Genomic DNA, 57,671 nt, shown 5'->3' with positions numbered 1-57,671 from the left:
CATATATCATTAAAGTAGCCTGTTAATGTATCTATAATTCTTTGCTGCACATCTTTCGTTGGTCTTACTAAACAATAAATAGTAGCAGATGTATCTCTCAACAATTCATATAATATGTGTGATCCTAAATAACCAGTAGCTCCTGTTAAAAAGACATTTGAAATCTGGGTTTCTTCCAAAACGTTTGCATACGTGATAGTATCTGGTTCGTGAATCACTTTATATTCACGAAATACTTCTTCTTTCTCTACTTTTACTTCTCGCTCAATTCGAGCTAATCCATATATCGTTCTTTCTTTAAAGAAATCTTGAATTGTTAAATGTGAGAAATCTTCTTTTAACAATGTTAAAACTCGTAATACTTTTAATGAATGTCCACCAATTGTAAAGAAATCATCATGTACTCCAACTTTTGAAATTCCTAATACTTCTGCCCAAGCGTTCGCTATTTGTTTTTCTGCTTTATTAGAAGGTGCAACATATTCTTGTAGACGAACCGGTTCATACTTTTCTTCTAACTGAGCTAACTTCTTAACATCAATCTTTTTATTAGGTGTAAGTGGTAATTCATTAATATAAATTAGTTTAGATGGCACCATATAATCTGGTAATTGCTCTTGTAACTGATAAACTAATTCTGGTATTTCTTTTTTATTTAAAGTTGTATAGAACGCGATTAAATATTGGCTACCTTCCTTACTCTTCTTAGCAAAAACAGCATTTTCTTTTATATTATGATTATGAGAAATTTTACTTTGGATTTCTCCTAGTTCAATACGATGTCCTCTAATTTTTACTTGATCATCTTTCCGATGTAAAAACTCTATATTTCCATCCTCTAGCAACTTAACGATATCACCTGTTTTATATATATTAACTATAGGATTAAAAGGGTTCGGAATAAAAGCTTCAATTGTTTTATTAGGCTTATTAAAATACCCTTTTGCTAATCCCACTGAATCTATATATAATTCACCAGGTACACCAATTGGACAAAGATTCATATTCTCATCCAAAATCATAACTTGATAATTAGCACATGGTTTACCAATGGGAATACTCGCAACATCCTCATTTAACTGACTAGGTATTTTATAGGTTGTCGTCACTACAGTACATTCTGTCGGTCCGTATACATTATAAATTTCAACATTTGTACCTATTCTTTCTCTCCACAATTTAATAACCTCTACAGGCAACATTTCACCGCCAATCGCAATTCTTTTTAGGGAAGCTAGCTTATATATATCTTCTCCTGCTAAATAAGTTGCTACTTGTCGAACAAAAATTGTTGCTAATGCCAAGATTGAAGTTGCTTTCACTTTATAGATTGCATTTGCAAATGCTTCTACAGACAATCGCTCTTCCTCTAGTAATACATACAAGTTTCCTCCGCAGAATAAAGAAGCAAATGACTCCCATACAGAGGCATCGAAACTAAAGGAAGGAAATTGGGCAAATACATCCTCTTCTGTCAATTCATATTGCTTTTTCATCCAAGTATACAGATTAACAACGCCTCTATGTGCTAACATCGTTCCCTTTGGATTCCCTGTTGAACCAGATGTATAAATCATATAAGCTACATCATCACAATGAATAGACAACTTTACATCTGTATCTTCATAAGTTTCACTATCATACATTGAAACTGTTTGAACCCCATCACATGTTATAGGCGTCTCTTTCATCAATATAACTTTCGCTTGGCTATCTTGAATAATGTACTGTATTCTACTTTCGGGATAATCTGGATCAATCGGAACATACGCTGCACCAGCTTTTAATATAGCTACCATACTTACTACTGTGTCTATGCTACGTTTCATAAATATTCCAACATAGTCTCCTAATTGGACGCCGTTTTTAATTAACATATGAGCTATTTGATTACTTTTTTTATTTAGCTCCTCATAAGTTAAAGTACCTTCCCTTGAAGATAAAGCTATACGATTTGGAAATTGAGTAACAGTATTATAGAACATATCGACGATACTTTTCTCAGGATATACTGCTGTCGTATCATTCACTTGACTATAAAGTGCCATCTCGGCCTCTGTAATAATATTAAAACGTTTTATATACTTATTAGTATTTCGTGATATATCAATTAAAACACCTTGTATTTGTTGTGCATAACGAGTAATCGTTGTCTCTTTCCAATTAACACTATTAAATATTATTTCTACACTTTTCATATTTTTACTAAATACAAATTGTAATGTATTCATGTCTTGTAGCTCATAATATGTTTCACCAATAATAATAGGTGACATTTCATATAATGTATTACCGTTTTGAAACTCTTCTATTTCTTCCTCATTCATTTCTTTAATTTGCTCCAGTTGCTCTTCAATTTGTAAATTTAAACTTTCATAGGAGAGAAAATTAGAAACTTCAATAGTAATCGGAAATAAACTTCCTCTTACATGATAAAGCACGACAATATGTTTTTCTTTAGAAATATGATATAACCACGTTGTAGTCGCTCCTATTAAATCCACAATGTGAGTCAAATTTGAAAACAGTTCCGTTTTCCTTTTTATCCTAAGTTCCGTTCCTTGCACATCTTTAGGTATTTTAATACTTCCTTCTACTTTTCCTAAAAATTCTTTTACCATCTCACTATAAGAAATTGCTAATTTCATATTTATGTAAATTCCTCTCTTAAATATAATAAAGGTGTGAAAATTCACACCTTTTTCATCCCTTATTAAAGGGCAGATTAGTTCAATTCATAATCAAGGGAGGATTCCCTTGATTAGAATTGAACTTTCTCCTTATTCGCTTTTAAACTCACCAATAAGCTCTTGTAATTCCTGAGAAAGCCAACTTAAAGAAGTCGCTAATTCTGCAATATCTTGTACTGATATTTCTTGCTCTTTCATGCTTTCTTCAACATTACTACTGCTGTTGGCATAAGTATTTGCAATATGTGATAATTCATTTACGACTTGAACAATATTCTGGCTATTTTGTAAAATGTCACTCGAATTACCAGAAACAGCTTTTACTTGATCTGTAACAGATTGCGCTGATTTTGAGATTTTTTCAAAGAAATCTCCACTACTTTGAACAAGCGAAATTCCAGTTTCTACTTCTCTTGAACCTTTTTGCATGGAAACTACAGCATCTTCTGTCTCAGCTTGTGTTTCACCAATTAATTTCGCTATATCTTTTGCAGACGCTTCCGTTTGTTCTGCTAATTTTCGTACTTCATCAGCAACAACTGCAAACCCTCTTCCAGCTGCTCCAGCACGTGAAGCCTCAATAGAAGCATTTAAAGCTAATAAATTTGTTTGATTTGAAATACCTGTAATTACAGTTACGATATCACTAATTTCTTTTGACCTTGTTTCTAACGAATAAATGATGGAAGATAAATCTTGTACTGCATTTTGGATTAAACTCATTTGATTAATAATTTGTCCAATCACTTCATTACCTTCAATTGAATGTTGTTCCATACCTTCAGAAGCAACCGCAACTTGTTTTGCAGCCCCAGTTATTTCTTCTACCTTATCTTCCATTCCATGTACAATTCCTAAACATTGTTGTACTGAAGTTTTTTGAGACTGTGCCCCTACTCTTAAACCTTCAATAGAATTTGCAATCTCTTGAACTGCCATGCTGTTTTCCTCTGTACTCGCCGACAATTCTTGTGAAGAAGAAGAAACTTGCTCAGCAGTTTGCCTTACTTTATCTATAATCCCTTTAAATTTTTCAATCGTGTTATTGAAATAAACATTAATAATTCCAATATCATCTGGTCTTTCTTTTAATTTAACACTTAAGTCACCTTCACCAATTTTACGTAACCCTTCTCGTAAATCTTTTAATGGAGCTAACGAGTGACGCACGATAAAGAATTGAGTAATAGTCGCAATTGCTAATGAAATAATGATAAAGAGTAAGCCCTGTATCATAAACTTCTCTTTTGTAATAGGAACAATGGAAGCATCTAAGTCAGCCGCAATAATTGCAACAATATTGTTTTCTCCATCTGTAATTGGTTCTAATATTGTCACCCACGAACCTATTTCATCTTCATATACTTCTGTTATTTGGGCCTTTTTCGTATCAATCACTTTATCGTATGCCTTCATCCAATGAGCGGGTTGTTCATAATAATCTCCCGGCTTTATAGGAAACGCATTTGTTAACTCTGTAGTCAAACCAACGAGTTGTAATTCTCGCTTTTCATTCGGCTTTGCTCCTGTAACATACGTTTGTCCAACACTTTTCAATTCTTTTGACACTTCATCTAATTTCTCTGTTAACTTTTCTTTTTTCACTTTTTCGGCTGTAGGATCTTTCGCCATGTCTCTAACTAATTCTACATCCAATTTTTTCAATACTATTTCTCCTGTTTCAATAGACTGCCTTTCAAATAAAGACATCATACTATTTTGAAACATGTTGAAACTTAATGCACCCATACTTCCAACAAGTGTCAAAATAACTAATACGGTTAATAAGACGTTCTTTTGAAGGAACGATAACTTATGCCAATATTTTTTCATTAATATCCACCTTCCTTAATCAACATAAACAAAAAAACAAAATATATGAATATTTTGTTTGAAAATGTTTCTCAATATGTTCGAGAATAAAAAAAAGCCAATGTAAAAGCATTGGCCAAGACCAACCCTATCCGTCCGGTAACTGGCTAGCGTAGCCTTTCGACCTTAGCTCCTGTAGTTTTGCGTCCTCATGTTTCCATCAGTTTGCCTTTCTCGCTGAACGAGTTGAACGATATGGGAGTTCTATGAGAATTAATTTATTCTCTTTCAAAGATTACAACATATAAATCAAAATGTCTACTTATTTAGAGATATAAATACAAATTTTTAATGCATTGCTTTTTCAAAATAATTTCAAAAAGTACGTGAATGTTACTTTTTTTGTGTTATATAATAAAAAATGTATAAATAACAAGGATTTCTTCGGGTATTTATTTAATTTTCATTCAAATTAAACTATTCGAATATATCTTAACTAATGAATTTCGGAGGTAGTTTATCATGTTTTGGCTACAATTTCTTACCTTGTTACTCTGTATTTTTATTGGTGCACGCCTAGGCGGAGTTGGTTTAGGAGTAATGGGTGGAGTTGGTATGGCAATACTCGTTTTTGTCTTCCACTTACAACCAACGGCGCCTCCTATCGATGTAATGCTTATGATTTTGGCAGTAATTACAGCTGCTGGTGCACTCCAAGCCGCTGGAGGAATGGACTACCTTGTTCATCTAGCTGAAAAGGCATTACGAAAAAATCCAAAACGCATTACATTCTTTGCTCCAATTGTTACTTATTTATTTACACTTTGTGCAGGAACTGGTCACGTTGCTTATTCTGTACTTCCTGTTATCGCTGAAGTCTCTCGCGAATCGGGAATTAGACCAGAACGACCAATGTCAATTGCCGTAATTGCTTCCCAACAAGCAATTACAGCTAGTCCTATATCAGCTGCAACAGTTGCACTTTTAGCAATGTTAGCTGACTATAAAATCACCTTATTAGATATTTTAAAAGTAAGTATCCCTTCTACTTTCATCGCTTGTATGATAGCTGCATTTGTTGCTAGTAAGATGGGAAAAGAATTAAGTGAAGACCCTGAATACTTAAAACGATTAAAAGAAGGAATGATTCCTAAGCTTGAAGAGAAAAAAGAATTTGTAGGTGTAAAGGGTGCAAAATTATCAGTTATCCTTTTCCTTGTAGGAACCTTCCTTGTTGTACTTCTCGGTTCATTTGAAGCACTTCGTCCAGGATGGACAGTTGATGGGAAGTTAGCTCGTCTTTCCATGCCGAACACAATTGAGATGGTTATGTTAACTATCGCGGCTCTTATTATTATTTTCTGTAAACCAAATGTAGAAAGCATTGTGTCTGGTAACGTCTTTAAAGCAGGAGCAACAGCAGTTGTTGCTATTTTCGGTATCGCTTGGATGGGAGATACTTTCTTTAATGGAAACTTAAATATGATTCAAGGATCCATTCAGCATTTAGTAACAAGTGCACCTTGGCTATTTGCCATCGCACTATTCATTCTATCTATTTTACTGTACAGCCAAGCAGCAACAGTTCGTGCCTTAATGCCACTTGGACTATCCCTTGGCATTCCACCAGCGCTACTGATTGCGATGTTCCCTGCAGTAAATGGATACTTCTTCATTCCAAACTATGGGACAATCGTTGCTGCCATTAACTTTGACCGCACTGGTACAACAGGTATCGGTAAATACGTATTAAATCATAGTTTTATGATTCCGGGTCTAATTGCAACATTTACTTCTATCGGAATTGGAATGCTCTTAATTTCAATTATGTTTTAAAGAAAAAGCACAAACCTTTATTTAAAAAGGTTTGTGCTTTTTTAATCAAATGTTTGTTTAAATTTTTGGGCAGTCTATTTCTCCATGTAGCACTTAAAATACTACACTTCCTTCCCTACAAACTTCTCTTTACTTCTTCAGCTAATTTTCTCGTACTTTCATACGCAGATTCAGCTAAACTAATTGCTGAAATAACTGAAACACCGTCCGCACCCGCTTCTATAACTGCCGCTGTATTTTCAATTGTAATCCCACCAATACCAACGATTGGCACTGTAATTCCTTGTTCTCTAAAATAAGCTAATCCTTTCGTTCCTTGAACCGCTTTCGTATCTTTTTTCGTACTCGTTGGGAAAATAGGTCCAACGCCTAAATAATCTGCTCCATTTTCGATTGCAAAGCGTGCTTCTTCAATTGTATGAGCAGATACGCCGATAATTTTATCTCCCATTTTTTCACGAACAGATGTAATTCCTTCATCATCTTGTCCAACATGAACACCATCTGCATCTAATTCAATGGCTAATTCTACATCATCATTTACAATGAAAGGAACACTATATTCCTTACAAAGCGTCTGCAATTCTTTTGCAAAGCGCACTCTATCTTCTCCGATTAAAGAACCTTCCCCCTTCTCGCGAAACTGAAAAAGTGTCACTCCACCATCTAACGCTTCTTTCAATACAGCTAAAGGATCCCTCGTGCAGTTATTACTTCCCATAATAAAATACACTTGCAATAGCGTAGACATTTTATCTATTTCAATGCGTGCCATTTCTTTCACTCCCTCTTACTCTAACTCCACAATCTTCCCATACTTCTCAATATCACCTGAAGTTGTATTAGCTAATTGATTTAAAAATTCAATTTGGAAACTACCAGGCCCTTTTTCTACCGCCTTAGCAGCTGCCAGTTCCGAAGCTACACCATAAAACGTTAATGCGGCTACTGCTGCTTTTACATAATCTTTTTCCACTGCTACAAATGCTCCTATTACAGAAGTTAGTAAACAACCTGTTCCCGTAACTTTCGTTAAAATAGGGTGACCATTTCGAATAACAATAGTTCTCTCTCCATCTGTAACAACATCTTCTTTTCCAGTAATGACCGCAACTGTATTTAGTTCATCTGCTGCCTGCCTTGCAATACTTACAACATTGCCATTTCCAGTACCAGCGTCTACCCCTTTAATTTCCCATTTCTCATTAATAACATTTGCTATTTCAGCCGCATTTCCGCGGATAATTGCTAAATCTATTTCGGCTGGAATATGTCTCGCAACTTCTGTTCGATACGAAGTTGCTCCTGCACCAACTGGGTCAAATAGTACTGGCACATTGTTCGCATTTGCTGATTTACCCGCGAGTAACATCGCTTCTACTTCTTCAGGACGAAGTGTCCCCATATTTAATACTAACGCTCCAGCAATGCTAGCCATTTCTGCTACTTCTTCTTTTGCATACGCCATTACAGGCGATGCTCCAAGTGCCAACAAACCGTTAGCAGTAAAATTTGTTACAACAACATTTGTAATATTATGAACGAGCGGATTAGATTCTCTCACCAAATCCACTACTTTACTAATTTCTTTCATATTCATCCTTTTCATCTCCTAACTATAATGATGGGAGATACACAAAAAGACACTTTGCGCGTACGCAAAGTGCCTGAACATGTGCTTTTACACTCTCCCTACGCTGGCATTATCCAACAGGTTCAAATGGTCAATGACGGACTAGTCATACTCTCAGTTTGTATCCACAAACTCCCATGTGTTTCTTATTCATCTACTTCAAAGTCTACTCTTATTCTAGTAAAATAACAAGTTCTTTACTTTTCTATTTAATATAGGAGCAACTGATAAAGTGAAACTTTAATCAGTGATTTTTTTCATCCCCCATTGATTATCGGCCCTCACCAATCGGGCTTTTACGGGCAGTTGTTCCCCCACCTAACTTATTTGCTTTCGTTGAATTTTGAGGTGGGGATCTTACTGCCCGTTAATGCGGGATAAAGTGAAACTTTAATTAGTTGGGATTTTGTTCACTCCATTAAAAACAGCTCAAATATGGAGCGAAACTGAATCTCAAGAAGATGTATGCTATATTTAACTTATGGAAATTTGAAAGGATGTTTTTAATATGGCAAAAAGCGTTGTAATCGCTGAAAAACCTTCCGTTGCACGAGATATTGCTCGTGTACTTAAGTGTGATAAAAAAGGAAACGGCTACCTTGAAGGTAGTAAATATATTGTAACTTGGGCTTTAGGCCATCTCGTTACATTAGCTGATCCAGAAAGCTATGATGTGAAATATAAAAAGTGGAATTTAGAAGATTTACCGATGCTACCTGAGCGTTTGAAATTAACGGTTATTAAACAAACTGGTAAACAATTTAATGCTGTAAAAAGTCAGCTACTTAGAAAAGATGTAAATGAAATTATTGTAGCAACAGACGCTGGACGTGAAGGGGAATTAGTCGCACGCTGGATTATCGATAAAGTTAAGCTAAATAAACCAATCAAACGTTTATGGATTTCTTCTGTAACCGATAAAGCAATTAAAGATGGTTTTGCAAATTTAAAACCAGGTAAAGCCTATGACAATTTATACGCTTCAGCAGTTGCACGTTCAGAAGCTGACTGGTATATCGGTCTTAACGCAACTCGCGCTTTAACAACTCGCTTTAATGCTCAGTTAAATTGTGGCCGTGTACAAACGCCTACTGTCGCTATGATTGCTAGTCGTGAAGATGAAATAAAAAACTTCAAAGCACAAACTTACTATGGCATCGAAGCTCAAACAATGGAGAAGCTCAAACTTACTTGGCAAGATGCAAATGGCAATAGCCGCAGTTTTAATAAAGAAAAAATTGATGGTATTGTAAAAAGTTTAGATAAACATAATGCTACTGTTGTGGAAATTGATAAGAAACAGAAGAAGTCATTCTCTCCTGGTCTTTACGATTTAACTGAATTGCAACGTGATGCAAATAAAAAGTTCGGTTACTCTGCTAAAGAAACATTAAATATTATGCAAAAATTGTATGAACAGCATAAAGTACTAACGTACCCTCGTACAGATTCACGCTACATTTCATCTGATATCGTTGGAACACTTCCAGAACGTCTAAAAGCATGTGGTGTTGGAGAATACCGTCCCTTCGCACATAAAGTATTACAAAAGCCTATCAAACCTAACAAATCATTTGTTGATGATAGTAAAGTAAGCGATCATCATGCGATTATTCCAACAGAAGGATACGTTAATTTCTCAGCATTCACAGATAAAGAACGCAAAATTTATGATTTAGTTGTAAAACGTTTCTTAGCTGTTTTATTCCCAGCATTCGAATACGAACAACTAACGTTACGCACAAAGGTCGGCAATGAAACATTCATTGCACGCGGAAAAACGATTTTACATGCTGGTTGGAAGGAAGTATACGAAAATCGATTTGAAGACGATGATGTAACTGATGACGTAAAAGAGCAGATTCTACCTCACATTGAAAAGGGCGATACATTAACTGTAAAGTTACTTATGCAAACATCAGGTCAAACGAAAGCACCTGCACGCTTTAATGAAGCAACTTTACTTTCAGCAATGGAGAATCCTACAAAATATATGGATACGCAAAATAAACAACTTGCTGATACGTTAAAATCGACTGGTGGATTAGGTACTGTAGCGACACGTGCAGATATTATCGACAAACTTTTCAATTCTTTCTTAATTGAAAAACGTGGTAAAGATATTCACATTACATCAAAAGGTCGTCAATTACTTGATTTAGTACCAGAAGAATTAAAATCACCTACACTAACTGGTGAGTGGGAACAAAAACTTGAAGCAATTGCAAAAGGAAAATTAAAGAAAGAAGTATTCATTTCGGAAATGAAGAACTATACGAAAGAAATTGTTTCTGAAATTAAATCGAGTGATAAAAAATATAAACATGACAACATTTCAACGAAGTCTTGTCCAGACTGCGGTAAACCAATGCTAGAAGTAAACGGCAAAAAGGGAAAAATGCTCGTATGCCAAGATCGTGAATGTGGTCATCGTAAAAATGTATCTCGTACAACAAACGCTCGCTGTCCGCAATGTAAGAAGAAACTAGAATTACGTGGTGAGGGTGCAGGCCAAATTTTCGCATGTAAATGTGGCTATCGTGAGAAATTATCAACATTCCAAGAACGACGTAAAAAAGAATCTGGAAACAAAGCCGATAAACGCGACGTTCAAAAGTATATGAAACAACAGAAAAAAGAAGAAGAACCATTAAATAACCCATTCGCAGAAGCATTAAAAAAATTAAAATTTGATTAAACAAAAAGGTTCCTACCTCTATCGGTAGGAACCTTTTATTTTAGTGAATGATTTTACTTCCTTTTGCATTCTCAACAAATTTTTCACTTGATTTGTTAATTGGTGTTTTCAGTAATAACGCAGCAACGATCATAACTACTACGAAAGCACTTAACACAAGTAAATCTCGCGTTACGATATCCCAAAGCATTCCGCCAACTGTTTCACGAATTGCGCTAATTGCGTATGTGAACGGTAAGAACGGATAAATCGCTTGGAAGAACGCTGGTGTCATTTGGATTGGGAATGTTCCGCCCGATCCTGCTACTTGTAGTACAAGTAAAATGATTGCCATCGATTTCCCAACGTTTCCGAAAATAGAAACGAGTGAGTATACGATACAAACGAAGACTCCACCAATAAATAAACTAAATAACACAAACCAGAACTTATCGACTACGTACGTACCGAGTAAGAATATATCTCCCATCGATACGATAAACGCTTGTGAAAGACCTATCGTTAAGAATGTTAATAAACGTCCGAAGTAAATTTCATGGCTCTTATAATTCGCGCCCTCTTCGTGTACTTCTACCGTTAATAATGAAACCATTAATAATGCGCCTACCCATAATGCAAGCACTGTATAGAATGGTGACATCGCTGAACCGTAGTTCGGCATCGCAAATAATTTATTTTCTTTTAAATTTACTGGATTCGCAAAGTAATCACTTTGCTTTTCAACATCATTTTTCAATAAGCGTATAATGTCTTTTAAATCCTCTTCAGATTCAAAATCACGAATTTTATCTGCTAATTCTTTAATCTTTTTCTCAGTAGCTGGCATTTCAGCTTTAATGTCTGCTAATTTCTTTTTACCATCTACTAAACCTTTTGATGAATCTTCTAGTAATTTTTTAACATCTGGAAGCTTTTTGTCTGCCTCTTTTAAAATTTGAGATGTGTTTTTAGACATCTCTTTTGTGCGAGCAATTGCTGCATTGAAATTTGGAGTGATTTCTGAGTCATATTTAGCTAAAATGTCACCAATTTGGCCCGAAACACTTTTAGACACTTGATTAATACTTTCAATAACATCAGCTGCTGGTTTTTGACCTTTATTAATAGCGTCAATTCCTTTATCAGTTAAATCCATTCCTTTTTGCAAACCATCTTTTGCTTTATTTAACTTAGAAATTGTACCATTAAGGTTTTTATCACTATTCACATCAGCTAACACTTTATTTGTACTTTCCAAAACTGGAATCATGTCATTAACTAAATTCCAACTTGCTTTGAACTGCCCATTCAAATCATTTAAGGCTACTTTTGTAGAATCTAATCCGTTAACACCTTTGTTACTTAAGTCTTCTCTTGCTTTTTCAAGCTCTGTTTTTAATCTGCTGTAATCATTTACAGCTTTATCATATTTCTCTCTACCATTGTCTAATATCTCATTAGCCTTATTTATATCTTGATTTAAATTGCCTCTAAGCTGCTGTGCATTTTCTTGCGCATTTTCAGCCTTACTTTTCAGTTGCTCAGCTGTACTTACTGCTTTTTCAAAATCAGCTACAAACGTTGCATTATAATCCTTTTCAGCTTGATTTACTAAATTATTTACTGCATCTAATTTTTGATTTACAGCATCTCGCACATCTTGTTTAACTTCTTGTCCGGAACTAATTAAATCTCCTACATGCTTAACCCTATTGTTAGCATCCACCATAGAATTTTTAAGCACCGTTAAACTTTCCACTCTGTTTCCAAAGAACTGTTTACCGAATTCCGTGGAAGCTGATTCCTTGAAAGCTGTAAAGAAATCAATCAAATATGAAACACTATCGATACGCTCTTGGAGGAGCTTTGAAGCATCCTGCACATTTTTCTGTGCTACAGCTGGATCCACGCCTTTATTTTGAAGGCCATCCATAACACTCTTTACATATGCCGTTCCAACACGAGTAGAATTGAAAACAGTGTTTACAGTTTGATCAATATTTTTAGCAATATTTTTATACCCTTCACCATTCACTTGTGGTAATGCTGGAATCTCTGGTATTTGTGGAATAGTTATATTAGGTAAGACTGGTAATTTAGCTGGATCTGGCAATGTCAGATTAAAGTCAAATGCCGGATTTTTTAAGTAATCCGTAATTTTCGCTGCAGCATCCAATCCCTGCTGCATTACTGTTAAATTATTTTTAATAGTTCCCGGAGCGCGATTCAATGTTTCATCATTTCTCGCAAAGAATTTATCTAAATTCCCTAACGCTTCTTGCCCATCATTCATAACACTCTCTACAACCGGCAACTCTTTTTGCGCTACTTTCACAACATCTTCTGCTCGAGTTGCATCATCTAACGCCTTATCCATGAGTGTATTCATTTCTGGGAACTGCGCTTCTAGCTTAAAGACAAGATCTTTTACTTTCTCGATACTTGGTAAGTTTGTTTCTAAATCGATTCCAAGATCATTGAAAATTTTAAAAATCTCACCGTTTGCTGTTTTTACAAAGTTTTTACTAATTTCTTCTGTAATACCTGATGCACCTTTTGCTGTAATCTTCGGTGCAATCGCGTTTACTTTTTCATTCACATAGTAATCCAGTTCTGGTTTTTTCGGATTTTCATCCAGAACAGTTGCGATTTTTTCAGAGAAGTCTTTTGGAATCGTAATACTTGCATAATAATCCCCACGCTCAACTCCGTAAATTGCTTGTTTTTCATCTACAAATTTCCAGCCAAGATTTTTGTTTTTCTTAAGGGAGTCTACAATCTCTTTCCCGATATTAATATCTTTCCCTCTTAAATTAGAACCTGCATCTTGGTTAGAAACTGCAATGGGAACCTCTTTTGTATTTCCATACGGATCCCAAGAAGCTTTAATGTTAAACCATGCATATAACGATGGTAAAATCATTAATCCTAAAACAATAACAATTGCAGCCCAATGTTTGGCTACATTCCGTAAATCTGTCTTATAAATACGCCAAATTTGTTTCATAGAAGTTATCACCTAATTATATATTTTTCCTTCTTTAGAAAATGATACATGCATTTTGCAATTATATCACTTTCTACATCGTGTATTAACCAAAAACGTACTATTTTTTCCCATTAACTTTCACTTACTTCATTATATAACGAAGTGAGTCAAAGTATGAATACAAAATGACCAAATCGGTTTTACATTCAATAATAACAAATATATATGAAATGTCATAAAAAATACAAGTATTTTCTCTTGGAAATACTTGTATTCCTAAAAAAAATCCTCACAGCTTTTATTCTCTGTGAGGATTTCTTCTATTATATATCCAATTGAACCTCTACACCGAAATGATCTGAAATTACATTTCTGTTTGTACCATTAAAAATAACTTTTGAAGAATGAACTTTTTTACTTTGGTTACACAATATTAGATCGATTCGCAAATTATGTTTATTTTCATCCCAACCAGCAATCTCACCTTGGACAGTCGTTCCTTCATCCTTCTCTATTGCTAATTCATATGTGTCATACAACCCTTTTTGCATCATATACTCATAACCTTCGCCTTCCAACCGAGCATTGTTATTAAAATCCCCCATTAAGAAGGCGAGCTTATTGCTATCTACACGCTCCATCAAACGATCGACTTGACCTTCGAATGACTCTTCTTCATCATTCCACCAACCGAGATGGCAAGAGTAAAACGTTATATCCTTACCATTATAAGCAATTGTTGCACTTACAATTTTACGCGTTTTCCAATACGTTGTATCCTCGTTTTCTGAAATGAAGAACGTATCTTCTTTTATAATATTATGCTTCGTTATAATTGCTAATCCTTCTTCATACACGTCATAACCAATATGAGAGAAATCCCAAGTAATATTGTAATCTTTTACATGTAGCGCTTTTAACTCTTCTAATAGTAAAAGTCCAAAATTATCTTCTTTCTTGTTACCGCATACATTTTCAGCTTGTATGGACTGACTTACTTCTTGCAATGCGATGACATCGTACTCTTCTTCTTGAATTACTTTAGCAAGGTATTGTATCTTTTCTATTTGATTCTCTTCTTGCCAAGAATGACAGTTTAAAGTTAGCAATTTCATATTATTACGCACCTAACATATCTTGAATGTCTGACTTTAATACGTCAGCTTTCGGACCATATACCGCTTGTACACCTTTATCTTTTACAATAAGCCCTAAAGCACCATTTTGTTTCCACTGTGCTTCTGGTGCAACAACATCTAAATCTTTTACTGTTACACGTAAGCGTGTCATACAAGCATCTACGTCAGCAATATTTTCTTTTCCACCTAATAAATCGATAACTTTTGTTGCTAATGAACCGTCTTGTACATTTCCTGTTCCTTCTGATGCCTCATCTTCATTATCAATATAGTTACCTGCACGCCCTGGTGTTGGTAAATTGAATTTTTTAATTAAGAAATTGAATAGTGTAAAGTTAAGACCGAAGAACACTAATGAAACAATAACAAAGTTGATTAAGTCTCTTGTTAAACCTGCGTTAACCATCATTGGTGTACGAGTAATTAACTCAATAAATCCAAATGCATGAACACGTAAGTTAATTAAATCAGCTAGCGCGAATGCAAGTCCTGTTGTAATAGCATATACAACATATAATACTGGAGCAATAAACATGAACATGAATTCAATTGGTTCTGTTACACCTGTTAAGAATACTGCTAATGCTGCTGATAAAAACATTGGTTTATATTTTGCACGCTTTTCTTTATCCACGTTACGGAACATCGCAAATGCAATCCCCATTAACGCTGCTGTTGAGCCGATAACTTGTCCAGCTTTGAAACGAGCTGGTACAACGTTATTTAATAAATCGTTATATGCCTTCGTATCTCCATTTGCTAGTAAATTATTTAAATCTGTAATCCATGCAAGCCATAATGGATCTTGTCCTGCTACAACTTGTCCAACTTTTGAACCAGTTAACATCGTATATGTTCCGCCTAGCTCTGTATAGTTCATCGGAATTGTTAACATATGGTGTAAACCAAATGGTAATAATAAACGCTCTAACGTTCCATATACAAACGGTGCAACAACTGGTGCGCTATCTTTTGAAGCTGCAATCCAGCGACCAAATTCATTTAACCCACTTTGGATGAATGGCCATAGAAGTGATAATACAATCGCAGTAACTGTAGACCAAAGAATTACAACGAATGGTACAAATCGTTTTCCATTAAAGAATGCTAATGCCTGTGGCAATTTATTATAGTTATAATATTTGTTATATAGATTAGCTCCTAAGAAACCTGTGATAATCCCCACGAAAACTCCCATGTTTAAAGCTGGTGCACCAAGTACAGAAGTAAAGTAATCTTTTACAAGTAAATCTCCTGCTATTACTGAAGAAACTGTCGCTTTTGAATCCGCTAACATTTGAGCGTTTACGCCAAATATAGCTCCTGTAATTCGGTTTGTTAAGACGAATGCTAATAGCGCTGCAAATGCACCACCTGCACGATCCTTCGCCCACGATCCCCCAATTGCTACTGCAAATAAGATGTGTAGATTTGTAATGATTGCCCAACCAATGTCTTCCATTACGCGAGCGATTGTATGAACTGCGTTAACATCCCCAGCAGACATACCAATTAACTTACCGATGGAAATCATTAAACCAGCTGCTGGCATTACGGCTACAACAACTAATAACGCTTTCCCGAACTTTTGCCAAAAATCAAAAGACGTAATTTTCATCTGTTCTTCCTCCCCTTTATTTATAACAACATAATGATTTAAATTATAATTTCTGTCCCTTTTATGAAAACGATTCCTCACATCATTTTTCTTTTTACGCAACCGTTTTCATAAATCTATTTTAATAAAAGCGTTTTCACTTTGCAATAGAAATTTATTTTTTTTCATAAAAAAAGATGCTCAAAGAGCATCCTTTTTTATTATGAAATGCGATAAACCCTTGTTTCATAAGGTTTTAAAGCAATTGTTGTTACTTCTTCATGTTCCGCAACTTCATAGTTATTTAAAAGCAAACGTTTGCGTTCTAGTGCAAATGAACCCTCATTATACACAGTTTCCTCTTTTGAGATATTACTAATTACAATGACTTTTTCATCCTGTAACGTACGTGTATATGCATAAATTTGTGGATCGTCTTCTAAAAGTAAATCGTACGTACCATAGTTCAGTACATCGTGCTCTTTTTTCAGGGCAATCATTTTCTTATAGAAATTGAAAATAGACTTTTCTTCATTTTTTTGCTTCTCAACATTAATTTCTTTGTAATTTGGATTCATGCTAAACCAAGGTGTACTTGTTGTGAAACCAGCATTAATCTCATCATTCCACTGCATAGGTGTACGTGAATTATCGCGGCAAGAAGCCCATATAATCTCCATCATATCTTGATGTGGTACGCCCTCTGCAATTTTCTCGCGATATAAATTTTTAATTGCTACATCATCGTAATCTTCAATATTTGGTAACTGAACATTTGTCATACCAATTTCTTGTCCTTGATAAATAAACGGTGTACCGTGCATAAAGAAATACATCGCTCCTAGAGCTGTTGCACTTTCACGCCAATATTGTTTGTCATCTCCCCATGTTGAAACGATACGTGGTTTATCGTGATTCTCAATATATAAAGCGTTCCATCCTTTATTTTCTAATCCTTTTTGCCATTTCGTTAATACTTTTTTCAATCCTACAACATCAAGGTCTTTCTTCTTCTCTGCATCCCATAAACTTAAATGTTCAAACTGGAATACCATATTGAACTTACCTTGCTCTTCTCCAACCCAAAGCTCAGCATCTTCAATCTTAACGCCATTTGCTTCACCAACAGTCATAATATCGTACTTAGAGAATGTATTTTCTTTTAGCTCTTCTAATAAAGGTTGAATACCTTTCACATTCATATGTTTATCAAAAGATGGCACATATTTTAACTCTTTTGGATTTGGCATATCCTTAAGGCCTTCTTCTTTTTTAATATGACTGATCGCATCAACGCGGAAACCATCAATACCTTTATCAAGCCACCAATTAACCGTATCATATAGTACTTCGCGAACTTCTTTATTCTCCCAGTTCAAATCTGGTTGTTTACGTGAGAATAGATGTAAATAATATTGTTCTGTTTCTTCATCATATTCCCATGCCGAACCATTAAAAATACTTTCCCAGTTGTTTGGCTCCGCACCATCTTTACCATCATGCCAAATATACCAATCACGCTTCGGATTATCTTTAGATGAACGTGATTCAATAAACCATGGATGTTCATCACTCGTATGATTAATAACTAAATCAATAATAAGCTTCATATCACGCTTATGAACTTCATCTAGTAAAGCATCAAAGTCTGCCATTGTACCAAACTCATCCATAATATCTTGATAATCACTAATATCATAACCATTATCATCATTAGGCGATTTATACATTGGACAAATCCAAATTACATCTATACCTAAATCTTTTAAATAATCCAGTTTTGCAATAATACCTTGTAAATCTCCAATACCATCACCATTTGAATCCATAAAGCTTCGTGGATAAATTTGATAAGCAACCGCTTCTTTCCACCATGTCTTATTCATAGTCATTCTCTCCTTTTGCATCTCATCATAATTTTTTATGCAAACGTTTTCGTAACACTATCATAACAAAATATGAATAGTTTGCAACTGTTTTCATTGAACTCTATGTAGATTCTTTATTCTTATGCTTTATTTATTTCTCACAAAGGTAAATCTCATTCTTCCCCTCTTCTTGAAACTGGTAGCCCCTCTCTCTTTATAGAAGAAGTTCCTTATATAAAGGCTGTTGAATTTTTTAATGGCGGTAACATCCCTGAAAATTTCAAGCGCTCTGGTTCCTGTGTCTATAAACCTATTCCCCTTAAAGGCATTCAAATCATGCAATACTTTCTTTCTCATGCACCAAATAAAGATGCTAGTATTTGGCATCAATCGCTCATAGGTGCTGTTGAAAATATTTCGCCGAATAAAACGGCTTATTTTCATCGTAAAGCAATTATTTCTCAAGAATACATTACCTCTTGGAAATGCGATGATGAAGAAAATCAAAATATACGCTGGGTTAAAGGTTTACGAGAAAACTTAGATCCTTATACACTAGGTGACTATGTGAACTGGCCCGATATCGACATTAAAAATTGGCAAACTAGTTATTATGGCTCTAACTTTCACAGATTACGTAAAGTAAAAATCATGTATAATCCTTGTGATGTTTTTCATTTCCAACAAAGTATTCCTCCTTTTCATACGTGAAAAAAGGGATAACATAAAAAAATCACCCAATATACCGTTACCTCGCAGTATGTTGGATGATTCAAGTTGATTTTCTATATCGTTTCAAATTCTTGCTCCTACTCATAAACTTTTACTTATAGATTAATTGTATTTCGTATCATTTTCATGCAATGAATGTAATTTAATATTTGGTACTTTATCTTTTTCAATACCTCTATTATAAGAAACAGGAACTTGAAATTCGAATTGCTTTGTCTCATGTTTTTGTAAATAGACTGGTTTCGGTACTGGATAGCTTTTTGAATTCTCGTTTGCATTATCATATAAAACAACTTTTAATGCTTGTGAATGATTACGATAATTTTTTAAAGTAACAATGCACTTCGGTTGGATATTCTCTCCATTTTTCTCCATTCTACAATGGCTATCATCTTTTTTATATTCTATTGCTTCTACGCCTGTTTTTCCTGCATAGTACCATGTTTTATTCAATGTCTGGAGGATGTTATTTAAAATAAACGGCATCATTAAAATTAAAATACTAATGCCTACTACTTTTATCTTATTCGTTTTTCTAAATGTACTAGACTCCTTTTTTCCTAGCCATTTTAAAAATAATATAAATGCAATTACATGTAGTATGAAAGAAACAATCAATATATTTGAGACTTTATAATCCATATAGACATACGTATGTATCGGAACCTTATAGACATTGAATAGTTTTTCCCCAATTAATTCATTATCATTTGGAATTTTTAATAATAACAAAACCCCTATACTGTAACAAATAGCTACTAATCGATCATACTCAATACGAATCATTCTTTCTCCCCTTCACTTTGTATTTTATTATCGATTTTAGCTATTATTACCATACTATACAATCTTTTTATAGAGGATAACGTAAAAAAGTTCCTTATAAATATATAAAGAACCTTATTAATATACACTATGAATTAAAAAATCAATATACAATTTTCACATTGAAATTTCTTCAAAATATGTTGGATCATGTATTGTAATTTTTTTATCTAAAATTGTAACAATGCTATCATTTTTTAATTGTTTTAATACGCTGCTAACTGTCTCTCGAGATGTTCCAGATATTTTGGATATTTCAATTGTTGTAAGTGGACATGAAATTACAATCTTTTCCCCACTCTGTTCTCCTAAATCCTGCATTAAATAATTTAACGTTTGGATAACACGATCTTGTGCATTAGGAATTGTAATATTTTGCACTCGATTTTCGTTCAATTTTAATATAGATGATAATTGCTGAACAACGTACATCAATTGCGTTCTGCTGGATTTTACCATATCTTCAAAGATTACCGTTGGAATATAATATACCTCCACATCCGTCATTGCTTCTGCTGTATAGTTATATCCTCTGTCTGTAAACATACCACCATAAGGAAAAATAGAATATCGCTTTACATAGTCATCGTATAATAAGTTCCCATTTTGATTAACCCGCTCTAACTTTACAAAACCATCTAACATGAAGTAGATTCTTTCCCTTGAATCTCCTTCTAAAAATAAAAATTGACCTTTTTTATAAGTTCGCCAATAAACAAACTCTGTTAAGCCTTTCAATTTTTTTTCTGTTAAATGAGCAAATAATTCGAACTGCTTTAAGTCCTTAACTACGTTCCGTCTATTCATAAAATTCCCTCTCTCTTGCTGTATGTTGGAGCGAAAAATCAAGAAAGCGTATTCAATTTGAATTTTATCATAATTAACTTACATATTCAGATTTCATCATGAAAACTTTATGAACAATAAGTACAAAAAATATTAATAAATAAAAAGAATGAAGTTACTAACTTCATTCTTTTTTACTAATAAGTAGCGTACATAATAATTTAAACATATATGCATACATTCTGTTTTGAAATAATAGTACCGGCTTTTTCTTCTAGTGCTTCATATACTTTTTCTAAAGACGTAATAATTGTTTTTCTTTTTGGATTTGTATTAACAAAATTAATAGCAGCTTCAATTTTTGGAAGCATGCTTCCCGCAGCAAATTGTTGTTCTTCAATATATTCTTCTAATTGATTCACTGTGACATGCTCTAATTTTTTTTGATTCGGTTGATTATAATTTACATACACATGATCAACTGCAGTTAAAATAACGAGCGTATCGGCATCTACTAATTCTGCTAATTTCTGCGCAGCGAAATCTTTATCGATAACCGCTTCAGTTCCTTCTAACCCTTCTTCGGAATCAATTACTGGAATTCCACCTCCGCCAACAGCTATCACTATATTTCCATCTTCGACCAAAGAATTAATCACTTTATGTTCATGAATACTTACAGGCTTCGGTGATGGAACAACGCGTCTCCACCCTCTACCAGCATCTTCTTTAAACACTGCTTTTGTTTCATCCATTAATCTTCTGGCCTCTTCTTCTATATAAAAAGGACCAATTGGTTTAGTTGGATTTTTAAATGCCTCATCTTTTTTATCCACAACAACACGTGTTATAACCGTTGCTACGTCTTTTTTTATATTCCGTTTTTTCAATGCCTTTTCAATCGCATTTTCCATCCAATATCCAATCATCCCTTGACTCATTGCCCCACAAGTATCTAATGGCATTGCAGGTGTCTTTTCCGTTTCTGCAGCTTTTTGCTGTAATAAAATATTCCCCACTTGTGGGCCATTTCCATGCGCAATTACTATATCTACATCATTTTCCATTATTTTCACAAGTTGTTCTGCCGTTTTTTCCAACGCTTCTTGCTGCGCTCCCGCAGTAGCTTCTCCAGACTGTATCGCATTTCCCCCTAGTGCAACTACAATTTTTCTTCGTGCCATATTCCAGCCCTCCAGTTGATTTCGCTTTCACAGCGCTTTATAAAGTAATACTGCCTGTAATTAATCCATAAATCGCAAAGAATGCTAAAGCACCAATTGCTACGGATGATGCTAATTCCACTCGAGTAAATATTTGCTTCGAACTCTTTTGCTTTTGAACATTGTAAAAAATAAAAATACCTGGCGCATATAAAGTCATTGTTAATAATAAATACTCTAAACCAGCTGCATAAACTAACCACACGCCATAAATACTGGCTATCAAACCAATTACTATATTTTTATTTCGATCTACTTCTTCAGAATTTAAGCTATGCTTCAGTTGATAAAATGCTGAAAAAGCATATGGAATTAAAATAGCTGAAGATGCTAAAGAGAATGCAAAGTTATACGCCTGATCAGAAACAACGAATGTTAACAAGAACATTTGTATTAAACCATTTGTTATCCACAATGAATTTACTGGAGCCTTATTTTTATTTTCTTTTGCGAACCATTTTGGAAATACTCCATCTTTAGCCGCTAAATATGGAATTTCAGAAGCGAGCAAAGTCCAACCTAACCAAGCACCTAATACAGAGATGACCAAACCTAAATTAATAAAGATAGCACCCCATTTTCCAACAACACTTTCAAATAAATAAGCCATAGCCGGATTTTTCAAACCCGCAATATCTGCTTGCTGCATAAGTCCAAGAGACAATAATGTGATTAAAATATAAATGATGAGTGTACCAATTAAGCCAATAACGGTTGCTTTCCCTACATCACTTCTATTTTTTGCTCGACTGGATAAAACAACAGCCCCTTCTACCCCAATGAATACCCATAAAGTTACAAGCATTGTACTTTTAACTTGGCTGCCAACTGCTCCCCATGAAAAAGAACCAGTTTGCCCCCAAAATCCATCTAAGAACGTATCAATATGAAACGCGAAGATTCCTATGACAATAAATACAAATACAGGTACTAATTTTGCGATTGTAGTTACTAAATTCACAAGTGCTGCTGATTGAACTCCACGTAAAATTAACATGTGAACACACCATAATAATACGCTTGCACCAATAATGGACGCTACATTTTGCCCGCCTTCAAAGATTGGGAAGAAATATCCTAATGAAGAAAACAATAATGTACCGTAAGCTACATTTCCAAGCCAAGCAGATAGCCAGTATCCCCACGCACTATTAAACCCCATAAAATTACCAAATCCTGCTTTTGCATAGCTAAAAATACCACCATCTAAATCTGGCCGTTTTACAGTTAGATTTTGAAAAGATAATCCAAGTGCAATCATCCCAATTCCTGTTATAACCCAGCCAATAATAATGGCTCCAGCACCAGCACCTTTTGCCATATCACTCGCTAAATTAAAGGCTCCACCGCCAATCATAGACCCAACTACAAGAGCCGTTAGTGTAAACAACCCTAATTTCTTATCTTCACCCATTCCACTCACCTCTCTTAAATTGCAATAACAATACAAAAGCAATAGTGAATGATAGTGTCTAAAGGAGGAGAAAGAAGAAAGGAAGACTCCCTTTCTTCTTTACTCCATGTTTCCTAAAGTAGCTGCCATAACCGCTTTAATTGTATGCATTCTATTTTCAGCTTGATCAAATACTTTTGAATGTTTACTGCGGAATACTTCGTCAGTTACCTCCATTTCTTTCAACCCATATTTCTCATAAACTTCTTCGCCATACATCGTTTCAACATCATGAAATGCAGGTAAACAATGTAAGAAAATCACGTTTTCATTCCCTGTTGCTTTAATCATTTTCATATTTACTTGATAAGGTTTCAATAACTCGACACGTTCAGCAAATTTTTCTTCTTCCCCCATAGACACCCATACATCTGTATAAATTACATCTGCATTCGCAACAGCTTCTTCCACATTACTTGTTATCATTACCTGTTCATTATATTTTTTTGCTAAATCAATTACTTCTTGTGCAGGCCATAAAGATTCCGGTGTACAAATACGTACATCCATTCCAACGATTGCTCCACCAACTAGTAAGCTATTAGCAACATTATTTCGTCCATCGCCAACGTAAACGAGCTTCACATTTTTCAATTTCCCTATATGTTCTCTAATTGTTAATAAATCTGCTAGTGTTTGTGTTGGATGCCACATATCTGTTAATCCATTCCAAACCGGCACACCAGAATTTTGTGCTAAAGATTCTACAGTTTCATGATTAAATCCACGAAACTCAATTCCGTCAAACATACGCCCTAACACTTTTGCTGTATCCTCTACAGATTCTTTTTTCCCAAGTTGAATATCACCTTTCCCTAAATGTTCAGGATTTGCCCCTAAATCTGTACATGCTACTGTAAATGCACAACGCGTACGAGTAGAAGTTTTTTCAAATAAGAGCGCTACATTTTTACCTTCTAAATAATGATGCGGAATACCATTTTTCTTTTTCTCTTTTAATTCTGCTGCCAAATCTAGAAAATATAACAATTCTTCTTGTGTAAAATCTTTTTCTGCTAGAAAGCTTCTTCCTTTTAAATTTGGTCTAGTCATTAACATAATTCATCCCTACTTTCTCCGTTATTTATACTAAATATCTTTACGAACAATTGGCATACTCATGCAACGTGGACCCCCACGACCACGAGATAATTCCGAACTTAGAACCTCAATCACTTCTATACCGTGTTCCCGTAATAACGTATTAGATACATAGTTGCGATCATATGTAACAACTACACCTGGCGCGATTGCTAATGTGTTCGAGCCATCATTCCATTGTTCACGAGCAGAAGCAATTACATCTCCTCCTCCACATGGAATTAGAACTAATTCACTTAAGCCTAATACCTCTTTTAATGCTTCCATTAAAGAAGTACGATGTGTAATTTTAAGAGTTTCCTCATCTGATCCTTTTTCTAAAATATAAATATTCATATTCCCTTTTGGCCCTTGAATGGCTGGATGAATTGTAAACTTGTCATAATCAACCATTGTAAATACTGTATCTAAATGCATAAATGCTCGGCATTTTGGAATTTCTATTGCTAACACTTTCTTGATTTTATTTTGTCGGCTAAAGAGGTTTTTAGCTAAACGTTCAATTGCTTTAGCTGAAGTACGAGCAGATACTCCAATCGCAATTGTTTCTTCATTTAAAATTAGCTCGTCGCCACCTTCAATTGGAAATTTATAATCACGATCTAACCAGATTGGTACATTATGTTTTGCAAATCTTGGATGATATTTAATGATGTACTCCATGAATAATGATTCACGTCTACGCGCTGGTTCTCTCATCTTATTTATCGTTAAGCCATCGCCCACGCTAGCTGCTGGATCACGAGTAAAATATAAATTAGGCATTGGATCTAAGTAAAACGGATAGTGATCTTCCATTAATTCATATAAATGTGTCTTCTTACTTGTTTCAATTTCGTTTTTCCGTACACCGCCCATAATTTTTTGAATTAATTCTTCATTTGAAAAGGAAAGTAAATATTCTTTTAAAGTTTGATGTGCAACATTTACGTCGGCCTGTCCTTCTTTTAAAATACGATCAACAAATTCTTCTCGAAGTTTTTTATCTACTAACGCCTCAGCGGCTAGTTTTTCTAAATAAAGAACTTCAACACCCCGATTGCGTAACGTTTGTGCAAAATAATCATGCTCTTTTTGAATAATTGGTAAGTATGGAATATCGTCAAATAATAATTGCTGCAAATAATCTGGCGTCAAGTTTTCCACTTCTTTACCCGGTCGTTTTAATAAAACCGTTTGTAATTCTCCAATTTCTGAAGTAACATGTATCGGATGTTTCATTTGTTGTACCTCCTTTTAAATATGTTTGATGTCTTACAAGTACATAATAAATGCTCTGCACTTTCATCTTTGTGAAAGTATCCACATTATCATTGTGAAATATTAAACAAGTTATTTTTTTAAAATCATACGAATATGTATTTTTATAACAAACTATCTCGCTTTCTCAATAAAAAATACATATATTACGCATATATGTTGAATATTTAACTTCCGTATTTAAACAAAAATCCTGTTTTTAATTTTATTAAAAACAGGATTTTTGCATCTAAATAATTAAATTTAATCTTTCTTCTATAATCTCCCTATCTGATTTCGACTGTGAAATTATAAGGCATGTATCATTTCCGCATATACATCCTATTTTTTCTTTCCAATCTAACTCATCAAATAAAACACCAATAACATGTGCATTACCAGGTAATGTTTTAATAACCATTAATTGATCTACACAATCAATTTTTACAACAACTTCTCGTAATTTTTTCTTTAACTTTATATCAGTTTGTACATGCTCTTCTGAGAAAACTTTATATATCATTAATCCTTCTTGAGAAGGTACCTTCGTTAAGTTTAACTCACGAATATCGCGAGAAACCGTAGCTTGTGTTACTAATACATCTTTTTTTGCTAACAATTCTACTAATCTTTCTTGCTTATCTATTTCATACTCCTTTACAAATTGTTTAATTAACCGTTGTCTTTTTTCTTTTTTCATAAAAGACACCCCTTTTAATATTATAGCTCGCTATAATTTTCATCCGAAAGGGACAGAAAAGAATGTTGCGGAAACGTTCATAGTTTAACTGTAAATATTAAATCAAGCTAAATAAAAAAGAGAAGAACAGCATTCTGTTCTTCCTTTTACATTGAAAATCGTTCAATTGTTTGTTTCAAATCAGTTGCTTGCTTCTCTAAATCCTTTAATAATTGATCGATTACTATCATATTTTTAGACTGTTGTAGCGTCACACGCGCCACTTCTTGCGAACCAGCTGACGTTTCTTCAGCAATTGCTGCTACAGCTTTTGTTTGTGCTCCTGTTTGATGAATGTGGCTCACTTGTTCATTCATATAACTACTAATTTGCTGAGTTGCATCGGCTACTTCCATAACACTTGATGACATTTCTTTTAAAATTAATTCCGTAGCTTCCCCACGTTTCGCCTCTTCTTTAGCTATTTTCACTTGTTCTGTCATTTTCATTGCAACTTGTTGTACTTCATCTTGCATATTCCGTAATAACTGCGATATGTTTCTTGCAGAATGATTACTTTCATCAGCAAGTTTACGTACTTCTTCCGCAACAACCGCAAAGCCTCTTCCATGCTCTCCTGCGCGAGCTGCCTCAATAGAAGCATTTAGTGCTAATAAATTCGTTTGGCTAGCAATCGCACTCACAACAGACACAATATGTTCTACTTGTTTCATTCGTTCTTCTAACTTCTGTACATTTTGCATTGAATCTTCATTTTCTTTTGCCAATGTTTGAATACCTTGAATTAAAGACGTAAAGACACGAGTACTATGCCCTAAAGCTTCAACCATTTCTGAAGACAATGTATCAGACTGCTTCGCTTTTTCTTCTACTTCACTTGCAATAGAAGTCGTTGTATCAACAGCAGAAACAATTGCTTGAATTGATGCCGCTGATTGCTCAGCGCCTGAAGAAATTTCTGCAAGTGTCTCTGATACACCTTGCGCTTGTCTCGTTGCTTCGCCTGTTTGTTTTCTAATCTGCTGTACTTGATTATTTGTATACGAAAATGTTGTATCAATATTTTTTACCATGCCCCTTAAGTTTCCTAACATCATATTAAATGCAACACTTAAAGATTTAATTTCATCATCTGTCTTCGGTAATGGAACATCTTCACGAATATCACCCTCAGCTGCTTTTCTTGCCGCTTCCTCTAACTTGCGAAGCGGTTTAATTAAAAATACGGCTGCTCCATATGCTAAAATTCCAGACCATACTACCCCTAATAACATAACGATAATATTATATACAGTTTGACTTACATAACTTTGAAAATAATCGTATATCACGTAAATAAAAAAGATACTTGTTGAATATGTAATAAAAGCTAAAACTGTAGTGAATAGCATAAGTTGTGTACGTAATCCAAAAGAAAATGTTTTCCTTTCTTTTTCCATCTTCCCTTTCCCCCTTTTTATAAGCAATATAAATACTACCTATATATTATTATCCATATTTTCATTATAGAAGGATATAGAGATTTCAAAAAATATTATTTCTTTGAATATCAAATTGCACGTAAAAAATAAAGGATTCTGACAATTTATGACTAATAACAGAAATAAGGGGCAACATTTGTAAAATATATTTTTAACTGGGGGTTTTGTATGATTCAAGTTCGAAATCTAGTAAAATCATTCGGTTCACTTGATGTGTTAAAAGGAATTGATTTAGAAGTAAAAGAAAAAGAAGTTGTTGTTTTAATTGGTGCCAGTGGTTCTGGTAAAAGTACATTACTTCGCTGTCTTAACTTTTTAGAAATGTACGATGAAGGCGAAATTCACTTACAAGGTGAGCGAATTGAGCCAAAGCATTCAAATTTAAATAAAGTCCGTGAAAATGTCGGTATGGTTTTTCAGCACTTTAACCTCTTTCCTCATATGACCTCACTAGAAAACATCATAGAAGCACCTATTCACGTAAAAAAATTAGAGAAAGCAAATGCAAAGGATATTGGAACTCAACTTCTCCAAAAAGTCGGCCTTCAAGATAAAGCAGATGTAACTCCTCATCTTCTTTCAGGTGGTCAAAAACAGCGCATTGCCATTGCACGAGCTCTTGCAATGAGCCCTAAGATTATGCTATTTGATGAGCCTACCTCAGCTTTAGACCCTGAACTTGTTGGAGAAGTATTGCAAGTTATGAAAGAACTTGCTGAAGAAGGGATGACAATGGTTATTGTTACTCATGAAATGAATTTCGCAAGAGATGTAGCTGATCGCGTCATCTTTATGGATGATGGAAAGATTGTAGAAGATGCTCCGCCAGCACAATTCTTTTCAGCTCCATCACATGAACGGGCAAAACAATTTTTACGCAACGTTTTATAATGTAACTTTTGTTTCGAACGAAAAAGAATACATTCATACGGTGCACAACTAATCATCCAAATAAAATATTTCAATAACATACTAAAAAACCATCCGTATGATCAATATATAGGAGGGATTTTATGAAAAGAAAACTATTAACCATTGTTGCTAGCATTACACTATGTACATCTTTCATACTAGGAGCTTGTAGCAAAGAAAGCTCTACTACTTCAACAAATGGTGAAAAAGAATTTCGCTATGCGATGAGTGGATTATACAAACCTTTTAACTATAAAGAAAATGACGGCAAACTTGTCGGTTTTGATGTAGAAATCGGTGAAGCTCTTGCTAAAAAGATGAACATGAAGGCTACGCCAGTTACAAACCCATGGGAAACGCTGATTCAAGGTCTTCAAGCGAAGAAATATGATGTAATACTGGGTAGTATGGCAATTACAGAGGAGCGCTTAAAAGCTGTTAGTTTCTCAAATCCGTACTATCGCTCCGGCGCCCAAATTTTTGTAGCTAAAAAGAATAACGCTATCTCTTCTCCAGAAGATTTAAAAGGTAAGAAAATTGGTGTTGTAAAAGCTAGTACCTTTAAAAATCTTGTTGCAAAATATACAGATCAAATCACAGAATATGACAGCGATATTACTGCTCTTATGGATTTAGAGCCTGGGCGTGTTGACGCAGTAATTACGGATCAAATGGTTGGTCTACGTATGATAAAAGAAGGAAAATCAAATATAAAAGAAGCCGGAAAACCATTAAATCTTGATGAAATGGGAATTGCTATTCGCAAAGATGATAAAGAAATGGTTGAGAAAGTAAATAAAGCGTTAGATGAAATCATTAAAGATGGTACGTATGAAAAGATCAGTAAAAAATGGTTCGGGCGTAATATTCTCGGTGAAGAGGAAAAAACGAAGTAAGTTAGCCATTCAAAAGATTCATAAACAGTGCCCCACTGATTAATTGTTCATTTCATGTGGGGCATTTCATTCTCTACTAAAATCTATACAATATGAGGTGAAACGCATGTTTGAAATTTTTATCTCTACCTATCCCACACTCTTAAAGGCTACTATTGTCACATTACAATTAACATTAACCTCCCTAGTACTCGGTTCATTAATTGGATTATTATTTGCTTTCTTTCGAATCTCGAATAACAAAGTTTTAAATAGCATTGCTCATATCTATATTGCTATTATTCGTGGTACACCTTTAATCGTTCAAATCGCAATTCTCTATTTTGGCATTACATCTGTCATTGTTTTCTCCCCTTTTTGGGCAGGAGCAATCGCTTTAGCAATTCATAACGGTGCATATATTACGGAAATTTTCCGGGGATCCATTCAATCCGTCGACCGGGGACAATTGGAAGCCGCTCGCTCCTTAGGTATGCCTTATCCTTTAGCTATGCGCCGGATTATATTACCACAAGCATTTCGTCTGTCTCTTCCTCCTCTAGGAAACCAATTTATTATCGGATTAAAAGACTCTTCACTTGTCGCTTACGTAGGACTGTCCGAATTATGGGGATCAGGTTTATCAATTGCAGCAGGTAACTTCCAACAATTAGATACTTACATAATCGTTGGTGTATACTATCTCGTACTTGTTCTTCTATTTACTTATTTTGTTAATCTTTTAGAAAAACGACTACAACGAAAAGAAACTAACTCCGTCCAATTCCATAAAAAGAACAAAAAAGAAGTTTCTTTATAAGAAAAAGCAAGCCTGAGATGGCTTGCTTTTTCATTGCAAAAATATATTAATTTTTACTGATTTACTTTTTTAATACTCTTTTCTTCCTCTATATGTTCCTCACGATATGAAATATTATGAGGATCTAGTCCATTTCCTAAAGAACCATAGAAATGCTCTCTATGCGGATCCACTAATTCACTTCCTTGATAATACACACGTGGTGTATTCCATAGCGCTGCCAAAGCTTTTGTCATCGGCATCTCATGATAGCGTTCCGGCCACATTTCTTTAATCTTCTCTTTTACTAACGGATAGTATTTAGAACTCATAGCAGGAAACAGATGATGTTCTGTATGATATGAGAAATTGAAATGTAAAACGTCTACCCAGCGCGGCACTGTTACTGACAAACAGTTTGCTAACGGATCATTTACTGGAACAATTGGATTTAAGCGGTGATTTGTTGCGATATATGCCATTACAATAAAGTTAGCAATTAACAACGGAATGACATATGCAAATAACCATTTTCCAGGTCCCATAATAAACAATAAACTAATCCAAACTGTCCAAGGCAAAAGAAGTTGAAGCCATACAGATTTTTGATTGGATGACTTGAACTCTTTTATAAAATGAAAGAACATTCGAGTCGAATGCAATGTAAATTGAATTGTTAGTGACAGAAAACTAAAGAATGAACGTACATGTAAAGGCATACGATATACCCAACTCAAAAACTTACTCTTCTTAAGTTTCTCAAGTGTCGGCCATGCATCCGGATCATTCTCTTCATGCTGTGTATGAACATGATGCGTTGCATTATGCCACTTTCTCCAAAGCTTTGGCCCTGTTGATAATGGCATAAATGCAATCGCGCCTAAGAAGTCACGAAGCCATGCCTTTCTTACAACAGTTCCATGTAAAATTTCATGTCCTAAAAATCCAAGTGAAGCAAAACATAATCCAAGAACAATCGCAATTCCTAGATTCGCCCACACATTCAATTCAAATACACCAATCGATATTAACCCCGCCAATGCCACAAGCAAATAAGCCAGTCCACCAAATAAACGAGTAGGCACTGGTTTAAATGCTTTTTTCGGCAAATGTGGTGATACACGTGCTGCATACCACCCAAACGTATGAAGCTCCTTCATCCTTTTGCTCCTTTCTTATGCCGCGCCTTGCGCAACTTACATATATCAATTCTTGCTTCCAGATTGATTTTACTAGATGATCCAAAAAGCATCTATTATAAGGAAAATATACTCACTCTATCGTCACTTATTTTTCGCTTTTATTATCAATGAAAAACATTTCTCTTTTTACTCTCTATCAACCTTTCCACATGATGAATCATAACAATAGAATTTCTATATTGTCAACACCTTTTATGACCTAGTAATAAAAGGTGGTTATATTTTTATAATCATACTTTATTTCACTAAAGAAAATGTATATATTCCATAAGGATTTACCCACTCTATATAGACATTTTCTTAAACGCCATAGACTCTATCTCATTCAATAACTCCCTATGTAATCAACAAACAGAATCACTTGAATTTAGTTTTATATAAATCCTACTACTTCATAATGCCCCACCTAATTAATTATATTAAAATAATTTATAACCTCTTTTAATAAAAATAGACTACTTCTAAAACAACACACATAAATTTCATATAATATGGAAATATTAAAAGGAAAATTGTTCTAAAATCAGGAGGTTTCCGCAATGACAAGTGATACATTTCCACAACTGCCGCTATCTTATTGGATTGAATCTACTCAGCTTCCTACTTTCCCTCGTTTATCCGAAAATATAAAGACGAAAGTTGCTATTATCGGTGCTGGTATTACAGGTATTACTACTGCCTATTTACTTGCAAAAGAAGGCATCGATGTTGTTTTAATTGATTCTGGTCGTATTTTAAACGGAACGACTGGGCATACAACAGCGAAAGTAACAGCACAACATGATCTTATTTATGATGAATTAATAAACCATTTCGGTGTAGAAAAGGCCGGGCTTTACTATGAATCAAATAATCAGGCTCTACAATTCATAAATGAAACTGTTCAAACATATAAAATCGACTGTAATTTCTCAAATGAAGATTCATATTTATATACAACTACCGATAACGGATTAAGAAATTTATCGAAAGAATATGAAGCTTATCAAAAATTAAATATACCTTGTGACTATGTTCAATCTCTATCGATTCCTATTCCAGTACAATCTGCGCTTATAATGAAAAATCAAGCACAATTCCATCCCCTTCTTTATTTAAAAACACTTTTAGAAAAGTTTGTGGAGATGGGCGGAAAGCTCTACGAACAAACAACAGCTATGGATGTGGAAAAGGGAGATCATCCACAAATAATTACAAAAGAGGGCCATCATATCACTTGTGAATATGTCGTCTCTTGTTCACATTTTCCTTTTTATGATGCGAATAGCTTTTTCTTTACGCGAATGTACGCAGAACGCTCCTACGCTCTTGCAATAAAAGCAAAAACGGATTATCCAGGTGGCATGTATTTAAGTATTGATGATCCAAAGCGCTCCTTACGCTATATAACAAACAATGGAGAAAAATTAATTTTGATTGGCGGAGAGAGTCATAAAACAGGACAAGGAATAAATACGATGCTTCATTATGAAGCACTTTATTCTTTTGCTGAAGCAACTTTTGGAATAGACGAAGTTCCTTATAGATGGTCAGCACAAGATTTAATCACTCTAGATAAGCTTCCTTATATCGGACATATTAACGAAAGAAATCCAAATATCTTTGTTGCAACTGGATATCGCAAATGGGGCATGACAACTGGAACTGCTGCCGCTCACCTACTGAAGGACTCCATCCTAAAAGTCCACAGTCCCTATAAAGAACTGTATGCACCATCACGCTTCCATGCAAATCCAGATATAAAAACGTTCCTCTCCCAGAACATTGATGTTGCGAAACATTTAATTGAAGGAAAGATTGAAACCGCATTACGTAAGCCAGAAGATCTCGAAGTTGGTGAAGGATCTGTCGTACATGTTAACGGTAAACGAGCAGGTGCTTATAAGGACAAAGAAGGAAAATTACATATCGTCGATACAACTTGTACACATCTCGGCTGTGAAGTTGAATGGAATAATGGTGATTGTACTTGGGATTGTCCTTGCCATGGTTCTCGTTTTTCAATTGAGGGAGACGTTCTTGAAGGCCCAGCAGATCAACCGTTAAAACGAGTTGATAATGAGTAAACAAATAAAGAAGTTCAACAGAATTACTGTTGAACTTCTTTATTTGTTATAAAATCTTTTCAGATAAATTTCGACACAGGGAGGGAAATATTAACATTAAATAAAATAATATATTCATCTACGAATTAAAAGGGGTGAATATTATGCAACCTTCAGCTCCACCTCATCTAGAATCTACAGAAACTATCTTTTCAAGCTCTATTACAAAACTTGTTGTTTTTATTTGTTGGCTAGCCATTTTAGCTGATGGATATGATTTAGGTATTTACGGTGCCGTTCTACCAAAGCTCCTAGAAGACAAAAGCTGGGCGCTATCACCAGCGCACGCTGGTACAATTGCAAGCTATGCTTTATTTGGGATGTTTATTGGGGCTATTCTAGTTGGAACGATTACAGATCTAATTGGGCGTAAATGGACGCTTATATGCTGTTTAGCACTTTTTTCTATCACAATGGGTTTAGCTGCTATCGCTTCTTCTCCTGAGTTATTTGGATTATCTCGATTTATAGGAGGAATCGGATTAGGCGGTGTTATCCCAACGGCTTCAGCACTTACTGTTGAATATTCACCAAAAAAAAGGCAATCTTTTATTTATGCTCTTATGTTTACTGGCTATCCTTTAGGTATCGTATTAGGTGCTATTTTGTCTATGTTTATGTTAGAAGATTTCGGATGGAGAATTATGTTTGGTATCGGAATGATTCCACTACTCCTCATTCCTTTCATTATTCGCTATTTACCTGAGTCCATTCAATTTTTATTATCACGTAATCGCCAAGAAGAAGTGAAACAAATTCTTAATCGTTTTCAAATTGAATTTCATGTAAAAAATAAAACTCATCAAGCTCCATCTACTATACGAAAGAAAAATGTATTTTTTACTTTATTCTCAAAAGAATACATAAAAGCAACGCTACTTTTTTGGATCACTTATATAATGGGAATGTTTTTAATATACGGTTTAAATACTTGGTTACCACAGATGATGCGCCAGGCGGGATATCCTCTTGGATCTAGTCTGTCTTTTCTACTTATGCTAAATATTACCGCAGCTGTTGGTGCGTTATTTGCTGGAGCAATTGCTGATCGTATAGGCGCAAAAATTGTTATTAGCATCTCTTATCTTATGGCAGCCATATGTATCGGACTATTAACAATCAAGCCATCTGTTACAATCATTTATCTTTTAATTGGCCTTGCTGGTATTGGATCGGTCGGTATTACTCAAATATTAAATGCATATGTAACACAATACTTCCCATCACATATCCGAGCTACCTCCTTAGGCTGGGGACTGGGACTTGGCCGAGTTGGTGCAATTGCTGGCCCTATTCTCATCGGTATTATTATGACAATGCAATATGACTTAGCATGGAATTTTTACTTATTCTCCTTTGCAGGTCTTATCGCAGCTATATCTGTTTTCTTCATTCCTACAAAATAAAAAGAGCACAAACTTACTTGTGCTCTTTTTCATATGCTTCAAACAACATGTCTCGAAATAGTGTATTTAAAATTTCAATATCGATCCCTGATCCCTTTTCAATTCCTTTTACATATTGCCCATAGTAATGAATTTGTTCTTCTAAAAATTGATTTAGCACCTTAATTTTCAATCCAACATCTAATTCAGTACCTGCTTTTTTCTTTATTAACAACTTTTCAATCTCATCTAATACACTACGTTCTAATGGTAATTCTGTAATCAATCGATCAAATTCTACAGGTGGTAAAGTTGCTTTCTCTTCTAGCCACTTACAAGCTAAAATAGGACGTAATACATAAAAGTACTTTTTCAGCTTTACATTCTCACCTTGCAAAAATTCACGATAATTTTTCGACGCCATATGTAAATAATGATATATCGTTGCTTTTGGATCAAAATTCTTCTCACTCATCTGTTGAAGTAGTTCTGGAAAATTAGAGTTTTTCGAATAAAAAATTGGTGATCGAATCCACTCAAGTAAAGCTGGGTTCGACTTCGCGAATAGTTGCAACGCCTTTTTAATATCCCAACCGCTTATATCTAAATCATCACTAATTGGATATTCAATTACATCTCGTTTGTCATGAATTGATAAATACCATTCTACCGGATGTATATAAACAAACCTAACATCATAATCGCTATCTTTCGATGGAAACCCCCAAGCACGACTCCCTGATTCCACCGCAAATAAAATTTTCACATCATTCTCTTTTTCAATTCTTTCTAACTCCAACTCGATTTTCTCTCTCATTTCATAACATCTCCATTTTTTGATTATTTCCTTGGAAATTCGACAATACACTATTAATTTTACTACATACTAAAAAAACTGTCAGAAATTACTGACAGCCTAATAAAACTTCTATTGTTGCTTTTCAATTACAGTAGCAGCAATTCGTTCAAACTCTTTTTGAATCTCCTCTTTATATGAATCTACTATTGAAAAATCCATAGCAGCAATATAAATTCGTTCTAATTTATCACGAACCGATTTTGCTTTCGCTAAGAAAGACATTGCCTCATTCATTTTTGCTTTATACTGAATGGAAACATCACGAATTTCCTTCGCATATTTCTCATCAGTCCCTGGCGTAACAATAAGGGCATACATATCAATAATTTCATCACCCTCACGACTTGGAAAATATTCATGCGGTGCGGTGCTATCAAAAATTGCAAAGCCTAATTCTCTTACGATAACCATATCAAGACTATGCGGGTCAAATCCGCAATGATATACTTCAACTTCAAATCCTTTTTCTTCAGCTGCCTTAGCTAACTTTTTGAGCATCGTTGATTTTCCAGAGCCTGGGCGCCCTTTTATAAAATAACGATGTGGTAACCCTTCTGTTAAATTAGGAACAAAGTCAACTGCTCCTTTCGGTGTTGCAGCTCCTAAAAAACGATGTTTTACAAGCGATTGTCTCCCGCTTTTATCTGCAAATAATTTCTGGATTAGCTGATCGGTTAGTTCATTTGCTTTATTAAAATCTATATTATCAATATATATCTTCTCCCACTCATCATGTATAACCAATGCCTCTTTAAAACGTGCGTAAGCAGACTGAAAAGCTTTGCTTGCTTCTGAAACAAATCTTTCAATTTCTAACTTCTGCTTTCTTAGTTTATCTGAGTCCCAAGCAATTCCTAAATTTATATACTCTTCAACAACTCCTGGCATTTTTGGCTCAATAACATGCGGTGATGTCCCATCAACAATTCCTACTTTTAATTGTGGGATAATTACACCATCAACCGATTTATTGTCAGAAGAACAATGTAAAAATTCAATATCATATCCTTTTCCAACCCATTCACGACCTATTGCCTTTATTAAAGAAGATTTTCCCGTTCCCGGGCCACCCTTTAAGATAAATAACCTGTCTAATCCTTTTAAATTCTCTTCGTATAAATTGTGAAATCCCCTAGCTGTATTACCACCAGCATAATAATTCAATACATTTCCTGTCACTGCACTCACTCCTTCGCAGCATTCTATTTACATAAGCTACAATATGCGAGCGGCTTTATTTGGGTGAATACCTATTTTCTATTGCACACAAAAAGGAAATGAATTACAATTTAACTATCAGAAAATTAAGATTTTAAAACTGAATACTTCTTTATCAAGAGAGGCAGAGGGACCGGCCCTTTGAAGCCCAGCAACCTCAGTTTATACGAACTGAATAGGTGCTAATTCCTGCAAAATGCATTGCATTTTGGAAGATAAAACTCAACTAGCATGTAAAGCTCATCTTTCTTGATACTGAAGGATGAGCTTTTTATTATTTGAAAAACATATATTGGAGGTATGTAAAATGAAAGTAATTGATTTATCACAAACATTTGAAAATAATATGTCTCAATTTCCTGGAACACCTAAAATACAACTAGAAGCTGTTACAAGTGTTGAAGAATCAGGCTATCAAGTTACAGATTTTCATTCTGTCGTTCATGTTGGCACGCATTGTGATGCTCCTGCGCATTTTATTTCAGGCGCAACGACCATCGATCAATTACCGCTGGATCAATTTGTAGGTGAAGCTGTTCTTATTGATGTAACTCATGTACAAGAACGAAAACTACCTAAAGAAGTACTGCACGATGCTGATATAAAAGAAGGAGATATTGTTATTTTCCATTCCAATCTATCTACTAAATGGAACACGGAGGCGTATGAGAAAGAAGCTTTTTATCTTTCTGAAGAATTAGCCGAGGAACTAGTACAATTAAAAGTAAAATCTGTCGGTTTAGATTTTATTTCTCCTGATGAGGTAACGACAGAAACATCACCAATTCATCACATACTACTTGGGAATAATATTTATTTAATCGAAAACTTAACAAACTTAGATGCCATTCACACGAAACGTTTCTTCTTCTCAGCAGCACCTTTAAAAATTAAAGATAGCGACGGTGCTTTTGCAAGGGCATTTGCTGTAATTTTTTAAACAAACTATACAAAAAAGCAAAGATCATCATTGACCTTTGCTTCTATTTTTTTTATTTAAATTAAGAAAGAATTGCTCAACATGAGGACGTAACCAAGCTAAATAATCCTTCTCTTTCTTCTTTGTACAAGCTATTTCTTCCCCATCTACCATTTCAACAAGTTCTAGTTCTAACAGTTGCTTCGTGAATGCTAACATATTCACTTCTTCGGATGGATACTCTTCTTTTAATTTCTCCTCAATTTCCCCCAATAAAAAACCGTCACGCATCATTGCCAATGCATCAATCCAAAGTGGCGGCATTTCATATTTTTCTCCTGTAATTGTGTCTTTTACAGTATAATTCTTTTGCTCTTTTCGAAATTGAATCGTGTGTAAACATACAGTCGAATTTAATGTTAATTCCATCATACCACCTCTTTCATAATATCTGCATAGAAAAAAGGATGCGCGTGCACCCCTTCTTATCTTTTCATAACACTACTGAACCGTTACATGAGCAATCAATCTCATGTCGATATTTTCCTCCATTATAAACGAAGTATTTTATAAAAAAAACCCTTCTTGAAACATTTTATAAAATGTTTATATTTACACAACAAGAACACTTTTCTGAAAAATCTTTTCTCAAATACATTAAACGGTCGGCAGAAAAATTTCTACTTTCGTTCCTACTCCTAGACTACTTTGGATCGTGATACTCCCTTGATGTTCCTTAATAATTTTATATGTAATCATTAATCCAAGTCCTGTACCATTCTCCTTTGTTGTGTAAAACGCCTTGCCGATTTTTTCTAACTTCTCATTCTCTATACCGCATCCTTGGTCTTCAACAGAAATACACAAATGTCCTTGCGTTTTTTGATATGCACGGATATGAATTTCTCCACCCTCTGGCATTGATTCTATTCCATTTTTAATGATATTTAATAACACTTGTTTTAATTGCTTATCATCACCGTTTATAGCCGGTAAATTTCCATCTACTTGTAAATTACATTTAACTCTATATTGCGTTGCATAACTTTCCATTAGATGCACAACATATAGAAGGGTGTCTCGTATATTACACCTTTCATAATTTGTTGGCTTTGGTTTCCCTAACAACATCAATTCACTAACAAATCCATTAACCCTTTCAATTTCTTGTAGCATAATGTCGTAGCTCATCGTATCAGTTGGATTTCTTTCTTTTTGCATTTGCGTAAACCCTTTTAACGCTGTTAGTGGATTTCGAATTTCATGGGCAATTGTTGTAGACATAGTCCCAATCACAGCTAAATTTTCCGTCTCTTTCATATTGTTCATCATTTCAACCACTGTTCTTACATAAGATTGAAATCGTTTTAATAAAGAATGTGAAATAATGAAATAAAATACACATAAAACAAGTGGAATTATCACTTTTAAATCTTGTAATAGCAATGTGAAAAATACGTACTTTCCAATTACACTAAAGGAAACTAAATAAAAGTATTTTCTATTCACGAAAACTGGGGCAAATAAAATTAACAACATTTCTACCATACTACCATGTTCAAAAGGTCTATCCGTTCGCAAATAAATCATTAAATTATTAACAAGATTGATAAACATGTATCCAAATAAAAATAAATATTTTACAGAATATACATACCCTCTTTTTTGAAGATATATAGAAATAGGAAATAATGCTATTACAAATATAGGCACACCTATCCCAAGACTACCTTCTGGCCACCCTACCGCTGTTCCACTAATATTCATAGCAGGATATACAAAATAATATATAGCGTCATATAAAAAGAATATAATATAAAATAATAATATAAATACCTTTAAGGCTCTTCTTTCTTCATAAATCAAGCTCTTGTATTTGTTCATATAAAAACTCCCCTTGATCGATACAAAAAACTTTCATTGTTATCTCCTTAAAGTATAAGTATGAAATTGCTTTCAGGGCAATATTTAACCTTATAATACTAAAAGGAAGGAGATCTCTCCTTCCTTTTAGTAACAACTTATATCCAACTTACCCTATCATGTAACAATCCATCAGTAAATTTATTATGCCCTATTACAAAATCCTTCATATATAAATTTAAATACTCACCGTACTTACTTTCTGTATTTAATAACAACTCCTCGACGTAATAAGCGCCTTGTTCAAATTGATCTAAAAGTAAACTAGACAAGCCCGCATAAATCCCGCACCCTACCTGAAAATACGTTGCATTCGTTTTATATTTACGAAAAACTTGGCTACTATTCATTACATTATACATATATGTCTCACTATTTTCATAAACGAGTAACACACCGACCAAGTCCTCTCCAGCAACCTCTTCTTCCGCTGGATTAAACACTTTACGATTCCAGTTCCATAAATCTTCTACTTGATCTAAGTTCTGTCTAATTATATTTGTTGTATACTCATTAATTCGGTAAAGAAAACCAACTTCCATATTGAAGTTTTTCCCTAAAATTAATACTTCCTCATGTGGCATTAAACAACCATAGAATTCTTTTTCTCCTAACTTCACTTTATACTCTGAAGCATATACATCTTCATAAAAGTAAAGAGGACGATGATGACTCATATACATCGGATAACTCCAGATTGCTTCATCTAAAAATCGCTCTACTGCCCATGAAGCATAAAGTGTATGTGGCTTTATAAGTGCTGTATCATGCAAAAACGACGTGTCATGTTCTACAATATAACATGCTCTTGGCCTTTCATTTGGTCGTTCCTTCATAAGCTCAACAACCATCCATTGAACAACACCTGGATTCATACCTGAACCTATAATCGCTTTTGTATTTGTAAATTTCTCTTTCTCCTTCTCAAACCTTGTATATCTTTCCGTAAGCTGAAAGCCGATTAAGCTGTCGTCCTGATCTACTGCTTCATTTTCCAAGGCTGAATTAATATAACAAATTCCTAATTCATTACAGCAGCTTAATACTCTAATTGTATCTGCCCCTGAAACATCAATCACAACACTCGTACTTTTTTCTTTTAAATGTTGTTTAAATTCCACTACATTTTGAAGGTTTATCTCATATAAATATAATTGACCTTTCAAATTCGAAAACAACTCATCATAATAAGTCCTATCTTTTTGTTTTATATCCACTAAATGAAATTTGGCATTCTTTAATACTTCATAAATTGGATCTTTTTCATTTGCTATCGCTTGATTTAAAATTGCTAAAACTGCTTTTGCTGCTCCACCAGCACTACCAAGCAATGTAATTGATAACGAATTCGGAAACTGCTCCACAAACAAAACCCCTTTAATAAATTAGTTGAGCAACTCCTCCTCAAAAAATAAATTGAATACATAAAAAGATAGCTCGTACACAATTTTTATAAGTTAGTGCAAAGTTACCTTTTAAAAAATCACACTATACTATGTTTATATTCAATTCATTTTTCCCCTCATCTTCAAATTAAACTAAAACAAATAGGCTCGACCTTTTCTTCTGCATATAAAAGAAAAAGTCAGCCCTTCCAACTAATCTACGGACAATGGACGGATTTTACATGTTGAATATTCACATACATTTTTGCATCACGTGCTTTTGATATTTCAATATGCCCTTCATCAATTTTCGCCATTTTTCCAATTTTATTGGACTCCTCACCTAAATCAAACACCATAATTTTCCCAGTCATTTTAATAAGCTGCTCTTCAAATGTTCTAGCTAATGTAATATTTAACGGATTTACGGGGAGTTCATTTTTATTGAGGGCATACGGTACTTGGTTTTCTTTATACGGAATTAACCATTTTAAATGCTTTAAAGATATATATACCGTTTTATAAACCGGACTATAAAAAACAATATAGTCGTTCATCACACTTGTAACATAACCATGTATTGGAGCATTTCCTGCTACATAAACTTCTGTAAAAATCCCTTTAGAAGTACTTAATACTTTTCTCAAAGAAATTGAAGGGGATTCCCTCTTAATTACAGAATCAACATCTGGTTTTAGTATGTCTTCGTCATGTGGTCTTAAAAATTTATAGTATTGTACATGATATAAAGATATATATACATAGTCTTGTCCATTGTAAAGAACAATAATGTCATTTCCTACGTCTATTAATATACCTTTAAACCTTTTTTCACCGATTAATTTAACATATATATTTTCCCCAATACTTTTGTTTAACTCATTCATCTATATCCTCCTTCCTATGAATTTCAGCTTTCCTATCTTTCGTTTCAAAAAAATAATCAGGGCAATGTTCTGTCTTAATAGTAAGTAATTCCTTTTCATACTATCGAAATAAGAAATTGTTCTTCTCTTTCCCTCATAATGCCCCTCTTATTTATTAAACATTATTCATCTTCATTCTTTTTACATTTCACTACTTGACTCACACTCTTAATATGATAATTAATGATATAAATAACTTCATCACCGTTTACTAGCGTAATACATTCTTCATGCACTTCACTTAATAAGCCTTCTACACACTCTGGGCCGCCACGATTAATCTTTACCCACTTATACTTCAAGTCACATAATACATCGACAAAAGTATCATCATCAGAGCAGAAACATGAAACATAGCCGTCGCCACATTTACTTTCTTTCACTTTCTTAACTAGACTTTTCACATGTTTCAATTGGTAATATACTAATTCACCAAGAGGAAGTTGTAATGTAAGGTAATCTCTTCCTAACGATACAAGTACCCCCACTCGACTCTCTGGTCCACGAAGATTTACTTTTACAGTCTCACCGACTAAGCCTTTAATTTGTTCACAGCATAATATACTTTCCAAATTTATATCCTCCTTTCTTATTATCTTCCTCTTCTTGACTGTCTTTGTGCGCGAGCTCGACCTGAATTATTACTTTCACTTTCGCTTTCACTTTCGCTTTCTTCGCTCTCTCTACAAGGTACTGTTACACTCTTAATATGAGATACTGCAACTAATATAACTTCTTCTTTTACAATTAGTGTCACAAATTCACAAGAAACATCTTGTAAAATACCTTCAACTTTCTCTGGGCCACCACGATTAATTTTCACCCAGCAATATTTGAAGCTTTGAAGTAACTTTTCAAAGTCATCTTCACATTCACATTCCAACCATCTGCAATCATCTGCTTTACAATCTTTCGCATTTTTTGTAATACTTTTCAGATGACGAATCTGATAGTAATAGAGCTCTCCTTTTTCATTCTTTAATACAAAGTAATCCGAACATACAGCGACTATTGTCCCTTTTTGAGATTCTGGACCACCCCTGTTTACTCTCACAAAAGATCCAATTAAGTCTTTCAGAAAATCACAATGAAATAAACTCACGAGAAAACCCCTTCCATTAATTTATAAGCTTTTGCACTGATAGTATATGTATCTGTACAGGTTACGTTCTCTATGTTTGTCCTAGCTAGAAAAAAATATGCTTTTAACATGGTAGACTACTACCTATCAAAATTTGAAGAAAGGCTAAGAACTCCTTATGTTTTTGATATCTTCAAACAAAAAATCCCTTATGAATATACATTTCTGTATATCTTCATAAGGGATTTTCCATAGTTTAATCTTCGTCTTTAACATCCATATCTTCTGGAATTGGTTCGTTCAATATTTCTTCCACTAATTGCTTATATTTCTCCATTTGCTCTAAATGTGTATTAAATTGTTCTTTATTTACTAAATATTGCTCTCCATCGAATAGCGCACGAATTTTCTTTTGCTGAATTAACTCTTCAATATACGATTTTGGTAAATTCAAATACTCCGCAGTCTCTTCTACTGTTATATACAATGCGTTCATTCCTTTATTATTTTTTCATCTATACTGTATCTTACTTTATTTTTGTAAACAAATAAAAAAGATTTTGTAAATGCAGTTCAAAAAGCAGGTAGATGCATTCCATATATTGTATAGTATTATATAGTAAGAATTTTTTAAATATAGAATGGTATTACCCATTTACACAAAGGAGAGTTAACATATGGCTACTCGTCACATCATTACAATGTTAGAAAAAACACTACAAGTTGAAACAGAAAACACAATTTCTCATTTGAATGTATCTTTATCTGATCGTTTTCTTTCTCAAAGCACAGCAATACATGAAAACAATTGTTATCATACAATTGGTGAATGGTACAAAAATCATTTCTTATTCCAACAAGATGATTTCCTTTGGGCTAAATATGCCTTCTATGACGCATATTGTGAAGCCATCAAAAAACAAGGTCATCTTACAAAACGTGTTCGCCAAATATTAGAATCATTAGCTCGAATGCATGGAAAACAGTATATTGCTTCTATACTAAATATGCCATTTCCTAATGAACGCGCTAAAGGGACAGCGTAATTTAGCCATGTTCTGCGTAAGCAAAACATAGCTAAATTGTTTTCTAGGATGCTTTACCAATAAAATGTTCATATCATATGAACTGATGAAACCGGTGTCATTATAATGATAGAAAATATAGTAAACAGGAAAACCCCCACGTACATCTCTCATCCATTTGAATAGAGAAATACGTGGGGGTGTACTTGTTCCTTATTATTTCATCATCTGCTTAATCAGTTCGCGATTTCTCTTCTTAAATACTTCATTATGAGAAGAAACCATTCCGTACTCACTTGCATCTGGTTGGATAAATTGTTTTGCTTTATTCACAGCATTTCCCGCATCTTGGAATGCACCTGCAATTAAGTGTAGTTTCCCTTCGTGCTTTAAAATATCTCCAGCAGCATATAATCCATCTACTGAAGACTCACTATTTGCATTACCTGCAATATAATAATTATCTATAATTGCAACGTCTAACTCACTATTTTCTAATAATGTAATGTCGCGTTCATATCCATGATTAATAATAACTTCATCAATAGGTAAATGAGAAACCTCACCTGTTTCATGATTTGTTAATTCTACATATTCGATTGCTTCATGATTATCACCAGCAATTAATTTTGTAATCGATGTATTAAAGAAACACTCCGCTGAGCTGTTCATAAGTTGTTTTACTTGTGCTTCATGACCAGATAATTCTTCTTTTCTATACGTTACATACACTTTTTTCGCAATTGGTTCCAATTCATTTGCCCAATCAACAGCAGAATTGCCTCCACCGGAAATAATAACTGTTTTACCTTTGAAACGCTTTAAAGATTTAACTGTATAATTTAAATTCGATACTTCAAATCGCTCAGCACCTTCAATAGATAACTTTTGCGGTTTCAATATACCACTTCCTGTTGCGACGATAACTGTTTTTGAAAAGTGTTCTTCCCCAGTACTTGCTTTTAATGTAAAAGTACCATCTTGATTACGAATAATTGATTCCACTTTTGTATCTAATACAACTTCTGGCTTAAATGTTAACCCTTGCTGTACAAGTTGTTCAATTAACTTATCACCTGTAACTGGCAATAGTCCTCCTACATCCCAAATCATTTTTTCCGGATACACATGTATTTTTCCACCTAACTGTGGTTGAAATTCTATTATTTTTGTTTTCATCTCTCTGAGTCCACTATAAAAAGCTGAATAAAGCCCTGCAGGTCCCCCGCCTATCACGGTTACATCAAACAATTCTTCTCTATTCATTAACCTTCACTCCTCAGCTACCAATCATTGATTATCATTCTCAATAAAATATAACCTGTTTCTGCAAAATTTACAATTAAAATTACTATTGACAATACAACTAGATAAAATTATATTATTTAATGAATCAATAGTGATAATCATTATCAATTTGTTAATAATTAGCAAATTTGAGATTACATCTTCTTTTATTAATATGGTTAATACTATATTGTAGAATCTCACATTCAAGATTTTTAATAAACATTTTGCGTTACCACTACTCTTTCAAAAAGATTACAGTTAAACAAATTATTGTATACACATATCATCTATGTTAAAGGAGAAAGACGATGAAAAAGTTATTTATTTCACTAACAGTTCTTTTCGTTCTTGTTATGAGTGCTTGTAGCAATGGCTCTACAGACAAAAAGAACGATACAAAAGGTAGTAAATCAGAAACAATTACATACCAATCTGAAAATGGTAAAGTAGAAGTGCCTGCAAATCCAAAACGCGTTGTAGTTTTATCATCATTCGCTGGTAACGTAATGTCATTAGGAGTAAATCTTGTTGGGGTAGATTCATGGTCTAAACAAAACCCACGTTTTGATAGCAAATTGAAAGATGTTGCTGAAGTATCAGATGAAAATGTTGAAAAAATCGCTGAGCTAAACCCAGATTTAATCATTGGTTTATCAAATATTAAAAATGTTGATAAGTTAAAGAAAATCGCTCCTACTGTAACATACACTTACGGAAAAGTTGATTACTTAACACAGCATTTAGAAATCGGTAAGTTATTAAACAAAGAAAAAGAAGCAAAAACTTGGGTTGATGACTTCAAGAAACGTGCACAAGACGCTGGTAAAGAAATTAAAGCAAAAATCGGTGAAGATGCTACAGTTTCTGTTGTAGAAAACTTCAACAAACAGCTTTATGTATACGGCGAAAACTGGGGCCGTGGAACAGAAATTCTGTACCAAGAAATGAAATTAAAAATGCCTGAAAAAGTAAAAGAAAAAGCGTTAAAAGAAGGTTACTACGCATTATCTACTGAGGTATTACCTGAGTTTGCTGGTGATTACTTAATCGTAAGTAAAAACAAAGATACTGATAACTCATTCCAAGAGACAGAATCATATAAAAACATCCCAGCAGTAAAAAATAATCGCGTATATGAAGCAAACATGATGGAATTCTATTTCAATGATCCACTTACATTAGACTTCCAACTAGACTTCTTCAAGAAGAGCTTTCTTGGTAAATAATACAAACATGAGGAATTCTTAATTTAAGAATTCCTCTTCCTTTATTCTATGAACAGAAAAGATGTGAAACGAATGACAAAAGATCATGACAATCCACGTTCTATAGCTTTTACATATAAACTAATTTTAAGCTTAATTGCATTCTTTCTTATTTTTATGGTTGCAATGGTATTAGGTGCTGCAGATACTTCGATAAAAGATGTATGGTCAGCACTCACTTCCTCCGCTAAAGGAGACAAAATATCTATTATTCGAGAAATACGTTTACCACGTGAAGTTGCTGCTATTTTTGTAGGAGCTGGATTAGCCGTTTCTGGAGCAATTATGCAAGGATTAACACGAAATCCACTTGCGGATCCTGGATTATTAGGGCTATCTGGTGGAGCAAATGCTGCGCTTGCACTGACACTTGCTTTCAACCCTTCCATCAGCTATCTTTACTTAACATTAGCTTGCTTTATCGGTGCTGCAATTGGCGCAATTATGGTATTTGGAATTGGTATGGTGAAAAAAGGCGGCCTTTCTCCTCTTCGAATTGTATTAGCGGGTGCTGCAGTTTCAGCATTTCTACTCGCAATTTCAGAAGGAATCGGCATTTACTTTAAAATTTCACAAGATGTATCACTTTGGACTGCTGGTGGCGTAATTGGAACAACTTGGAACCAATTAAAAATTATTATTCCAGTCATTTCAATTAGTATCTTTATCGCTATCTTACTAGCAAAAAAATTGACAGTTCTTAGTTTCAGTGAGGAAGTGGCTATTGGACTAGGTCAAAAAATTATTGTTATTAAAACTATTTTATTTATCATTATTATCTTACTTGCAGGTGCATCTGTAGCGCTTGTCGGAAATATGGCATTTATCGGCTTAATGGTACCTCACATGGTACGCCCAATTGTCGGTCCAGATTACCGATTTGTTATACCGATGTCAGCAATTGCTGGAGCTTCCTTTATGCTACTTGCAGATACAATCGGACGTACTATTAACGCTCCATACGAAACACCAGTTGCGGCAATTGTCGCGATTGTAGGGTTACCATTCTTCCTATTCATTGTACGTAAAGGAGGAAAAACATTCTCATGATGCAATCTATTCTAAGAAAACAGCGTCTCATTATACTCGCTTTACTTATAGTAATCATCACAACCATTGTAGTTGGAATGGGACTTGGTTCAGCATCTTTATCTTATGATCGACTACTCCCAACATTAATGGGACAAGGGACGTTTAAAGAGGAGTTCGTTTTATACTCTTTAAGACTACCTAGAATTGTCATTACATTATTAGCTGGTATGGCTCTCGCTTTATCAGGTGCTATTCTGCAAGGGATTACCCGAAATGATTTAGCTGAACCTGGTATTCTTGGAATCAACTCTGGGGCCGGTGTTGCTGTCGCTATTTTCTTTTTATACTTTCCAATAGATGTAGGTTCATTTCTTTACTTACTACCTGTCGTTGGATTTATCGGAGCATTTCTGACAGCTGTTCTAATTTACGTATTTTCATATAGTAAATCAACTGGACTTCAGCCGGTGCGATTAACATTAACCGGTATCGGTTTTGCATTTGCACTATCTGGAACGATGATTGTCCTTATTTCATCCGCGGATCGTATGAAAGTAGACTTTATTTCAAAATGGATTGCCGGAAATATTTGGGGAGATGACTGGATCTTCGTTTTCGCAATGCTCCCATGGTTAATCGTATTCATTCCGTTCGTTTTCTATAAAGCAAATCGATTAAACATTCTAGCATTAAACGAGCCCGTCGCAATCGGCGTTGGAATTGAAATTGAAAAAGAACGCAGATACTTATTAGTTGCAGCCGTTGCGCTTGCTGCTGCAGCTGTTTCTGTAACAGGAGGAATTAGCTTTATCGGACTAATGGCTCCTCATATCGCAAAATCTTTAGTAGGTCCGAGACATCAAATTTTCATGCCTATCGCCGTTTTAATCGGCGGATGGCTATTGCTATTAGCAGACACAATCGGACGAAACATAGTTGAGCCTAATGGCATCCCAGCAGGTATTGTCGTTGCTTTAATTGGCGCTCCTTACTTTATGTATTTGTTGCTTAAAAAAGCTTAAAAAACACCCTCAAGATCTTTTCTTGAGGGTGTCTTTGTTTCATTCTACTGCTGCCCATACCCTTCAAACTTCTTCGCCAAATTCTCCATCTCATCTTCTGGCAATAGCTTTGGTTCCCCAATGCTTTTCGTTTGATAATAAATTTGAGCACAAAACTCAATCTCTTCTGCAACAGTAAATGCCATTTTTATATTATTTGCCCCAGCAATTAAACCGTGATTTGCAAGTAGCACAGCACGACGATCAATCATGCCTTCAAAAGCAGCATCCGCTAATTGCTTCGTACCAAATGTTTCATACGGTGCACAGCGCACATTCGGTCCTGCGAAAGCAATTAAATACGACACAGCCGGAAGCTCCCATCCTAATGATGCAATCGTCTTCGCGTAAGGAGAGTGTGTATGCACAAGCGCATTTATATCTTCACGCTTCCTATAGTAAATAAGGTGCATATCTAATTCACTTGATGGTTTTCTCTCTCCTTCTATTACTTCACCATCTAAGTTTAATATAACTACATCTTCAGGCTTTGTTTCATAATACTCTAAACCACTTGGGCTAATCGCAACAAGACCTTGTTCACGATTAAAGATACTAATATTACCACCCGTCCCCTTTGTTAAACCACTAGAAATCATTTTCTTTCCATACGCTACAATTTCTTCTCTTTCTTTTGGTAATAACATATACATCCCCCTAAGTATGAAGCTTATGATGACTGACTTTTACATTTATCTACTTATTGAAATAGCTTTTTTAAATTCTCCGTAAACGGTGCCTTTACAATCCCTTTTTCTGTAATAATCGCTGTTACATTTTCATGTGGAGTAACATCAAATGCTGGATTATATACTTTACTTTCTTTCGGAGCAGAATATTGTCCGAAGCGATTAATCACTTCAGAAGCATCTCTTTCTTCAATCGGAATTTCTTTTCCTGTCGATGTCTTTAAATCAATTGTCGGCGTTGGTGCCGCTACATAAAACGGAATGTTGTAGTATTTCGCTAAAATAGATACGCCTAATGTTCCAATTTTATTTGCTATATCACCGTTCGCTGCCACACGGTCGCATCCAACAATTACAGCGTCAATCTTCCCTTGTGACATGACCATAGCCGCCATATTATCCGTAATGACAGTAACATCAATTCCCGCTCGCTGTAGTTCTAATGCCGTTAACGTTGACCCTTGTAATCTTGGACGTGTTTCATCCGAAAAGATTTTTAAGTCCCATCCTTTTTCTTTCGCTAAGTACATTGGAGCCGTCGCAGTACCATACTTAGTCGTCGCTAACGCACCAGCATTACAATGTGTTAATACTCCCATTCCATCATGGAATAATGTTAATGCATGTTCTCCAATTTGACGGTTAATTTCTTCATCTTCTCTATGAATCTCTTTTGCCTCTTCTAGTAATCTATTTTTCAGCTGTGAGATTGATAAATGAATATTATCTGTCGCTACACTTTCCATTCTTTCAAGTGCCCAAAATAAATTTACGGCAGTCGGTCTTGATGTCGCCAAGTATGTACATACCTTTCTTACTTCATCCATAAATCCTTCTTCCGTACCTTCAGCAAATTCCTTTATCCCTAAATACACTCCGTAAGCTGCTGAAACACCAATCGCTGGTGCACCTCGTACTTTCATTACTTGAATGGCATCCCACACACTTTCAGCTGTTTTAAAAGATTCATAAACAATTTCATTCGGTAATAACGTTTGATCTAACAAAACTAAAGCATCATCTTTCCACTGAATTGGTATTAATTGCTCTTCCATCATATTCTCCCCTTACTCCGCGTAGTGCATTGACTGTTCTTTTAACGTTGCTACAAAACTTGTACCCGTTCTATATTGATTCGCTCGTAAAATAAAACTCTTCGCTACTTGAAGACAAATTCGCTCCGCTCTAGCACGTGCTTCCTCATTCTCAATACAAGTAATATCTTTTACTTTCGCTAATCCAACAATACGGCGGATTAATTCAAGACCTGTCACTGCAGCTGTATCCTCTAATACAGATTGTAAATAGGCTTCGTTAAAGCCTTCTTCCTTCGCCATAATCTCGGTCACATGAATATCCCAAGCATCTAAAAACTTCTTCTTAAATAAATCAATTGCCTCTACCATCGTAGTTTGTAACCAATCCATATACGTATCTTTCTCAGCTCCAGGTGGCATCGTTGCATCTGCATTCACCCAAGCAAACATTAAATTCGCCATTACATTCCCAACGTCATATCCCATAGGTCCATAAAAAGCAAACTCAGGATCAATAACTTTTGTAGAATCATCTCTTACAAAAACAGAACCAGTATGTAAATCACCATGAAGCAATGCCTGTGCATTCGTCATAAAAGAAAATTTACGTTTCGCTACTTCCATACGAAGCTCTTTATCACTATAAATATGCTCCCTAATCCATCCCTCATTTAAAGGAAATAACTCATTACGCTTATTATGATTTGTAAATGGTTCTGAATATACGAGGTCCTCTGTAATCTCACATAATTCAGGATTTATATAATTCTTCACAAGTTCCTTCTTCTCTTTATGATTCATTACAACATCAGATGTTAATAAAAGTGTATTTACCATAAAAGTAGTTAAGTCGTCAGCAAGCTGCGGAAATATTTGATGATTTATAAGTGCTGTACGTAATATTGTGTGATTCGATAAATCTTCCATTACGCAACAGTTCATCACACTATCAAATAAATACACCTTAGGAACAAGTCCAGGTGCTAACTCATGCTCTAACTGCAAAACATCTGATTCTATACGAATACGATTCGTCGATAACTTAAACTCATCTGAAATGCGAGCTGTATCCCCAGCTTGCTTTACGATGACAGACATGTTCTCTTTTTCATCCCAAACGCGGAACACATAATTTAAATTGCCATCACCTATTTCTTTACACTTTAGCCCCTTTGCATGTTCAAACTTAGATAATTTCTCTTTCACATATGCAATCACATCGCTAGCTTCCATTAAAAAATACTTTGTGAACTTAGACATGGTTTCCCCTCCACACCAATTGTAAGCGTTTTCCAAAAGCTATAAAAAATAATAGGTTGAATTTTTTCATCCTATAAATATGTATTCTTCTTTTTGAAAGGTATATCTAGGTTTTATTATATCTTGTTAGCAATTTGAGTCAATGTTTCTAACTATCATCTCAAATATATACTTCCTAATTATATATTTGAGATGACAAAAATTGTTCAAAAAGATTTCGATTCATTTTATTTTATTTATCGCACAATTCTTTGTAAAATAGAAATAAGCAGTTCCTTTTCAAATACATAACTTCTAAGAAATATTTCCTTCCTAAGAATTTACACTTACACCATATTTCTAACATACACACTACTCTTTCAAACAATCATTGAAAATTTATAAACTTAAAGTTACCTTTCCATTCCCTGTTAGCCTTAATTGAGAATAAATATTAATTAAATTGGTATAAAGTTGGTTTATTCTCTTGACAAAATAACCACTTCTATATGATAATTAATATCGAATTAGAATTATTATAGTTAATTAAAAAATATATTTTATGAGCACACTATTTTTTGATGCTCAAAACCAACATTTAGGAGGAATTTTAACATGTTATTAATCGGCACAGAAGTAAAACCGTTTAAAGCTAATGCTTACCATAATGGAGAATTTATCCAAGTTACTGACGAAAGTTTAAAAGGAAAATGGAGTGTAGTTTGTTTCTACCCAGCTGACTTCACATTCGTTTGCCCAACTGAACTTGAAGACTTACAAAACCAATACGCAACTCTAAAAGACTTAGGCGTTGAAGTATACTCTGTATCTACAGACACTCACTTCACTCACAAAGCATGGCATGATAGCTCAGAAACTATCGGCAAAATCGAGTACATCATGATTGGTGACCCAACTCGCACAATCACTACAAACTTCAACGTTTTAATGGAAGAAGAAGGTCTTGCTGCTCGTGGTACATTCATCATCGATCCAGACGGCGTTATCCAATCTATGGAAATCAATGCTGACGGTATCGGCCGTGACGCAAGCATTCTTGTTAACAAAATTAAAGCTGCTCAATACGTACGTAACAACCCAGGTGAAGTTTGCCCAGCTAAATGGCAAGAGGGTTCTGCAACACTTAAACCAAGCCTTGACCTTGTAGGCAAAATCTAAGGAGTTCGATCAAAATGATACTAGATGCAGATATAAAAACACAACTATCCCAATACCTTCAATTAATGGAGAACGATATTTTACTTAAGGTAAGCGCAGGAGACGATAACGTATCTAAAGATATGTTAGCTCTAGTAGACGAATTAGCTACTATGTCATCTAAGATTACAGTAGAAAAAGTTGAATTAGAGAGAACACCAAGCTTTAGCGTAAACCGCCCTGGTGAAGACACTGGTGTCGTATTCGCTGGTATTCCATTAGGACACGAATTTACATCATTAGTGTTAGCTTTACTACAAGTAAGTGGACGCGCTCCAAAAGTTGAACAAAAATTAATCGATCAAATTAAAAACATTCAAGGCGAATATCATTTTGAATCTTATATCAGCCTAAGTTGTCATAACTGTCCTGATGTTGTACAAGCTCTTAACGTAATGAGCGTTCTTAACCCTGGTATTACACATACTATGATTGATGGCGCTGCATTCAAAGAGGAAGTAGAAAGCAAAGACATCATGGCAGTACCAACTGTTTACCTAAACGGCGAATCTTTCGGAAGCGGTCGTATGACACTTGAAGAAATTTTAGCTAAAATGGGTAACGGTCCAGATGCATCAGAGCTTTCTGATAAAGATCCATACGATGTTCTTGTTGTTGGTGGCGGCCCTGCTGGTGCAAGTGCAGCAATTTACGCAGCACGTAAAGGCATCCGCACTGGTATCGTTGCTGAGCGCTTCGGTGGTCAAGTAATGGATACTATGGGCATTGAGAACTTCATCAGCGTAAAAAAGACTGAAGGTCCTAAGCTAGTAGCAAGCCTTGAAGAACACGTAAAAGAATACGACATCGATGTAATGAATCTACAACGTGCGAAACGTTTAGAGAAAAAAGAACTTATTGAAGTGGAACTTGAAAACGGCGCTATTCTGAAAAGTAAGAGCGTAATCGTTTCTACAGGTGCTCGCTGGCGTAATGTTGGCGTACCAGGTGAAGCTGAGTTCAAAAATAAAGGTGTAGCATATTGCCCACACTGTGACGGCCCATTATTCACTGGAAAAGACGTAGCAGTTATCGGCGGAGGTAACTCTGGTATTGAAGCAGCTATCGACTTAGCAGGTATCGTTAAGCACGTAACTGTTCTTGAATTCATGCCAGAATTAAAAGCTGATGCTGTATTGCAAGAGCGTCTTAACAGCTTACCAAACGTAACTGTTCTGAAAAACGTTCAAACGAAAGAAATCACTGGTACTGATAAAGTAAATGGTATTTCTTACATCGATCGTGAAACTGAAGAAGTTCATCACGTTGAATTACAAGGTGTATTCGTACAAATCGGTCTTGTGCCAAACACAGACTGGTTAGGCGAAACAGTTGAACGCGTTCGCGGTGAAATCGTAACAGACAAGCACGGCGCTACAAACGTACCAGGAGTGTTTGCTGCAGGTGACTGTACAAATAATCCGTACAAACAAATCATCATCTCTATGGGTTCAGGTGCAAACGCAGCTTTAGGTGCATTTGATTACTTAATCCGTAACTAATAAAAACAGGTGCCTTGGCACCTGTTTTTTATTACCCTAATGTATAAACTAAAAACCTCTCATTCCCATTCTTCTCATAAGCACCTGGCAATCTAACTTCTTTCTTCAGCTCAAACGCAGTCTGATTTTCTAAGAAGAAAATATAGTCCTCAGAAGGATAATATAAAATAATATCCACTTCTCTCCCCGTGTTTTCTACTGAAAACAAAATGTTATTTACTACATTCATAAACACTTGCACAGAAAACGGATTAAAGAAATAAAACCTATTATCATGTGGATCAATCTCATATTCCTGCGCTAAACAACATTGGAATTGAATTTTCCCCTTACTGTTTCGTGCCTTTCGGGCATAACGATCTCGATTATCGATCGCTTCTTTATAAAACTCTTCATTCATTTCAATTCCAACTGCTGAAGCCCCACATTTATGATGCATATAAAAGTTTAATCGCCCTTTTCCGCACCCAAAGTCTACAATTCGGTCACTACTTTTTATTTCATATTGATTCAGTAACTCATCTAATCCGCTATACGGCGTCGGTTCATAACGGTGATAATGCATAGATTTGTTAAATCCTTTTTGCTCACCGACTGTTTTTATATGTAAAACTGCATCGTAATATTGTTCGTTCATTCGTTTTCTCCTATTAAAAAATGGTACTTATTATTATACACCATGTACTGGAGGCTCATTTTTCATCAAATTAATAGATATGTGAAATTATATTAACGATTTTCTTAATATATCTATCGTAACTTCAAATATATCAACGATTTTTCAAATATATCGATTTACCGACAATTCACGACAAAAAAACAGGAGCTCTTTAGCCCCTGTCTTCTAACACTTTCAATACAGTTTGTTTCAATATTTCTACCCCATCCATAATACAACTATGATCAAACCTCATATACGGATGGTGTAATCCAGGTTGTAGGTCTGCTCCTAGTCCAAGCATGACAGCTTTTAAATGTGGTCTTTTCACTGTATAGTAATGGAAATCATCGCTTCCTGTCGTATAGAGAGGCCCTGTGCATCTCTCTTCCCCATACACTTCGAGAATACCTTTACGCATAAAGCGCTCTGCTTCTTCGGAAACCTCTGCTCCTGGTGCAAGATCCATCCATTCGTATGAAGTTTTCGACCCCATCGATGCAGCTGATTCTATTACATGCTCAATCTTTTTCTTTAATTCTTCTAATAGTATATTACTCTCTGCTCTTACATCTAAACTGAAATGACCATTTCCCGGAATAATATTTAAATTATCACCACCAGCTTGGCATCTCGTCATTTTTACTGAATAAGAACTTTGCGGTGGCAGCCAAATATTTTTCAAACCGATATTAATCATGGAAATGACATCAATTGCATTCACACCTTGGTGTGGTCTTGCCCCGTGTGCATCCTCCCCATGAATCATACCCTCTAAAAATCCTGCTGCTCCATGACGAATAGATGGAGCTGCTTGTTTCAAAGATAGTTCTTCAATTGGTCTTAGATGGACGCCAAATAAGAAATCAGCATCATCTACAGCACCTTTCTCCACCATCTTTAAAGCACCATTCCCCTTCTCTTCTGCCGGCTGAAAAATAAATCTAACCGTACCACTTTTCCATCTCATATTTTTCAATTGTAAAATAAGTCCCATTACAATGGTCATATGAGCATCATGGCCACATGAATGGTTCGCTTTAAATTCTCCATTTACTTCTTGCCAAAGTGCATCCATATCAGCACGAATCGCAATAACTGGATTCCCGCCTCCAATCTCAGCAATTACACCTGGACAATCATCAAATGTTCTATATGAAATTCCTTCTTCTTTTAAAAAGTCAGTAATATACGCTGTCGTTTCATATTCTTTCCAACTTACTTCAGGGTTTTCGTGTAAATGCTGAAAAATCTCCGTTAAGCGCTCTTGTAGTTCTAATGTTTTCAACGTTCCAGTCTCCTTCCCACATTACAAACGATTCGGGTTAATTATACTTATGAAAAACAGATGTTTTTATGAACATATTGAATTTTAAGAAAAAAGTCAATTGTTTATTTTTAAATACTTAAAAACCTTACTCTGCACTTATATTACAAATTAAACAAACAACTAGAACATTCTTTATTTTCTGTTTTTTTATGTTGACGCTTACATAAACTTTTAGTTATCATAACCTAATAAACGTCTATTTTACGACAATTCTAAAAATACAAACAAACATACGTAACAAGGAGGAACTTTATGAAAAAAGAAATACCTTTTGGAATAGCGATTATCCCTATTATCATTACCGTTGCAGTTATGATGGTTACAATTGTTGTATTAAAACAAACCCCTCACGTTCCACTTATTATCGGTACAACCGTTGCTTCTATTGTCGCTTGGCGTTACGGTTACAAATGGAATGATCTTGAAGAAGCAATGTATAAAGGGATTCGTCTTGCATTACCTGCTATCGTCATTATTATTCTTGTCGGCTTAACAATTGGTGCTTGGATTGGCGGTGGAATCGTCGCAACGATGATTTATTACGGTTTAAAACTTTTAACTCCATCACTATTTTTAGTTTCCATTACCGTCATTTGTTCTATCGTTGCATTAGCAATTGGTAGCTCTTGGTCTACAATGGGAACAATTGGTGTTGCTGGAATGGGAATTGGCCTAAGTATGGGAATCCCAGCTCCAATGGTTGCTGGTGCCATTATTTCAGGCTCTTATTTTGGCGATAAAATGTCACCGCTTTCAGATACAACTAACTTAGCCGCAGGATTAACAAATACAGATTTATTCGCACACATTCGTCATATGTTATTTACTACAGTTCCAGGTTTAATTATTACTCTTATCGTTTACGCGGTCTTAGGAAGAAGCTTCGGCGCTAACAATATTGATGCGAAGAGCATCGATCAAACGTTACAAGTATTGCAACAAAACTTTGTTATCT

At 34.8% G+C, this 57,671-nt stretch carries 46 protein-coding genes, 3 pseudogenes and 3 riboswitches (2 of these 52 running past the window's edge); of the genes and pseudogenes, 16 read left to right on the top strand and 33 right to left on the bottom strand.

Annotated elements, in window-relative coordinates; translation table 11 throughout:
- Both MHB52_RS02245 and MHB52_RS02240 read right to left on the bottom strand, forming a co-directional pair.
- On the bottom strand, window positions 1-2,648 hold the 5' portion of the coding sequence (locus MHB52_RS02245; RefSeq protein WP_016117103.1) for a non-ribosomal peptide synthetase family protein. It extends 934 nt beyond the left edge of the window; the window shows 2,648 of its 3,582 coding nt (coding positions 1-2,648); it begins with the start codon at window positions 2,646-2,648; the stop codon falls past the left edge of the window.
- A gap of 132 nt (window positions 2,649-2,780) precedes the next feature.
- Window positions 2,781-4,523: a methyl-accepting chemotaxis protein gene (locus MHB52_RS02240; protein WP_061662940.1), complete on the bottom strand. Its 1,743-nt coding sequence runs from the start codon at window positions 4,521-4,523 to the stop codon at window positions 2,781-2,783.
- 134 nt (window positions 4,524-4,657) lie between these two features.
- Window positions 4,658-4,742: riboswitch (cyclic di-GMP riboswitch) on the bottom strand.
- Between the two features lie 282 nt (window positions 4,743-5,024).
- Here MHB52_RS02240 and MHB52_RS02235 point away from each other — a divergent pair.
- Window positions 5,025-6,338 carry an anaerobic C4-dicarboxylate transporter family protein gene (locus MHB52_RS02235; protein WP_000498701.1) on the top strand — a complete coding sequence of 438 codons (1,314 nt, stop codon included), beginning with the start codon at window positions 5,025-5,027 and terminating at the stop codon, window positions 6,336-6,338.
- Window positions 6,339-6,453: 115 nt separating this feature from the next.
- On the opposite strand, the gene thiE is transcribed toward MHB52_RS02235, so the two are convergent.
- A complete protein-coding gene (gene thiE / locus MHB52_RS02230; protein ID WP_000090968.1) occupies window positions 6,454-7,113 on the bottom strand; it encodes a thiamine phosphate synthase in 660 nt (219 codons plus the stop codon).
- Between the two features lie 15 nt (window positions 7,114-7,128).
- Complete coding sequence (thiM, locus tag MHB52_RS02225; RefSeq protein ID WP_001056095.1) at window positions 7,129-7,938, bottom strand: hydroxyethylthiazole kinase; 810 nt, start codon at window positions 7,936-7,938, stop codon at window positions 7,129-7,131.
- A 72-nt stretch (window positions 7,939-8,010) separates the two neighbouring features.
- Window positions 8,011-8,120: riboswitch (TPP riboswitch) on the bottom strand.
- 359 nt (window positions 8,121-8,479) lie between these two features.
- Between thiM and topB the strand changes: the two genes are divergently transcribed.
- Window positions 8,480-10,669, top strand: a complete 2,190-nt coding sequence (gene topB / locus MHB52_RS02220; RefSeq protein ID WP_016117101.1) for a DNA topoisomerase III — start codon at window positions 8,480-8,482, stop codon at window positions 10,667-10,669.
- A gap of 40 nt (window positions 10,670-10,709) precedes the next feature.
- On the opposite strand, the gene MHB52_RS02215 is transcribed toward topB, so the two are convergent.
- From MHB52_RS02215 to MHB52_RS02200, 4 genes are all read right to left on the bottom strand, one after another.
- Window positions 10,710-13,655, bottom strand: coding sequence for a YhgE/Pip domain-containing protein (locus MHB52_RS02215; RefSeq protein WP_000810090.1), 2,946 nt, complete (start codon window positions 13,653-13,655; stop codon window positions 10,710-10,712).
- A 305-nt stretch (window positions 13,656-13,960) separates the two neighbouring features.
- On the bottom strand, window positions 13,961-14,752 hold the full coding sequence (locus tag MHB52_RS02210; protein ID WP_000771985.1) for an endonuclease/exonuclease/phosphatase family protein: 792 nt from the start codon (window positions 14,750-14,752) through the stop codon (window positions 13,961-13,963).
- A 4-nt stretch (window positions 14,753-14,756) separates the two neighbouring features.
- On the bottom strand, window positions 14,757-16,394 hold the full coding sequence (locus MHB52_RS02205) for a PTS transporter subunit IIBC (protein ID WP_000705569.1): 1,638 nt from the start codon (window positions 16,392-16,394) through the stop codon (window positions 14,757-14,759).
- 200 nt (window positions 16,395-16,594) lie between these two features.
- Entirely contained in the window at window positions 16,595-18,259 is a 1,665-nt protein-coding gene (locus MHB52_RS02200; protein ID WP_061662939.1) for a glycoside hydrolase family 13 protein, read from the bottom strand.
- A gap of 156 nt (window positions 18,260-18,415) precedes the next feature.
- Between MHB52_RS02200 and MHB52_RS02195 the strand changes: the two are divergent.
- A pseudogene (locus MHB52_RS02195) lies at window positions 18,416-18,952 on the top strand (BBE domain-containing protein); the annotation flags it as partial.
- 123 nt (window positions 18,953-19,075) lie between these two features.
- Here MHB52_RS02195 and MHB52_RS02190 read toward each other — a convergent pair.
- The 9 genes and pseudogenes from MHB52_RS02190 to MHB52_RS36710 all read right to left on the bottom strand — a co-directional run.
- Complete coding sequence (locus MHB52_RS02190; RefSeq protein WP_000619193.1) at window positions 19,076-19,759, bottom strand: hypothetical protein; 684 nt, start codon at window positions 19,757-19,759, stop codon at window positions 19,076-19,078.
- 156 nt (window positions 19,760-19,915) lie between these two features.
- Window positions 19,916-20,605 carry a Crp/Fnr family transcriptional regulator gene (locus tag MHB52_RS02185; RefSeq protein ID WP_001081905.1) on the bottom strand — a complete coding sequence of 230 codons (690 nt, stop codon included), beginning with the start codon at window positions 20,603-20,605 and terminating at the stop codon, window positions 19,916-19,918.
- A gap of 200 nt (window positions 20,606-20,805) precedes the next feature.
- Entirely contained in the window at window positions 20,806-21,768 is a 963-nt protein-coding gene (gene arcC, locus MHB52_RS02180) for a carbamate kinase (RefSeq protein WP_061662938.1), read from the bottom strand.
- Window positions 21,769-21,805: 37 nt separating this feature from the next.
- Window positions 21,806-23,221, bottom strand: coding sequence for an arginine-ornithine antiporter (gene arcD, locus MHB52_RS02175; protein WP_000503402.1), 1,416 nt, complete (start codon window positions 23,219-23,221; stop codon window positions 21,806-21,808).
- A 99-nt stretch (window positions 23,222-23,320) separates the two neighbouring features.
- Window positions 23,321-24,319, bottom strand: coding sequence for an ornithine carbamoyltransferase (gene argF, locus MHB52_RS02170; RefSeq protein ID WP_061662937.1), 999 nt, complete (start codon window positions 24,317-24,319; stop codon window positions 23,321-23,323).
- A gap of 30 nt (window positions 24,320-24,349) precedes the next feature.
- Window positions 24,350-25,582, bottom strand: a complete 1,233-nt coding sequence (gene arcA, locus MHB52_RS02165) for an arginine deiminase (protein ID WP_000682331.1) — start codon at window positions 25,580-25,582, stop codon at window positions 24,350-24,352.
- 268 nt (window positions 25,583-25,850) lie between these two features.
- Window positions 25,851-26,300, bottom strand: a complete 450-nt coding sequence (gene argR / locus MHB52_RS02160; protein ID WP_000711827.1) for an arginine repressor — start codon at window positions 26,298-26,300, stop codon at window positions 25,851-25,853.
- Window positions 26,301-26,446: 146 nt separating this feature from the next.
- Window positions 26,447-27,019 (bottom strand): annotated as a pseudogene (locus tag MHB52_RS36715) (methyl-accepting chemotaxis protein); the annotation flags it as partial.
- A 369-nt stretch (window positions 27,020-27,388) separates the two neighbouring features.
- Window positions 27,389-27,574 (bottom strand): annotated as a pseudogene (locus MHB52_RS36710) (HAMP domain-containing protein); the annotation flags it as partial.
- Window positions 27,575-27,949: 375 nt separating this feature from the next.
- Here MHB52_RS36710 and MHB52_RS02150 point away from each other — a divergent pair.
- The 3 genes from MHB52_RS02150 to MHB52_RS02140 all read left to right on the top strand — a co-directional run bounded on the left by MHB52_RS02150 (window position 27,950) and on the right by MHB52_RS02140 (window position 30,388).
- Complete coding sequence (locus tag MHB52_RS02150; protein ID WP_000616934.1) at window positions 27,950-28,672, top strand: amino acid ABC transporter ATP-binding protein; 723 nt, start codon at window positions 27,950-27,952, stop codon at window positions 28,670-28,672.
- Window positions 28,673-28,794: 122 nt separating this feature from the next.
- Window positions 28,795-29,589, top strand: a complete 795-nt coding sequence (locus MHB52_RS02145; protein ID WP_000823768.1) for an ABC transporter substrate-binding protein — start codon at window positions 28,795-28,797, stop codon at window positions 29,587-29,589.
- A gap of 43 nt (window positions 29,590-29,632) precedes the next feature.
- On the top strand, window positions 29,633-30,388 hold the full coding sequence (locus MHB52_RS02140) for an amino acid ABC transporter permease (protein WP_115735448.1): 756 nt from the start codon (window positions 29,633-29,635) through the stop codon (window positions 30,386-30,388).
- A gap of 53 nt (window positions 30,389-30,441) precedes the next feature.
- On the opposite strand, the gene MHB52_RS02135 is transcribed toward MHB52_RS02140, so the two are convergent.
- Entirely contained in the window at window positions 30,442-31,527 is a 1,086-nt protein-coding gene (locus MHB52_RS02135; protein WP_000661226.1) for a fatty acid desaturase family protein, read from the bottom strand.
- A 581-nt stretch (window positions 31,528-32,108) separates the two neighbouring features.
- Here MHB52_RS02135 and MHB52_RS02130 point away from each other — a divergent pair.
- Window positions 32,109-33,635 carry an FAD-dependent oxidoreductase gene (locus tag MHB52_RS02130; protein WP_000199992.1) on the top strand — a complete coding sequence of 509 codons (1,527 nt, stop codon included), beginning with the start codon at window positions 32,109-32,111 and terminating at the stop codon, window positions 33,633-33,635.
- 143 nt (window positions 33,636-33,778) lie between these two features.
- On the top strand, window positions 33,779-35,080 hold the full coding sequence (locus tag MHB52_RS02125; RefSeq protein ID WP_061662935.1) for an MFS transporter: 1,302 nt from the start codon (window positions 33,779-33,781) through the stop codon (window positions 35,078-35,080).
- A gap of 13 nt (window positions 35,081-35,093) precedes the next feature.
- Here the strand turns inward: MHB52_RS02125 and MHB52_RS02120 are convergent, their stop codons facing one another.
- Together MHB52_RS02120 and MHB52_RS02115 are read right to left on the bottom strand one after the other, a co-directional pair.
- Window positions 35,094-35,876, bottom strand: a complete 783-nt coding sequence (locus tag MHB52_RS02120; RefSeq protein ID WP_001208232.1) for a nucleotidyltransferase domain-containing protein — start codon at window positions 35,874-35,876, stop codon at window positions 35,094-35,096.
- A 111-nt stretch (window positions 35,877-35,987) separates the two neighbouring features.
- The gene (locus MHB52_RS02115; RefSeq protein ID WP_061662934.1) at window positions 35,988-37,097 is read right to left on the bottom strand and encodes a PRK06851 family protein; all 1,110 of its coding nucleotides are present in this window, start codon (window positions 37,095-37,097) and stop codon (window positions 35,988-35,990) included.
- A 148-nt stretch (window positions 37,098-37,245) separates the two neighbouring features.
- A riboswitch (SAM riboswitch) is annotated at window positions 37,246-37,358 on the top strand.
- 85 nt (window positions 37,359-37,443) lie between these two features.
- On the opposite strand from MHB52_RS02115, the gene MHB52_RS02110 reads away from it, so the two are divergent.
- Entirely contained in the window at window positions 37,444-38,076 is a 633-nt protein-coding gene (locus MHB52_RS02110) for a cyclase family protein (RefSeq protein WP_000862983.1), read from the top strand.
- 27 nt (window positions 38,077-38,103) lie between these two features.
- Here the strand turns inward: MHB52_RS02110 and MHB52_RS02105 are convergent, their stop codons facing one another.
- From MHB52_RS02105 to MHB52_RS02075, 7 genes are all read right to left on the bottom strand, one after another.
- On the bottom strand, window positions 38,104-38,484 hold the full coding sequence (locus tag MHB52_RS02105) for a hypothetical protein (RefSeq protein WP_000424119.1): 381 nt from the start codon (window positions 38,482-38,484) through the stop codon (window positions 38,104-38,106).
- Window positions 38,485-38,712: 228 nt separating this feature from the next.
- A complete protein-coding gene (locus tag MHB52_RS02100) occupies window positions 38,713-39,939 on the bottom strand; it encodes an ATP-binding protein (RefSeq protein WP_001046106.1) in 1,227 nt (408 codons plus the stop codon).
- A 137-nt stretch (window positions 39,940-40,076) separates the two neighbouring features.
- Complete coding sequence (locus tag MHB52_RS02095) at window positions 40,077-41,342, bottom strand: S-adenosylmethionine decarboxylase related protein (RefSeq protein WP_061662933.1); 1,266 nt, start codon at window positions 41,340-41,342, stop codon at window positions 40,077-40,079.
- Between the two features lie 239 nt (window positions 41,343-41,581).
- Window positions 41,582-42,250, bottom strand: a complete 669-nt coding sequence (locus MHB52_RS02090; RefSeq protein WP_001004268.1) for a hypothetical protein — start codon at window positions 42,248-42,250, stop codon at window positions 41,582-41,584.
- 161 nt (window positions 42,251-42,411) lie between these two features.
- The gene (locus MHB52_RS02085; protein WP_000443835.1) at window positions 42,412-42,861 is read right to left on the bottom strand and encodes a hypothetical protein; all 450 of its coding nucleotides are present in this window, start codon (window positions 42,859-42,861) and stop codon (window positions 42,412-42,414) included.
- Window positions 42,862-42,881: 20 nt separating this feature from the next.
- Window positions 42,882-43,391, bottom strand: a complete 510-nt coding sequence (locus MHB52_RS02080; protein WP_000051534.1) for a hypothetical protein — start codon at window positions 43,389-43,391, stop codon at window positions 42,882-42,884.
- 235 nt (window positions 43,392-43,626) lie between these two features.
- The gene (locus tag MHB52_RS02075) at window positions 43,627-43,866 is read right to left on the bottom strand and encodes a helix-turn-helix domain-containing protein (protein ID WP_001998970.1); all 240 of its coding nucleotides are present in this window, start codon (window positions 43,864-43,866) and stop codon (window positions 43,627-43,629) included.
- A 181-nt stretch (window positions 43,867-44,047) separates the two neighbouring features.
- On the opposite strand from MHB52_RS02075, the gene MHB52_RS02070 reads away from it, so the two are divergent.
- Window positions 44,048-44,416, top strand: a complete 369-nt coding sequence (locus MHB52_RS02070) for a hypothetical protein (RefSeq protein ID WP_000235475.1) — start codon at window positions 44,048-44,050, stop codon at window positions 44,414-44,416.
- Window positions 44,417-44,611: 195 nt separating this feature from the next.
- Here MHB52_RS02070 and MHB52_RS02065 read toward each other — a convergent pair whose 3' ends face one another.
- Entirely contained in the window at window positions 44,612-45,661 is a 1,050-nt protein-coding gene (locus MHB52_RS02065; protein ID WP_061662932.1) for an NAD(P)/FAD-dependent oxidoreductase, read from the bottom strand.
- 332 nt (window positions 45,662-45,993) lie between these two features.
- On the opposite strand from MHB52_RS02065, the gene MHB52_RS02060 reads away from it, so the two are divergent.
- The 3 genes from MHB52_RS02060 to MHB52_RS02050 are packed head-to-tail and all read left to right on the top strand — an operon-like array spanning window position 45,994 to window position 49,004.
- On the top strand, window positions 45,994-46,911 hold the full coding sequence (locus tag MHB52_RS02060; RefSeq protein WP_000732587.1) for an iron-hydroxamate ABC transporter substrate-binding protein: 918 nt from the start codon (window positions 45,994-45,996) through the stop codon (window positions 46,909-46,911).
- Between the two features lie 48 nt (window positions 46,912-46,959).
- A complete protein-coding gene (locus MHB52_RS02055; RefSeq protein ID WP_001998969.1) occupies window positions 46,960-48,000 on the top strand; it encodes a FecCD family ABC transporter permease in 1,041 nt (346 codons plus the stop codon).
- Complete coding sequence (locus tag MHB52_RS02050) at window positions 47,997-49,004, top strand: FecCD family ABC transporter permease (RefSeq protein WP_061662931.1); 1,008 nt, start codon at window positions 47,997-47,999, stop codon at window positions 49,002-49,004. Before MHB52_RS02055 ends, MHB52_RS02050 begins: the two co-directional genes overlap by 4 nt.
- Before the next feature lie 44 nt (window positions 49,005-49,048).
- Here MHB52_RS02050 and MHB52_RS02045 read toward each other — a convergent pair whose 3' ends face one another.
- From MHB52_RS02045 to mtnK, 3 genes are read right to left on the bottom strand one after another with little or no spacing between them, the layout of a single operon-like run.
- Window positions 49,049-49,690, bottom strand: coding sequence for an L-fuculose-phosphate aldolase (locus tag MHB52_RS02045; RefSeq protein ID WP_061662930.1), 642 nt, complete (start codon window positions 49,688-49,690; stop codon window positions 49,049-49,051).
- Window positions 49,691-49,743: 53 nt separating this feature from the next.
- Window positions 49,744-50,790, bottom strand: a complete 1,047-nt coding sequence (gene mtnA / locus MHB52_RS02040; RefSeq protein ID WP_001998967.1) for an S-methyl-5-thioribose-1-phosphate isomerase — start codon at window positions 50,788-50,790, stop codon at window positions 49,744-49,746.
- A 9-nt stretch (window positions 50,791-50,799) separates the two neighbouring features.
- Complete coding sequence (gene mtnK, locus MHB52_RS02035; protein ID WP_061662929.1) at window positions 50,800-52,029, bottom strand: S-methyl-5-thioribose kinase; 1,230 nt, start codon at window positions 52,027-52,029, stop codon at window positions 50,800-50,802.
- A gap of 594 nt (window positions 52,030-52,623) precedes the next feature.
- Between mtnK and ahpC the strand changes: the two genes are divergently transcribed.
- The gene (ahpC, locus tag MHB52_RS02030; RefSeq protein ID WP_000924420.1) at window positions 52,624-53,187 is read left to right on the top strand and encodes an alkyl hydroperoxide reductase subunit C; all 564 of its coding nucleotides are present in this window, start codon (window positions 52,624-52,626) and stop codon (window positions 53,185-53,187) included.
- A 14-nt stretch (window positions 53,188-53,201) separates the two neighbouring features.
- A complete protein-coding gene (gene ahpF / locus MHB52_RS02025) occupies window positions 53,202-54,728 on the top strand; it encodes an alkyl hydroperoxide reductase subunit F (RefSeq protein WP_000599501.1) in 1,527 nt (508 codons plus the stop codon).
- A 31-nt stretch (window positions 54,729-54,759) separates the two neighbouring features.
- Here the strand turns inward: ahpF and MHB52_RS02020 are convergent, their stop codons facing one another.
- Both MHB52_RS02020 and MHB52_RS02015 read right to left on the bottom strand, forming a co-directional pair.
- Window positions 54,760-55,365 (bottom strand): SAM-dependent methyltransferase, encoded by a 606-nt coding sequence (locus tag MHB52_RS02020; protein ID WP_044584081.1) that lies wholly within the window; start codon window positions 55,363-55,365, stop codon window positions 54,760-54,762.
- A 193-nt stretch (window positions 55,366-55,558) separates the two neighbouring features.
- Complete coding sequence (locus tag MHB52_RS02015; RefSeq protein WP_000853516.1) at window positions 55,559-56,674, bottom strand: M20 peptidase aminoacylase family protein; 1,116 nt, start codon at window positions 56,672-56,674, stop codon at window positions 55,559-55,561.
- Window positions 56,675-56,968: 294 nt separating this feature from the next.
- Between MHB52_RS02015 and nhaC the strand changes: the two genes are divergently transcribed.
- A protein-coding gene (gene nhaC, locus MHB52_RS02010) for a Na+/H+ antiporter NhaC (RefSeq protein ID WP_000711525.1) crosses the window boundary here: on the top strand, window positions 56,969-57,671 show its beginning. It continues 719 nt past the right edge of the window; 703 of the gene's 1,422 nt are visible here — the first part of the coding sequence; it begins with the start codon at window positions 56,969-56,971; its stop codon lies off the right edge, out of view.

Origin of the sequence: Bacillus sp. FSL K6-0073 (genome assembly GCF_038006085.1) — a bacterium.
In the GTDB taxonomy this organism is placed as follows: Bacteria; Bacillota; Bacilli; order Bacillales; family Bacillaceae_G; genus Bacillus_A; species Bacillus_A cereus.
This window is presented reverse-complemented; position numbering and strand designations above follow the sequence as displayed.

Excerpts from the sequence above, each read along its gene's own strand:
- MHB52_RS02205 (WP_000705569.1), bottom strand. The coding sequence starts at position 16,394 with ATGAAAATTACGTCTTTTGATTTTTGGCAAAAGTTCGGGAAAGCGTTA.
- arcD (WP_000503402.1), bottom strand. The coding sequence starts at position 23,221 with ATGGGTGAAGATAAGAAATTAGGGTTGTTTACACTAACGGCTCTTGTA.
- MHB52_RS02215 (WP_000810090.1), bottom strand. The coding sequence starts at position 13,655 with ATGAAACAAATTTGGCGTATTTATAAGACAGATTTACGGAATGTAGCC.
- MHB52_RS02200 (WP_061662939.1), bottom strand. The coding sequence starts at position 18,259 with ATGAATAAGACATGGTGGAAAGAAGCGGTTGCTTATCAAATTTATCCA.
- MHB52_RS02020 (WP_044584081.1), bottom strand. The coding sequence starts at position 55,365 with ATGAACGAACAATATTACGATGCAGTTTTACATATAAAAACAGTCGGT.
- MHB52_RS02210 (WP_000771985.1), bottom strand. The coding sequence starts at position 14,752 with ATGAAATTGCTAACTTTAAACTGTCATTCTTGGCAAGAAGAGAATCAA.
- mtnA (WP_001998967.1), bottom strand. The coding sequence starts at position 50,790 with ATGATGGAAGAGCAATTAATACCAATTCAGTGGAAAGATGATGCTTTA.
- MHB52_RS02105 (WP_000424119.1), bottom strand. The coding sequence starts at position 38,484 with ATGGAATTAACATTAAATTCGACTGTATGTTTACACACGATTCAATTT.
- arcA (WP_000682331.1), bottom strand. The coding sequence starts at position 25,582 with ATGAAACATCCGATACATGTTACTTCAGAAATTGGAGAATTACAAACG.
- thiM (WP_001056095.1), bottom strand. The coding sequence starts at position 7,938 with ATGAATATGAAAGAAATTAGTAAAGTAGTGGATTTGGTGAGAGAATCT.
- MHB52_RS02145 (WP_000823768.1), top strand. The coding sequence starts at position 28,795 with ATGAAAAGAAAACTATTAACCATTGTTGCTAGCATTACACTATGTACA.
- MHB52_RS02110 (WP_000862983.1), top strand. The coding sequence starts at position 37,444 with ATGAAAGTAATTGATTTATCACAAACATTTGAAAATAATATGTCTCAA.
- mtnK (WP_061662929.1), bottom strand. The coding sequence starts at position 52,029 with ATGTCTAAGTTCACAAAGTATTTTTTAATGGAAGCTAGCGATGTGATT.
- MHB52_RS02135 (WP_000661226.1), bottom strand. The coding sequence starts at position 31,527 with ATGAAGGAGCTTCATACGTTTGGGTGGTATGCAGCACGTGTATCACCA.
- MHB52_RS02065 (WP_061662932.1), bottom strand. The coding sequence starts at position 45,661 with ATGAATAGAGAAGAATTGTTTGATGTAACCGTGATAGGCGGGGGACCT.
- MHB52_RS02100 (WP_001046106.1), bottom strand. The coding sequence starts at position 39,939 with ATGAACAAATACAAGAGCTTGATTTATGAAGAAAGAAGAGCCTTAAAG.
- arcC (WP_061662938.1), bottom strand. The coding sequence starts at position 21,768 with ATGGCACGAAGAAAAATTGTAGTTGCACTAGGGGGAAATGCGATACAG.
- MHB52_RS02120 (WP_001208232.1), bottom strand. The coding sequence starts at position 35,876 with ATGAGAGAGAAAATCGAGTTGGAGTTAGAAAGAATTGAAAAAGAGAAT.
- MHB52_RS02075 (WP_001998970.1), bottom strand. The coding sequence starts at position 43,866 with ATGAACGCATTGTATATAACAGTAGAAGAGACTGCGGAGTATTTGAAT.
- MHB52_RS02125 (WP_061662935.1), top strand. The coding sequence starts at position 33,779 with ATGCAACCTTCAGCTCCACCTCATCTAGAATCTACAGAAACTATCTTT.
- MHB52_RS02235 (WP_000498701.1), top strand. The coding sequence starts at position 5,025 with ATGTTTTGGCTACAATTTCTTACCTTGTTACTCTGTATTTTTATTGGT.
- MHB52_RS02185 (WP_001081905.1), bottom strand. The coding sequence starts at position 20,605 with ATGAATAGACGGAACGTAGTTAAGGACTTAAAGCAGTTCGAATTATTT.
- thiE (WP_000090968.1), bottom strand. The coding sequence starts at position 7,113 with ATGGCACGCATTGAAATAGATAAAATGTCTACGCTATTGCAAGTGTAT.
- ahpC (WP_000924420.1), top strand. The coding sequence starts at position 52,624 with ATGTTATTAATCGGCACAGAAGTAAAACCGTTTAAAGCTAATGCTTAC.
- MHB52_RS02190 (WP_000619193.1), bottom strand. The coding sequence starts at position 19,759 with ATGATTCGTATTGAGTATGATCGATTAGTAGCTATTTGTTACAGTATA.
- MHB52_RS02070 (WP_000235475.1), top strand. The coding sequence starts at position 44,048 with ATGGCTACTCGTCACATCATTACAATGTTAGAAAAAACACTACAAGTT.
- argR (WP_000711827.1), bottom strand. The coding sequence starts at position 26,300 with ATGAAAAAAGAAAAAAGACAACGGTTAATTAAACAATTTGTAAAGGAG.
- ahpF (WP_000599501.1), top strand. The coding sequence starts at position 53,202 with ATGATACTAGATGCAGATATAAAAACACAACTATCCCAATACCTTCAA.
- MHB52_RS02055 (WP_001998969.1), top strand. The coding sequence starts at position 46,960 with ATGAACAGAAAAGATGTGAAACGAATGACAAAAGATCATGACAATCCA.
- MHB52_RS02150 (WP_000616934.1), top strand. The coding sequence starts at position 27,950 with ATGATTCAAGTTCGAAATCTAGTAAAATCATTCGGTTCACTTGATGTG.
- MHB52_RS02240 (WP_061662940.1), bottom strand. The coding sequence starts at position 4,523 with ATGAAAAAATATTGGCATAAGTTATCGTTCCTTCAAAAGAACGTCTTA.
- MHB52_RS02050 (WP_061662931.1), top strand. The coding sequence starts at position 47,997 with ATGATGCAATCTATTCTAAGAAAACAGCGTCTCATTATACTCGCTTTA.
- MHB52_RS02060 (WP_000732587.1), top strand. The coding sequence starts at position 45,994 with ATGAAAAAGTTATTTATTTCACTAACAGTTCTTTTCGTTCTTGTTATG.
- MHB52_RS02045 (WP_061662930.1), bottom strand. The coding sequence starts at position 49,690 with ATGTTATTACCAAAAGAAAGAGAAGAAATTGTAGCGTATGGAAAGAAA.
- argF (WP_061662937.1), bottom strand. The coding sequence starts at position 24,319 with ATGTTAATGACTAGACCAAATTTAAAAGGAAGAAGCTTTCTAGCAGAA.
- MHB52_RS02130 (WP_000199992.1), top strand. The coding sequence starts at position 32,109 with ATGACAAGTGATACATTTCCACAACTGCCGCTATCTTATTGGATTGAA.
- MHB52_RS02090 (WP_001004268.1), bottom strand. The coding sequence starts at position 42,250 with ATGAATGAGTTAAACAAAAGTATTGGGGAAAATATATATGTTAAATTA.
- topB (WP_016117101.1), top strand. The coding sequence starts at position 8,480 with ATGGCAAAAAGCGTTGTAATCGCTGAAAAACCTTCCGTTGCACGAGAT.